The organism is Nostoc sp. (assembly GCF_036917275.1).
Taxonomy (GTDB): Bacteria; Cyanobacteriota; Cyanobacteriia; order Cyanobacteriales; family Nostocaceae; genus Nostoc.
Window position 1 is genome coordinate 115,344 of the sequence record NZ_JBALDF010000035.1, and the last position, 57,671, is coordinate 173,014.

At 42.2% G+C, this 57,671-nt stretch carries 55 protein-coding genes and 2 pseudogenes (1 of these 57 only partly in view); 28 read left to right on the forward strand and 29 right to left on the reverse strand.

Features of this window, described 5'->3' with window-relative positions:
- The 4 genes from V7K35_RS14130 to V7K35_RS14145 form a co-directional block, all read left to right on the forward strand.
- Positions 1-756: the 3' portion of an amino acid ABC transporter substrate-binding protein gene (locus tag V7K35_RS14130; protein ID WP_335079918.1), read on the forward strand. 324 nt of this gene lie to the left of the window's left edge; the window shows 756 of its 1,080 coding nt (coding positions 325-1,080); its start codon lies off the left edge, out of view; its stop codon occupies positions 754-756.
- A 266-nt stretch (positions 757-1,022) separates the two neighbouring features.
- Positions 1,023-1,949, forward strand: a complete 927-nt coding sequence (locus V7K35_RS14135) for an amino acid ABC transporter permease (protein ID WP_335079920.1) — start codon at positions 1,023-1,025, stop codon at positions 1,947-1,949.
- Positions 1,950-1,963: 14 nt separating this feature from the next.
- Positions 1,964-2,365: a hypothetical protein gene (locus V7K35_RS14140; RefSeq protein ID WP_335079922.1), complete on the forward strand. Its 402-nt coding sequence runs from the start codon at positions 1,964-1,966 to the stop codon at positions 2,363-2,365.
- A complete protein-coding gene (locus V7K35_RS14145) occupies positions 2,334-3,485 on the forward strand; it encodes an amino acid ABC transporter permease (protein ID WP_335079924.1) in 1,152 nt (383 codons plus the stop codon). The genes V7K35_RS14140 and V7K35_RS14145 overlap by 32 nt, the downstream gene beginning before the upstream one ends.
- 217 nt (positions 3,486-3,702) lie before the next feature.
- Here V7K35_RS14145 and V7K35_RS14150 read toward each other — a convergent pair whose 3' ends face one another.
- The gene (locus V7K35_RS14150) at positions 3,703-4,590 is read right to left on the reverse strand and encodes an Rpn family recombination-promoting nuclease/putative transposase (protein WP_335079926.1); all 888 of its coding nucleotides are present in this window, start codon (positions 4,588-4,590) and stop codon (positions 3,703-3,705) included.
- Positions 4,591-4,724: 134 nt separating this feature from the next.
- On the opposite strand from V7K35_RS14150, the gene V7K35_RS14155 reads away from it, so the two are divergent.
- Positions 4,725-5,468: an amino acid ABC transporter ATP-binding protein gene (locus V7K35_RS14155; protein ID WP_335079928.1), complete on the forward strand. Its 744-nt coding sequence runs from the start codon at positions 4,725-4,727 to the stop codon at positions 5,466-5,468.
- A 38-nt stretch (positions 5,469-5,506) separates the two neighbouring features.
- On the opposite strand, the gene V7K35_RS14160 is transcribed toward V7K35_RS14155, so the two are convergent.
- Entirely contained in the window at positions 5,507-6,301 is a 795-nt protein-coding gene (locus V7K35_RS14160; RefSeq protein ID WP_335079930.1) for a methyltransferase domain-containing protein, read from the reverse strand.
- 103 nt (positions 6,302-6,404) lie between these two features.
- Here V7K35_RS14160 and V7K35_RS14165 point away from each other — a divergent pair, with 103 nt between their 5' ends.
- Positions 6,405-7,289, forward strand: a complete 885-nt coding sequence (locus tag V7K35_RS14165; RefSeq protein WP_335079932.1) for a LysR family transcriptional regulator — start codon at positions 6,405-6,407, stop codon at positions 7,287-7,289.
- 248 nt (positions 7,290-7,537) lie between these two features.
- Here V7K35_RS14165 and V7K35_RS14170 read toward each other — a convergent pair whose 3' ends face one another.
- From V7K35_RS14170 to V7K35_RS14210, 9 genes are all read right to left on the reverse strand, one after another.
- Positions 7,538-8,563 carry an MBOAT family O-acyltransferase gene (locus tag V7K35_RS14170; RefSeq protein ID WP_335079979.1) on the reverse strand — a complete coding sequence of 342 codons (1,026 nt, stop codon included), beginning with the start codon at positions 8,561-8,563 and terminating at the stop codon, positions 7,538-7,540.
- Complete coding sequence (locus tag V7K35_RS14175; protein ID WP_335079982.1) at positions 8,457-9,104, reverse strand: hypothetical protein; 648 nt, start codon at positions 9,102-9,104, stop codon at positions 8,457-8,459. Before V7K35_RS14175 ends, V7K35_RS14170 begins: the two co-directional genes overlap by 107 nt.
- Before the next feature lie 27 nt (positions 9,105-9,131).
- Positions 9,132-10,184, reverse strand: a complete 1,053-nt coding sequence (locus tag V7K35_RS14180) for a hypothetical protein (RefSeq protein ID WP_335079934.1) — start codon at positions 10,182-10,184, stop codon at positions 9,132-9,134.
- 395 nt (positions 10,185-10,579) lie between these two features.
- Entirely contained in the window at positions 10,580-10,939 is a 360-nt protein-coding gene (locus V7K35_RS14185; protein WP_335079936.1) for a putative toxin-antitoxin system toxin component, PIN family, read from the reverse strand.
- Positions 10,929-11,156 carry a hypothetical protein gene (locus V7K35_RS14190; protein ID WP_335079937.1) on the reverse strand — a complete coding sequence of 76 codons (228 nt, stop codon included), beginning with the start codon at positions 11,154-11,156 and terminating at the stop codon, positions 10,929-10,931. The genes V7K35_RS14185 and V7K35_RS14190 overlap by 11 nt, the downstream gene beginning before the upstream one ends.
- A gap of 489 nt (positions 11,157-11,645) precedes the next feature.
- Entirely contained in the window at positions 11,646-13,049 is a 1,404-nt protein-coding gene (locus V7K35_RS14195) for a ferredoxin:protochlorophyllide reductase (ATP-dependent) subunit N (RefSeq protein ID WP_335079939.1), read from the reverse strand.
- Positions 13,050-13,225: 176 nt separating this feature from the next.
- Positions 13,226-14,014 carry a DUF5331 domain-containing protein gene (locus tag V7K35_RS14200; RefSeq protein ID WP_335079941.1) on the reverse strand — a complete coding sequence of 263 codons (789 nt, stop codon included), beginning with the start codon at positions 14,012-14,014 and terminating at the stop codon, positions 13,226-13,228.
- A gap of 32 nt (positions 14,015-14,046) precedes the next feature.
- On the reverse strand, positions 14,047-14,913 hold the full coding sequence (bchL, locus tag V7K35_RS14205; RefSeq protein WP_012410753.1) for a ferredoxin:protochlorophyllide reductase (ATP-dependent) iron-sulfur ATP-binding protein: 867 nt from the start codon (positions 14,911-14,913) through the stop codon (positions 14,047-14,049).
- A 631-nt stretch (positions 14,914-15,544) separates the two neighbouring features.
- The gene (locus V7K35_RS14210; protein ID WP_335079943.1) at positions 15,545-15,799 is read right to left on the reverse strand and encodes a TIGR02450 family Trp-rich protein; all 255 of its coding nucleotides are present in this window, start codon (positions 15,797-15,799) and stop codon (positions 15,545-15,547) included.
- 445 nt (positions 15,800-16,244) lie between these two features.
- On the opposite strand from V7K35_RS14210, the gene clpB reads away from it, so the two are divergent.
- On the forward strand, positions 16,245-18,863 hold the full coding sequence (gene clpB / locus V7K35_RS14215; RefSeq protein ID WP_335079945.1) for an ATP-dependent chaperone ClpB: 2,619 nt from the start codon (positions 16,245-16,247) through the stop codon (positions 18,861-18,863).
- Positions 18,864-18,940: 77 nt separating this feature from the next.
- Here clpB and V7K35_RS14220 read toward each other — a convergent pair whose 3' ends face one another.
- Positions 18,941-19,498, reverse strand: coding sequence for an SRPBCC family protein (locus V7K35_RS14220; RefSeq protein WP_335079947.1), 558 nt, complete (start codon positions 19,496-19,498; stop codon positions 18,941-18,943).
- Positions 19,499-19,918: 420 nt separating this feature from the next.
- Here V7K35_RS14220 and V7K35_RS14225 point away from each other — a divergent pair, with 420 nt between their 5' ends.
- From V7K35_RS14225 to V7K35_RS14235, 3 genes are all read left to right on the forward strand, one after another.
- Complete coding sequence (locus V7K35_RS14225) at positions 19,919-20,113, forward strand: hypothetical protein (protein ID WP_273768556.1); 195 nt, start codon at positions 19,919-19,921, stop codon at positions 20,111-20,113.
- A gap of 180 nt (positions 20,114-20,293) precedes the next feature.
- Positions 20,294-20,458: a rubredoxin gene (gene rd, locus V7K35_RS14230; RefSeq protein ID WP_335079949.1), complete on the forward strand. Its 165-nt coding sequence runs from the start codon at positions 20,294-20,296 to the stop codon at positions 20,456-20,458.
- Positions 20,459-20,507: 49 nt separating this feature from the next.
- Positions 20,508-21,761: an NAD(P)/FAD-dependent oxidoreductase gene (locus V7K35_RS14235; RefSeq protein WP_335079950.1), complete on the forward strand. Its 1,254-nt coding sequence runs from the start codon at positions 20,508-20,510 to the stop codon at positions 21,759-21,761.
- 101 nt (positions 21,762-21,862) lie between these two features.
- Here the strand turns inward: V7K35_RS14235 and V7K35_RS14240 are convergent, their stop codons facing one another.
- Complete coding sequence (locus V7K35_RS14240) at positions 21,863-22,876, reverse strand: MBL fold metallo-hydrolase (protein WP_335079951.1); 1,014 nt, start codon at positions 22,874-22,876, stop codon at positions 21,863-21,865.
- Positions 22,877-23,133: 257 nt separating this feature from the next.
- Here V7K35_RS14240 and V7K35_RS14245 point away from each other — a divergent pair, with 257 nt between their 5' ends.
- Positions 23,134-23,322, forward strand: coding sequence for a hypothetical protein (locus V7K35_RS14245; RefSeq protein WP_335079952.1), 189 nt, complete (start codon positions 23,134-23,136; stop codon positions 23,320-23,322).
- Between the two features lie 139 nt (positions 23,323-23,461).
- Positions 23,462-24,514, forward strand: coding sequence for a UDP-3-O-(3-hydroxymyristoyl)glucosamine N-acyltransferase (gene lpxD / locus V7K35_RS14250; RefSeq protein ID WP_335079953.1), 1,053 nt, complete (start codon positions 23,462-23,464; stop codon positions 24,512-24,514).
- A 665-nt stretch (positions 24,515-25,179) separates the two neighbouring features.
- On the opposite strand, the gene V7K35_RS14255 is transcribed toward lpxD, so the two are convergent.
- A complete protein-coding gene (locus V7K35_RS14255; protein ID WP_334794412.1) occupies positions 25,180-26,085 on the reverse strand; it encodes a CoB--CoM heterodisulfide reductase iron-sulfur subunit B family protein in 906 nt (301 codons plus the stop codon).
- A gap of 418 nt (positions 26,086-26,503) precedes the next feature.
- Here V7K35_RS14255 and acpP point away from each other — a divergent pair, with 418 nt between their 5' ends.
- The 4 genes from acpP (at position 26,504) to V7K35_RS14275 (ending at position 31,054) form a co-directional block, all read left to right on the forward strand.
- Positions 26,504-26,758 carry an acyl carrier protein gene (acpP, locus tag V7K35_RS14260; protein ID WP_334794413.1) on the forward strand — a complete coding sequence of 85 codons (255 nt, stop codon included), beginning with the start codon at positions 26,504-26,506 and terminating at the stop codon, positions 26,756-26,758.
- Between the two features lie 348 nt (positions 26,759-27,106).
- Positions 27,107-28,357, forward strand: coding sequence for a beta-ketoacyl-ACP synthase II (gene fabF, locus V7K35_RS14265; protein ID WP_335079954.1), 1,251 nt, complete (start codon positions 27,107-27,109; stop codon positions 28,355-28,357).
- 252 nt (positions 28,358-28,609) lie between these two features.
- Positions 28,610-30,637 (forward strand): transketolase, encoded by a 2,028-nt coding sequence (gene tkt / locus V7K35_RS14270; protein WP_335079955.1) that lies wholly within the window; start codon positions 28,610-28,612, stop codon positions 30,635-30,637.
- A 234-nt stretch (positions 30,638-30,871) separates the two neighbouring features.
- A complete protein-coding gene (locus V7K35_RS14275; protein WP_335079956.1) occupies positions 30,872-31,054 on the forward strand; it encodes a hypothetical protein in 183 nt (60 codons plus the stop codon).
- 92 nt (positions 31,055-31,146) lie between these two features.
- Here V7K35_RS14275 and V7K35_RS14280 read toward each other — a convergent pair whose 3' ends face one another.
- Positions 31,147-31,533 (reverse strand): hypothetical protein, encoded by a 387-nt coding sequence (locus tag V7K35_RS14280; RefSeq protein ID WP_335079957.1) that lies wholly within the window; start codon positions 31,531-31,533, stop codon positions 31,147-31,149.
- A 68-nt stretch (positions 31,534-31,601) separates the two neighbouring features.
- A complete protein-coding gene (locus V7K35_RS14285) occupies positions 31,602-32,027 on the reverse strand; it encodes a hypothetical protein (RefSeq protein ID WP_335079983.1) in 426 nt (141 codons plus the stop codon).
- A 49-nt stretch (positions 32,028-32,076) separates the two neighbouring features.
- Here V7K35_RS14285 and V7K35_RS14290 point away from each other — a divergent pair.
- Positions 32,077-32,379 (forward strand): annotated as a pseudogene (locus tag V7K35_RS14290) (Uma2 family endonuclease); the annotation flags it as partial.
- 357 nt (positions 32,380-32,736) lie between these two features.
- Complete coding sequence (locus V7K35_RS14295; protein WP_335079958.1) at positions 32,737-33,141, forward strand: hypothetical protein; 405 nt, start codon at positions 32,737-32,739, stop codon at positions 33,139-33,141.
- Positions 33,142-33,329: 188 nt separating this feature from the next.
- Here V7K35_RS14295 and V7K35_RS14300 read toward each other — a convergent pair whose 3' ends face one another.
- From V7K35_RS14300 to V7K35_RS14310, 3 genes are all read right to left on the reverse strand, one after another.
- Complete coding sequence (locus V7K35_RS14300; protein WP_442939725.1) at positions 33,330-33,527, reverse strand: hypothetical protein; 198 nt, start codon at positions 33,525-33,527, stop codon at positions 33,330-33,332.
- Between the two features lie 380 nt (positions 33,528-33,907).
- Complete coding sequence (locus V7K35_RS14305; RefSeq protein WP_335079959.1) at positions 33,908-35,452, reverse strand: hypothetical protein; 1,545 nt, start codon at positions 35,450-35,452, stop codon at positions 33,908-33,910.
- Between the two features lie 217 nt (positions 35,453-35,669).
- Positions 35,670-36,272: a DUF3318 domain-containing protein gene (locus tag V7K35_RS14310; RefSeq protein ID WP_335079960.1), complete on the reverse strand. Its 603-nt coding sequence runs from the start codon at positions 36,270-36,272 to the stop codon at positions 35,670-35,672.
- Between the two features lie 270 nt (positions 36,273-36,542).
- Here V7K35_RS14310 and V7K35_RS14315 point away from each other — a divergent pair, with 270 nt between their 5' ends.
- Complete coding sequence (locus V7K35_RS14315; protein WP_335079961.1) at positions 36,543-36,803, forward strand: hypothetical protein; 261 nt, start codon at positions 36,543-36,545, stop codon at positions 36,801-36,803.
- A 289-nt stretch (positions 36,804-37,092) separates the two neighbouring features.
- On the opposite strand, the gene V7K35_RS14320 is transcribed toward V7K35_RS14315, so the two are convergent.
- The 5 genes and pseudogenes from V7K35_RS14320 to V7K35_RS14340 form a co-directional block, all read right to left on the reverse strand.
- The gene (locus tag V7K35_RS14320) at positions 37,093-38,727 is read right to left on the reverse strand and encodes an iron uptake porin (protein ID WP_335079962.1); all 1,635 of its coding nucleotides are present in this window, start codon (positions 38,725-38,727) and stop codon (positions 37,093-37,095) included.
- A gap of 126 nt (positions 38,728-38,853) precedes the next feature.
- Positions 38,854-39,027 (reverse strand): annotated as a pseudogene (locus tag V7K35_RS14325) (helix-turn-helix domain-containing protein); the annotation flags it as partial.
- A gap of 388 nt (positions 39,028-39,415) precedes the next feature.
- Positions 39,416-40,084 (reverse strand): phosphate signaling complex protein PhoU, encoded by a 669-nt coding sequence (gene phoU / locus V7K35_RS14330; protein ID WP_334794424.1) that lies wholly within the window; start codon positions 40,082-40,084, stop codon positions 39,416-39,418.
- A 28-nt stretch (positions 40,085-40,112) separates the two neighbouring features.
- Entirely contained in the window at positions 40,113-41,432 is a 1,320-nt protein-coding gene (locus V7K35_RS14335) for a sensor histidine kinase (RefSeq protein ID WP_334794425.1), read from the reverse strand.
- Between the two features lie 53 nt (positions 41,433-41,485).
- Positions 41,486-42,238: a winged helix-turn-helix domain-containing protein gene (locus tag V7K35_RS14340; protein ID WP_273768578.1), complete on the reverse strand. Its 753-nt coding sequence runs from the start codon at positions 42,236-42,238 to the stop codon at positions 41,486-41,488.
- A 705-nt stretch (positions 42,239-42,943) separates the two neighbouring features.
- Here V7K35_RS14340 and V7K35_RS14345 point away from each other — a divergent pair.
- Both V7K35_RS14345 and V7K35_RS14350 read left to right on the forward strand, forming a co-directional pair.
- Positions 42,944-43,927: a hypothetical protein gene (locus V7K35_RS14345; protein WP_335079963.1), complete on the forward strand. Its 984-nt coding sequence runs from the start codon at positions 42,944-42,946 to the stop codon at positions 43,925-43,927.
- Between the two features lie 58 nt (positions 43,928-43,985).
- Complete coding sequence (locus V7K35_RS14350) at positions 43,986-45,062, forward strand: hypothetical protein (RefSeq protein ID WP_335079964.1); 1,077 nt, start codon at positions 43,986-43,988, stop codon at positions 45,060-45,062.
- Between the two features lie 762 nt (positions 45,063-45,824).
- Here the strand turns inward: V7K35_RS14350 and hisA are convergent.
- From hisA to V7K35_RS14365, 3 genes are read right to left on the reverse strand one after another with little or no spacing between them, the layout of a single operon-like run.
- Positions 45,825-46,598 carry a 1-(5-phosphoribosyl)-5-[(5-phosphoribosylamino)methylideneamino]imidazole-4-carboxamide isomerase gene (gene hisA, locus V7K35_RS14355; protein WP_334794431.1) on the reverse strand — a complete coding sequence of 258 codons (774 nt, stop codon included), beginning with the start codon at positions 46,596-46,598 and terminating at the stop codon, positions 45,825-45,827.
- Positions 46,599-46,652: 54 nt separating this feature from the next.
- Complete coding sequence (locus V7K35_RS14360) at positions 46,653-46,952, reverse strand: DUF3593 domain-containing protein (RefSeq protein WP_334794432.1); 300 nt, start codon at positions 46,950-46,952, stop codon at positions 46,653-46,655.
- On the reverse strand, positions 46,949-47,284 hold the full coding sequence (locus V7K35_RS14365; protein WP_334794433.1) for a DUF2499 domain-containing protein: 336 nt from the start codon (positions 47,282-47,284) through the stop codon (positions 46,949-46,951). The genes V7K35_RS14360 and V7K35_RS14365 overlap by 4 nt, the downstream gene beginning before the upstream one ends.
- Positions 47,285-47,327: 43 nt before the next feature.
- Here V7K35_RS14365 and V7K35_RS14370 point away from each other — a divergent pair, with 43 nt between their 5' ends.
- Both V7K35_RS14370 and csaB read left to right on the forward strand, forming a co-directional pair.
- Positions 47,328-47,795, forward strand: a complete 468-nt coding sequence (locus tag V7K35_RS14370; protein ID WP_335079965.1) for a hypothetical protein — start codon at positions 47,328-47,330, stop codon at positions 47,793-47,795.
- Between the two features lie 91 nt (positions 47,796-47,886).
- A complete protein-coding gene (gene csaB, locus V7K35_RS14375; RefSeq protein WP_335079966.1) occupies positions 47,887-48,930 on the forward strand; it encodes a polysaccharide pyruvyl transferase CsaB in 1,044 nt (347 codons plus the stop codon).
- A 246-nt stretch (positions 48,931-49,176) separates the two neighbouring features.
- Here the strand turns inward: csaB and pgeF are convergent, their stop codons facing one another.
- Positions 49,177-49,950: a peptidoglycan editing factor PgeF gene (gene pgeF / locus V7K35_RS14380; RefSeq protein ID WP_335079967.1), complete on the reverse strand. Its 774-nt coding sequence runs from the start codon at positions 49,948-49,950 to the stop codon at positions 49,177-49,179.
- Positions 49,951-50,027: 77 nt separating this feature from the next.
- On the opposite strand from pgeF, the gene V7K35_RS14385 reads away from it, so the two are divergent.
- A complete protein-coding gene (locus tag V7K35_RS14385) occupies positions 50,028-50,846 on the forward strand; it encodes a biotin--[acetyl-CoA-carboxylase] ligase (RefSeq protein ID WP_335079968.1) in 819 nt (272 codons plus the stop codon).
- A gap of 91 nt (positions 50,847-50,937) precedes the next feature.
- Positions 50,938-52,491 (forward strand): M23 family metallopeptidase, encoded by a 1,554-nt coding sequence (locus tag V7K35_RS14390; protein WP_335079969.1) that lies wholly within the window; start codon positions 50,938-50,940, stop codon positions 52,489-52,491.
- Positions 52,492-52,546: 55 nt separating this feature from the next.
- Here the strand turns inward: V7K35_RS14390 and V7K35_RS14395 are convergent, their stop codons facing one another.
- On the reverse strand, positions 52,547-53,227 hold the full coding sequence (locus V7K35_RS14395; RefSeq protein ID WP_335079970.1) for a riboflavin synthase: 681 nt from the start codon (positions 53,225-53,227) through the stop codon (positions 52,547-52,549).
- A gap of 340 nt (positions 53,228-53,567) precedes the next feature.
- On the opposite strand from V7K35_RS14395, the gene V7K35_RS14400 reads away from it, so the two are divergent.
- The 3 genes from V7K35_RS14400 to V7K35_RS14410 all read left to right on the forward strand — a co-directional run bounded on the left by V7K35_RS14400 (position 53,568) and on the right by V7K35_RS14410 (position 57,189).
- The gene (locus tag V7K35_RS14400; protein ID WP_273768592.1) at positions 53,568-54,065 is read left to right on the forward strand and encodes a bifunctional nuclease family protein; all 498 of its coding nucleotides are present in this window, start codon (positions 53,568-53,570) and stop codon (positions 54,063-54,065) included.
- Positions 54,066-54,157: 92 nt separating this feature from the next.
- Complete coding sequence (locus V7K35_RS14405; protein ID WP_335079971.1) at positions 54,158-55,288, forward strand: aldo/keto reductase; 1,131 nt, start codon at positions 54,158-54,160, stop codon at positions 55,286-55,288.
- Between the two features lie 98 nt (positions 55,289-55,386).
- Positions 55,387-57,189, forward strand: a complete 1,803-nt coding sequence (locus V7K35_RS14410) for an ABC transporter ATP-binding protein (RefSeq protein ID WP_335079980.1) — start codon at positions 55,387-55,389, stop codon at positions 57,187-57,189.
- Positions 57,190-57,671: the final 482 nt, after the last annotated feature.

The window sequence follows — 57,671 nt, forward strand, 5'->3', positions numbered from 1 at the left end:
TTTACAGCTTTGCAAACTGGCGAAGTAGACATTCTCAGCCGCAATACTACCTGGACACTGAGTCGCGGAACCACAGTCGGTCTGGAATTTGCACCTGTAGTCTTTTACGACGGACAAGCGATAATGGTTCGCAAAAATAGCAATATTAAGTCCCTAGCAGACCTGAAGAATAAAGCAATCTGCGTTCAAACTGGTACAACTACCGAACAGAACTTAGCAGACCAAATGCGAAAAAGGGGCATCATTTACAAACCCGTTGTCTTTGAAGACGTTAACGTTACCTTTGCTACCTATGCCGAAGGTCGTTGCGATGGTATTACAGCTGACCGTTCAGCATTAGTTTCACGGGGCACAATTTTGCCAAAACCAGAAGATAACGTGATTCTTAATGAAGTGATATCTTCAGAACCTCTTGCACCAGCAGTTGCTAAAGGGGATGCTAAATGGGGAGATGCTGTTAAGTGGGTGGTTTATTCCTTAGTAAAAGCTGAAGAATTGGGCATTACTTCCCAGAATCTAGGTCAGTTTGCTGCTAGTACTGATCCAGATGTTAAGCGCTTTTTAGGAACCGAAGGCAACCTTGGCGAAGGACTCGGCTTAACAAACGACTTTGCAGCCAGAATAATTAAGCACGTCGGTAATTACGCCGAAATTTACGATCGCAACCTCGGCCCCAAGACAAAACTTAATCTAGCTCGCGGTCAAAATCAACTCTGGAGCAAGGGTGGACTGCTTTATTCTCCACCGTTCCGGTAGAAGAGGGCAGGGAAGCAGGGGGAACAGGGGAAGAAAGAATGATAATACCCGAATGGCACTAAGAAAAGCCGAAAAGCTTGTGTAACCTTGTTCCCAGTCTTCAGACTGGGAACGAGTTCCAAGAGGCTCTGCCTCTGGTCAACAAAGAGGAGGCTCCGCCTCTCACAATGGTTTCCCAGCCTGGAGGCTCTTAACGAGGCAACACAAGACTTTGGACTTATCTTAGTGCCATTCGATAATGCCCGATGACTAATGACTAATGACTAATGACTAATTCAAAACCACCTATATGGCGTGATAATCGTTTTTGGAACATTGCTTTGCAATTAGTTGCCGTATTTTTACCAGCAATTGTAATAGTAAAACTGTGGGGCAATCTTAACCGCAATTTGCGGCAATTAGGTATTCCGTTTGGTTTTGATTTTCTCAAGCAACAAGCATCTTTTGATATTGGCGAGACTCTGATTACTTACAAACCAACTGATACCTACATTTATGCCTTGTGGGTGGGATTAATTAACTCCTTGCGGGTGGCGGTTGCAGGAATTTTTTTCACAACAATTGTGGGGGTAAGTGCTGGAATTGCCCGACTTTCTGATAACTGGCTAGTGCGGAATATCACTATGCTTTATGTGGAGGTTTTCCGCAATACTCCCTTACTGCTGCAATTACTGTTTTGGTACTTTGCTGTTTTCCTGACTTTTCCCAAAACAGAAAATAAACTATCCCTTTGGGGTTTTATTGGCGTTAGTCAAAATGGCTTAGAACTCCCTTGGTTTACCTTATCCCCAGAGTTTTCAACTTTGCTGTTGGGATTAACTTTTTACACGGGTGCGTTTATCGCTGAAATTGTCCGAGGTGGGATTCAATCAGTAGCTAAGGGACAGTGGGAAGCAGCGCGATCGCTAGGATTAAAACCAGGGTTAGTTATGCGGCTGGTGATTTTTCCCCAAGCCTTGCGGGTAATAATTCCACCATTGACGAGTCAGTATCTTAATTTGACGAAAAATACCAGTTTAGCGATCGCCATCGGCTACCCTGATATTTATTTTGTCGCCTCCACCACTTTTAACCAAACGGGGAAAGCCGTAGAAGTGATATTACTGATTATGCTCACCTATCTCACTCTAAGTTTGATTATCTCTGTAGTTATGAATTTGTTCAATCGCACCGTGCAAATTAAAGAGAGATGAGGGGAATGAGGGAGATGAGGGTGAAGGTTGAGCCTTTAAACTTGGAAGTTGCACCTCTGAACTCGGAAGTTGAGCCTTTGAACTTGGAAATTGCACCTCTGAACTTGGAAGTTGCACCTCTGAACTCGGAAGTTGCACCTTTGAACTCGGAAGTTGAGCCTTTGAACTTGGAAATTGCACCTCTGAACTTGGAAGTCGAGCCTTTGAACTCGGAAGTTGAGCCTTTGAACTCGGAAGTTGAGCCTTTGAACTCGGAAGTTGCACCTCTGAACTCGGAAGTTGCACCTTTGAACTCGGAAGTTGCACCTTTGAACTTGGAAGTTGCACCTCTGAACTCGGAAGTTGCACCTTTGAGGCTAAAGATTGAACCTTTAAGAATGACTAATGACAAATCCTCAATTAACTTGGCTACGTAAAAACCTATTTAGTACTTGGTACAACAGCTTGTTAACTGTTGTTTGTTTGGTATTGCTGTTTTGGATAGTACGAGGAGTTCTAACTTGGGCAACTACTCAAGCACAATGGGCGGTAATTCAAGTTAATTTACGTTTATTTTTAGTTGGTAGGTTTCCGCAAACGCTATATTGGCGAACTTGGATTGTGCTAGCGATCGCTTTGACTTTAGGCGCTATAACTGGGGGTGTATTCTTTGGTAAGCAACAGTTAACAATGCGTGGAATTGCTTTTTTTGCTTTCATCATCGGCGTTTTGTTAATTGTTTTACCACTAAATTTTACATCCCGCCTTTGGTTATTGTTAATTGCAGTTTTACTATTTGCAGGTTTTTGGCTTGGAGGAAAGTTTACTAAGGTACTCACTCCTTGGCTTTCTCTATTATGGTTATTGTCTTTCCCGATAATTTTATGGCTAATTGGCGGTGGATTTGGATTGCAACCTGTATCTACAAATTTGTGGAACGGTTTGCTACTTACCTTACTAATGGCAGCAGTTAGTATTGTGCTTTCCTTTCCCATTGGGGTTTTACTAGCTTTAGGGCGCACAAGCAATTTACCCGTAATCCGTTGGTTTTCTATCCTCTACATTGAAATTGTTAGGGGAGTACCACTGATTGGAATTTTGTTCCTTGCTCAAGTAATGCTGCCGTTATTTCTGCCAGCAGATGTGCGTTTGGATCGGGTACTACGAGCAATTGCTGGACTAGTACTATTTAGTGCCGCTTACATGGCAGAAAACGTGCGCGGTGGACTCCAATCAATTCCTCGCGGACAAATTGAAGCAGCGAAAGCACTAGGATTAAATATACCTTTGGTAGTTCTATTAATTGTTCTACCTCAAGCCTTACGTAGCGTTATTCCTGCGATCGTTGGTCAATTTATCGGCTTATTTAAAGACACTTCACTCTTATCTTTGGTGGGATTAGTGGAACTTACAGGTATTGCTCGTTCCATATTGGCACAACCACAGTTTCTCGGTCGCTATGCAGAAGTATATCTATTTATTGGATTAATTTATTGGATATTTTGTTATTCAATGTCCTTGGCTTCTCGACTATTAGAAAGGCAATTAAGCCAGTAGTCAAATGTCCTCATGAAGACAGTCATTAGTCCTTTGTAAATATAAATGACTAGTAAACGCGATCACTGCGACAAATTAGCCATGCTCTTAAAATCTAACAGTGCTTCACCAAGATTTTCTCATTTTTCTAGACACAGAGAGTCAATGCGCGATCGCAGATTTTTAACTTGCTCTCCTGCTGGCGATCGCTTAAAATTCAAGATTTTTTGGTATTCTCTTAATTAAATAGAACTGTTATAAATTCTGCCAAAGAATTGACAGCGATCGCGACATCCATCAGACTTTCTAATTGTTCCACACTCTGACTCTCCAACCTTACTGCTACCGAAGGTGGAACTTCACCAAAGCGTCGTTGCAATACCCGGATTAATTGCCGTCGCGCACCCTGCTGTACGCCTTGCTCAAGTCCTTGCTCAAGTCCTTGCTCAAGACCAAGTTGCTTACCTTCAGTCAGAATTTCTTGATACCAAGGTGATTCTCGTAACACTGCCATATCCCACCTCATGATTTGTTGCACTAAAGGCGTCTCTAACACAAAGCTAGCAAAAAATGCCAGCAGTGATTCTAACTGGTTGAGCTGGGCATCTGCTCGTAGTACCTGTAATGCACGTTGCACAACAGATGCCTCTCCTCCACCTCGCAATATCGGCACAAAGGGTAATAAGGATGGTAATGGTTGCCCAAACACTATCTCAGCGTCCACCTCCCATAAATTAATCACGCGATAGTCTTGGATGGCACGTAATCCCAAAAATTCTTGCTCGTAGCTATTGACAATCGTTAATGTGGCTGGAGGTGGCAAAATATTGATTAACACTGGGTAAGTTGGCAGTTGGTAACGCTCTTGTGCTAGGGCCGCATAAGCTCTCATGCGTAAAGGCATCTTTGCTGTGTAGCACAACTGCAATTCGTTGAGTACCAGAAAATCCCCATGAGTGGTACTGTATGCCTTTACTAACACATCTGTTTCGCGGCTAATCCACTGAAACTCAGAACCCAAAATTTCTTTTGCCACGACTTCCGGACGCTGAGTCACGCATTTTACCCATGCGTCGGGAGCGAGACTAATTAATCGCTTGCCACCTGTATCTGCTGCTTTTGGCACAGAATTTTTTACATTAATATTAGTCCTTAATAATACATCAACTGCAAGATTTCAGATCAGCAGGTCTGATAGAATTCTCGCAGGATTTTCATTTGCTAGGTATTCTTAAAAATAAAATTCAGAGGTAAAAATCAATGACAACAGAACAAAAACCCATAATTATCGCCGAAGATGTTCAGAAGTGGTATGGCAAATTTCATGCCCTCAAAGGTGTAAGTTTAACAGTAAATCGCAAAGAAGTAGTAGTATTGATGGGCCCTTCTGGTTCAGGAAAATCCACGTTTATCCGCACATTTAATGCTTTAGAAGAATATCAAAAGGGAAAAATTGAAATTGACGGTATTACCCTCAGTCATGACTTAAAAAATATTGAAACGATTCGGCGAGAAGTGGGGATTGTATTTCAGCAATTTAATTTATTTCCTCATCTCACAGTGCTGCAAAATATCTCTTTAGCACCAATTTGGGTACGGCGATCGCCAAAGGCAAAAGCCGAAGAATTAGCAATGCAACTACTAGAAAGAGTAGGAATTTTAGAACAGGCGCAAAAATATCCAGGACAGTTATCTGGTGGACAACAGCAACGAGTAGCGATCGCTCGTGCTTTAGCCATGCAACCCAAAATTATGCTGTTTGACGAACCCACCTCAGCCCTAGATCCAGAAATGGTACGCGAAGTTTTGGATGTAATGCGAAATCTCGCCCGTGATGGGATGACAATGGTAGTCGTCACCCACGAAGTTGGATTCGCTCGTGAAGTCGCCGACAGAGTTATTTTAATGGATAGCGGTTTCCTCGTCGAATCAGCTACCCCTGACGCATTTTTCAGCAATCCCAAAGAAGAAAGAACACGCAAATTTTTGTCACAAATTCTCTAAAACCTCCACGCTACTTTGCGCCCCTCTGCGTTTCACTTCTAACCCTTTTGTCCCACAACTTCACACCAAGCAGCAGCAAAAAATGCATCTGGGTGCTGACTCCATTCTCGCAAAGCATGGCTCATTGCTGTAAGCGATCGCTCATCAGTCCAACCTTTCTCTAGAGCTCCATCCACCTTTGCAGAAGCCTCAATTCGCAGCGCCAAATATTCTGTAGCCTCACTCAGCGGCTCATAACATTGATAAGAAGCCGAAGCTTTGATATTAGTAAACCCACTTTGGCGCAGCAGGGCGCGTAACTCTCTACCTACGTAAGGATTACCAGAATTTTGCTGCTGGAGCCACTTGTAATAAGAAAATGCTTTTTCCAGTTCTGGTGTAGACGGTGCAATCAAAAACCCGCCCCAATCAGGACTACGAAGCCCAACAATTCCCCCCGGTTTCAAAACTCGCCACAATTCCCGTAACGCCTGCGCTGGTTCTTGAAGATGCTCAAACAGCGCATGGGAAAAGATTGCATCAAATGAGCTATCTGGGAAGGGTAAAGCATAAATATTCCCCTCCAAAAAATCAGCATTACTGACACCTTGGGTGAAAGCACTCTCAGCAGCTATCTGGATTTGAGAGGCTTCTCGATCAATACCTGTAAGCGTACCAGGGGCGATCGCTTTTGCTAAACCCAAAGTGATCGTCCCAGGGCCGCAGCCACAATCTAGCAACTTCATCCCTGGGCGTAAATAAGGCGTAAAAAACGCAGCATCAGTATCTACCCTGCGATTTGCCATGAAATTCGTCGCATTACTCGAATAACCTGGAGTATACTTTTCCTGCATTGCTCTGATTCCCTGCGATATTTGTATAAGTATCATAAGCAGGTAGTTTTCAGATGTCCAATATATATTTAAATAAAATTGAAACTTATAAAATATCAAAAAAATGGAATTGCGACACCTGCGCTACTTTATTGCTGTGGCTGAAGAACTGCACTTCAGTAGAGCCGCCGAGCGACTGCACATCGCTCAACCGCCCTTAAGCCAGCAAATTCAACAGCTAGAGGCACAATTAGGAGTAGAACTGTTTCAGCGTAAAACCAAGCGACAGGTGCAACTAACGGAAGCTGGGCAAGTTTTTTTGCAAGAAGCTTATCAACTTTTAGCTCAACTCCAAAAAGCAATTGAGCTAACTCAAAAAACGGGAAGAGGTGAAAAGGGACTATTACGAATTGGGTTTACTAGTTTGGTAACTTATGATTTGCTTCCTGTAATTTTGCGGCGGTTTCGAGAACAGTTTCCAGAAGTAGAGTTAGTATTGCAGGAATTAACCACAACTCAGCAAGAGCAAGCGCTACAGAAACGCCGCATTCATGTAGGCTTTGCCCATCCACCCTTAGAAGACAACACACTCAATCAAGAGTGCATTCAGCAGGAAGCTTTAATTGTGGCTATGTTGGAAACTCATCCCTTAGCTGAACAAGAGTGTATCTCAGTGCGATCGCTAATAAACGAAAACTTTATCATGTTCCCTCGCCACCTGGGCTTTGGACTTTACGATCAAATCGTCAGCCTTTGCCAGCAAGGAAATTTCAGCCCCAAAGTGACTCAAGAAGCGATTCAGATGCAGACAATTATTGGATTGGTTTCAGCCGGAATGGGAATTGCGATCGCACCGTCTTCATTACAAAATCTTCAGAGGGTTGGTGTGGTGTATCGCGCTGTAGAGGAGAAAACACCATTAGTAGAAACGGCTGTATTGTGGCAACAAGAGGATATGACACCTCTACTAAGGGAATTTCTGCAAGTTGTCAGAAGTATCTGTGGTTAATTGATTAGTTGTCTGCACGCCATGTAAAAATAATTTGTTCATCAGCTTGCCTAAACTCAATATTAAATTTATCAAATACAACTTCTCTTCCTAAAAGTAATATCTGCGATCGCTCTGCATCTTCTGGTTAAAAAGAGCGATCTTTTAAAGCTGGGCTTTATACGCAAAACTCAAGTTCTTATTAATACTTCTTTCCTTTTGCTGCACTCTTTTTCTTCTGAGTGTCTTGGTAGTAGCTTTTTTTATAGTTAAAACTGGAAGTAGAGAAATTCACTGTGCTCACTACTGAAACCTACTCCAACGAAAAATAAGATTGTTGCTAGCACAGCATAGAATGTTGTCGGCTTCCAGCCCCACCAAGGACGAGATTTACCCTCTAGATGGTGGTAAACATCCAGCACCACAGGTTCGCCTTTCATAAACTCATAAATGTTCGGTAACAGGAAGACTGCTGTAAGCACTCCCAAGATGACAACGCTCCCATTAATACCGCCGAAGTTATCGACCTTACCAAACTCGACGCCGAAACGGCTGAGTAGCCCTACTTTGGTGACATAAGTCTCCGGCAAGATCAAGCCCTCCAACCCAGCCATACCACGTAGGATATTTCTTGCACCATCTAATGTCTCAGCCCGGAACAGCACCCAAGAAATGACTACAGCCAGGAATGTTAGCGCCCGTGCTGCGAAATCGCTCAATCGACTAGAGGGTGCTTTCCAACCGCGCTGACGGAGAAACTGCTGCCAACCGTGATCGATGCAAAGATAGGTGCCATGCAAACAGCCCCAGAGCAGAAACGTCCAGTTGGCTCCGTGCCAGAAGCCCCCTAAGAGCATTGTCATAATTAAGTTAAGGTAGCGGCGTACTTCACCTTTACGGCTTCCGCCTAGGGGGATATAGAGGTAGTCACGCAAAAAGCGTGAGAGGCTAATGTGCCAACGCTGCCAGAAGTCACCAATACTGATTGCCTTGTAGGGTGAGAAAAAGTTCATCGGCAGCTTAATATTAAACAGCTTGGCTAACCCTACCGCCATGTCTGAGTAACCGGAGAAGTCGAAGTAAAGTTGCAGAGTATAGGCAATTGCAGCCTGCCAAGCAAGAAGAAAGCTAATAACTTGACCATTATCAGCCATTTCAAAGATCGGCGTGGCATAGCCACTAATAGAATCAGCGATGACGGTCTTCTTGAACAAACCGATGCTGAAAACTGTGAAGCCTAGTGCCAGATTGCGGGCATCGAAGCGATAGTTGAGCGAGCGAAACTGTGGGATCAACTCGTGGGCGCTCAGAATTGGACCAGCAATCAGATGAGGGAAAAAGGTGACAGAAGAGCATAAACCGAGGCAAATTATAGTGTCGCCCCTTGCCAAGCGCGACGCCCACTAGATAGCTGATCTGCTCAAAGGTGTAAAAAGAGATCCCCAAGGGCAGGATGATATCGTTGATCTTCCCCAGGGAAGTACCAAGACCGTTGATAGTGTCGATAAAGAAGTTAATGTACTTGAAATAGCCAATTAGACCAAGGTTGAAGGCGATACCAAGGAACAGAAGCACTCGGATGGCATTTGTCATCGACCGACCATCAAGTAGTTTGGTTCGTAGCCGCGCCATGACTTGGCTGACTAGCCAGTTGACAGCTATGCTGACCAGCAGTAACAGTAAGAATTTTGCGTTCCAATATCCGTAAAAGATTAGTGATACAAAAAGCAGCCAGCCTGTCACAAGCGAACGGATACCCACCCAACAAAACAAAAAGAAACCACCGAGTGCAAGGGGTAAAAAGAGAAATATAAATTCATAAGAGTTAAAAAGCATACTTCAAAATTTGCCTACATTAAGTTCTTAAAAATGGTTCTTCAGGAGATTTATGACATTTTCGGTTCGCAAAGTCCTACCTTTATCATTAGGATGGTAAATTGTGTTAAACATCATTTTTTGTTCGAGAAAGCTTTGACTAGGAGAGTCTTGAAAAAGAAAACCTTGCTCTAACCAAAATGTCTTGATTTGGGAAAAATAATTTTTATAGTTATTAGAATCATAATTTAAATTAAAGAGTAATACTGGATAAAGAGGTATAACAGTAATTTTATGTTTTTTTGCATATATACAAAAATCTCTGATAGAACCAGATGTATCGATAGGTTTGTTCAGAACAGGATCAATTAGTTTTTTATTATTAATATCTTCAGTTGGTGATTTACCTATGTTGCATGTCTCATCACCATTCCTATTTAGGGATATTCCTGTATAACATTTTCCTGTGTGAGCTCTTTCTAAAATTTTACTGTAAACCCTGTTCTTGTCAAAAGGTGATTCATTTTTGAGGATTGCTATAATGGCATCTATATCTTCTTGACTGATACCAGAGGGATATAGAATGACTTTTAATTTTCCAATTAAATCAAGCTGATTCAGGTAATCATGATCGTAAGAAATGATATATTTTCTTAGTAATGTGCTTGATAATAATTGATCATCTTTGCTCTGATGATAAAGTGAAAATTCCAGAGGAAGTAAAACAATATCGCCAGGTTTTAATGTTTTCTTTGCCTGATACAAAATATAATCAATCCCCAGCCCTGCGTGAACTCCAAGATTTACTGTTGGCACGCCAGTAGAAGATTCTATTTGCTTGGCATCCATACCAAAGAGTGCATTACTACCAGAAACAATTAATATTTTTTTTTTCAGAATTTGCGATTCATACATTTGTTTGTTTTTATATGCATAGAAAATCCAATCTTCCGTCTTATACTTTCTGTAGTCTCCTGAAATTGTTAGTAGATTAATTACTGGTTCTTTTGCATAACAAATAAGCGTACTTAGTGTTACTATCCGCAGAAAGTGATAATAACTAGTTAATTTATTTTGATTTTTTATTGACTTTTTATTCATTTAATTTTTTTACCCACTTTTTGTACTTCATTTTGTAACATACAAAAATTACCAAAGATAGCGATCACTAGGTTGGGCTACACCTACGCTATGTAACCACAATTATAGCAAAGTGACTAATAGTGATCAGTATTAATACTTAATCATGTAACTACTACTGATGTTTGAATTATTAATATATTACATTTTGAAGTTTAGAATCTGGGGTGTATTATTCCATCCAAACCTTTAGAGTTACAGCCTTCCATCTAAATTAAGTTCTCTCTCTTCCTTTGCGTCTTTTGCGGTTCGTTAAAAAGAGCGATCGCTATTGCATAAACTACAACTCAAATTGGGAATACTGAGTAAAGCGTAGGTATTTGCTATCCAGAATCGAAGCGACTACCTCCCAGACATCACGCTGCTGAAATTTTAGCAACTAGGAGAAAATTGTGATACCAGTTACAGTCATCTTTAGCAAGTTCTAAAAATTTGTTGTCATCTGGATCTCTACAGGTGTTTATTTGAGATTTTATTTCTATAAATTGACAGTACTTTTTGAGTATATCCAAAAAATCTTGTCGGTCTTCATCTGAGATATATTTATCGAACTTACGTTTGTAAATTCGTGTGTTTAATTCTTGATAAGTTTCATCGCTTTGAGCAATTTTGAATTCTTTATAGACTTTATCTAGGGCTTTACGGGCTGTTCCATTAGGACTTAGAGCAGCACTAAGTAAAACATTTGTGTCAATGACAATTAGTTTATGATTCATCGGCAAGTAATTCTTCTAGAATTTCTTCAGTTAATCCTTTGGCTTGAGCATTTCTGCCGATTCTGTCAAAAACACTAAGTAAGTCTTCATCTTTATTATTTGAAGAGGTTTTCTTTATTTCTTGAATAAGTTGTTCTTGTTCTTGTGCGGGAAGTTGTAAGACAAGATTAAGAATTTGCTCGAAGGTTAGGGGGAGTTGATAGGTTTTTTGAGTCATGGTGAGTTCTAGAGTTAGGGAATAGAAACTTGTTAGCTTTTTTAATCAGGTTTAAGCCAGTTTTATACTTTTAAATCACGATTTCTCTATACCTTGGCGAATTGCATTATCCATATCCTCAAGAGTTTTGGGTTTACCTTGATATTTTAAGCAACCTGCTACATCATCTAATTTAGTTACTACAAAAGCTTTCTTAGGCTTTAAAAGAATTCCATCACCTATATTAATAATAATAAATTATTGACCTACTTCCTATTGATGAGCTTCCCGCAAAGATTGGAGAATAATTATTTTTACTTGAAGAGAAAATTTGGTAATTTCCATTATATTTAGAAGTTAAAAACTAAGACTAATATATAAATTTTAGCATTTTTGATTATCCTAATTTTTTCTCTTTCTCTGTGTCCTCTGCGGTTCGTAAAAAAAAGGACGAACTCGAAAGTTCGCCCCCAACATAGTATTATGCTGTTGCTCAATCCAAACCCAAATCTAAATCTTCGCTTCTTCTCTCACCAACTTATCCCAACCCAAATCTTTCAAATTATTATTCCGACGCAACGGACGAGTCACCAACTCTAAAATGTCACGCGCATTTGTAAAGCCGTGAATTTGAGCAAAAGTGAACTCCACCGACCACTTAGTATTAATACCGCGTGCTTCCAACGGGTTAGCGTGAGCCATACCAGTAATTACCAAGTCTGGTTTCAACGCATAAATCCGCTGAAGTTGATTGTAATTATCTGGCTTCTCCACAATCCTTGGCAGGGGTGAATTCATTTCCTGGCAAGTTTTCTCTAACAATGCCAACTCAGCAGCTTGATAGCGCTTATCCATGTAAGGAATACCGATTTCGTGAACCGTCATGCCACAACGGATTAAGAATCTTGCTTGGGAGATTTCCAACAAGTTATCACCCATGAAGAATACAGACTTACCACGAATCAATTTCACATAATCTTCCAAGCCTGCCCAAATTTGGGCTTCCCGTTCATCCAAACCTTTGGGAGTAATACCGAACACCGAGCAGATTTTCTCAATCCAAGCGCGGGTGCCATCGGGGCCAATGGGGAAAGGTGCGCCAATCAGTTTACACTTGCGGCGACGCATTAAGGTGGTGGCAGTGCGGCTGAGGAAAGGGTTGACACCAGCGACATAATACCCTTCTTCCAGTACTGGCAATTCTGTGAAGCGCTTCGCGGGTAGCCAGCCGGAAACTTTGATACCTTGTTTCTTCAGTTCCAAGGTTAACTGAGTAACTACGGGGTCGGGAAGGGAGCCAAAGAGAACTAGTGGTGGATGAGCTACGTACTCAGATTCATCCTGGGCGACATCTTCTTTCTTCTTACCAAAATTGAGCAATTTAGCGATCGCATTTCGTTCAATTTTCTCTGTTTCCGCCACCGGAGCCTTATCAGGACAACGGTTAGCCATTGCAGCTAACACAGTGTCTTCCCCTTGGGTGAAGGCGTAATCTAGACCATTTGCCCGCGCTACAACGATGGGAATTCCGATTTCAGATTCTAGTTTTGGTGCTAAACCTTCCAAATCTGTTTTGATAATTTCGGTGGTGCAAGTGCCAATCCAGACAATTACACTAGGATTGCGATCGCGTTTAATTTGCAAGCACAACCGCTTTAACTCTTCATAATCATTCAACTGTGCCGAAATATCCCCCTCTTCTAACTCTGCCATTGCATAGCGCGGTTCAGCAAAAATCATCACCCCCATCGCGTTTTGCAAGAAGTAGCCACAAGTTTTTGTCCCAATCACCAAAAAGAAGCTATCTTCAATTTTTTGGTATAACCACGCCACGCAGCTAATTGGGCAAAAGGTATGGTAATTCCCAGTTTCGCATTCAAAGTTTAAAGCTTCTGGTTGTTGAGCGACAGTCATTTTGGTTTTTTCTCCCCTTGATATTTAATGGCAGATCGACCAATTTTAGATTTTAGATTGACAATTTTGGATTGAAGACTGGGACAACAAAAGTATCCTCTGTCTGACGACAATTTCCCTAATTTCTAATCCAAAACCCCGAATCTAAAACTTAAAATTGTGAGGAACGGCAATAATTAAGCGTTGGGGAAGAGACGAGCAATTTCTGATTCATCAAAAACTCCTGCTGGCAGTTCTTCCCCTAAAAAATCGTTGTTTTCTTCAGCCTTTTGCAAGGCTGTTTCATCACTCCAGACATCTGACAACACGTCTTTAAACGCATTCTCATCTAGTGGACTATCTTCAAGCGCCTGATCGTCATCCAGCTTTAGTTCGATTACAGCTGTTGTATCGAAGCCAATTTCCCCAAACTCATCTGCTTCTAAACTAGAGGTTTGGAGAGACTCAGCTTTTGAGTCGTGTCCATTGGATAAGGAAATATCGCCAAAGCCATTTTCGGTTTCTTCCAACTCGCTGATTCCCAGGCTTTGCTCATCGGAATCCAGGATTACCAACTCTTGAACTACCACCACCGATTCAAAGCCGTTTGGATGAGAATGTGTCAATGTTTCATCTTCGGGCTTTTTCTCAATGACAACTGCTGAATCATCTCCGTATTTTTCCGGTTCTGGGTTGATCAGGAAGCGGTTACCGAGAGCAAAATCTGGGTCAAAATGCAAATCCAGCACCTCAATCAGCGTATCGGCGTCAGGATTAAGTTTGGCAAAGGGCAACATTAACTGCGCTAGCTTTGGCTCTAGGGCGTTAACTACTCCCAGGATGAGGTAAGAAGGTGGTCGCTTCCCGCCATCAGGGGTATACACTGATTCCACTTGCATGTGCAGGGTAATCCAGTCTCGATTGTTTTGGAAAAATTGCAACCACTTTTGCTTTAATGAATCTGTAAAGCTATGAAAGAATGCCATATTATTGTCCCCCATCCTGAGAACTTGGTGATTTATACAATCATCAAGTCTAGTTCTTCTTCTGAATTAGGAACCTGGGGTTTACCCGGATTTAGATAAAAATCAGACAACAAAGAGAACAACTCACGATCTGGTGTATCGTTAGGTACAACACCTTCGGGACGCGCCAGAATTTGGTCAGCGATGTTGAGATAGTAGTCGCAAACGTAGTCCAGGGAAGGGTCTTGCTCTGCCATTTCAAACAAAGTCTTACCTTTCACACGGGAAACACGGATATCTTCAATCAAAGGTAAAACTTCTAAAACTGGCATTGGCACAGCTTCTATATATTTTTCAATCAAGTCGCGCTTCGAGGTGCGATTACCAATCAACCCAGCTAGACGTAGTGGGTGAGTTCGGGCTTTTTCACGGACTGAAGCAGCAATGCGATTAGCCGCAAACAAAGCATCAAAGCCGTTGTCTGTAACAATCAGGCAGTAATCTGCATAGTTGAGTGGTGCTGCAAAACCACCGCAAACTACGTCACCCAGAACATCAAAGAGAATTACATCGTACTCATCAAAGGCGTTGAGTTCCTTAAGTAATTTCACGGTTTCACCGACTACGTAGCCACCGCATCCAGCACCCGCAGGTGGGCCACCAGCCTCTACGCAATCAACACCACCGTAGCCTTTATAAATCACATCTTCCGGCCACACATCTTCGTAGTGATAGTCCTTTTCTTGAAGGGTGTCGATAATTGTCGGAATTAAAAACCCAGTCAGGGTAAAGGTACTGTCATGTTTGGGGTCGCAACCAATTTGCAGCACTTTCTTGCCACGTTTAGCTAGGGCGACTGATATGTTACAGCTAGTTGTGGATTTACCGATACCACCTTTTCCGTAGACTGCTAGTTTCACTGTTGTTTGCCTCTTATAGCTTTGTGTCAAACTTGTGGCTCAAACATTTGCCTTCACCTTTCCTGAGATGGCGATGCGTGAGGTCTGTTGATGTCATTATTGGGCAAATTACCTAGAAAAGAAAGTGGCTCTTAATTTGGAAAACGGTCTAATATCATGAATTAAAGCTTAATCATACGTATTTGGAGTTTTATTGACCTCAAAGACTTTATTAGGTCTAAAAAAATTCAATAAACAGTTTTTATTATTTCTTATTATAAAAATAGTTACAAAATAAAAAAACTGTAATTAGCCTTTTTGAATGCTTTTCATAGAATTAGCCGATGGAAGTACAATGTGTTTTCAGGGCATTAGGGCGTAGGGTTAAGGGTAAAGAGAGGTATATGCAGCCCTATGCTGGAAATACTACTGGAATTTGCGTTAGCATAGCTCACCGTTCGCGTAGCGTTCCGCAGGAAAGGTATCGCAGATAAATTGCTAGTTTTCAGTCGGTAGGCACAACCATTTAATTGCTGCTTGAGAGTAAGTTAGTCTGGTTTTGTAAAAAATTATTAAATTTCCAAATTTAGGAGGCGGAGCCTCTTGATGGGCATTCCCAGTCAGAGACTGGGAACGAGGCTAACGAGGCTAATTAGGACACCTCAGTTTCAAGTGCGTGGATTTCCTGTAATGTTTGCCAGCCAGCTTGCCACTGGGAGTTATCTTGTAATAATTTGGCATTTATCCAAAAACGGACTTTAGGATCGCAAGCAGCAACCATTTCGGCGTAAACCCACTTACCCTGATTTTTTCGATTGACAACTTGGAAATGCCGCCAGCCATCAACTTTTCGCTGTGCAGTCCACTTAGAACCAACTAGGTAAGGAAATTTTTGTTTTTTAGTCATTTCTTATTAGTCATTTGTCATTCGTCATTTTTAACCCTGACCCGTTTTTCACTGCCATACAACAAAAAAGGTTATCGGAATTGATGAGTTATATGGCGGTTGGCACGAGATGAGCATTTTCAGGTTGATACTCAATCTGGCAAGATTATAGGCATTACTTCCTCTGGAAAAGTCACTATAGAATATTTGGAGATGAACAGTGCTTCTCAAGTGGCAGCCCGACAATTATGGATTCGCTTGAGTTTGTTTCCGTAGTTGTACAGCACAGCAATAGATGGAAAATCGGAACTAGGGGAAAATACCACTTTTACAAGACGTGAACACCGATCTAGGCGATCGCTATCCTGTTCTTACAATATCCATTGAGAACAAAAATTTTCTTTACTTGGTGTTCTGGTGGTAGCCTGTCACCAGTCGCTGCGCCTCTACGTTCCGCAAAAAGCCTATGCAACCTACTAATCCTAACCAATTTACAGAAAAAGCCTGGGAAGCGATCGCCCATACCCCCGATATTGTTAAACAATATCAACAACAGCAAATTGAAAGCGAACACCTGATGAAAGCGCTGCTAGAACAAGATGGTCTAGCAACTGGGATTCTCACCAAAGCGGGTGTTAACCTCCAAAAACTGCGCGATCGCACCGAACAATTTTTCCAACGTCAGCCGAAAGTATCTGGTAATAGTACCTCAGTATACTTAGGACGCAGCTTGGATACACTTCTAGATCGGGCAGACGGATATCGCAAAGAGTTTCAAGACGAATATATTTCAATTGAACACTTATTGTTGGCTTACGCTAAAGATGACCGCTTTGGCAAAGCTTTATTCCAAGAGTTTGGTTTAGACGAAGGCAAACTTAAAAATATTATTAAACAAGTTCGGGGGAGCCAAAAAGTGACCGATCAAAATCCAGAAGGCAAATACGAAGCACTGGAAAAATACGGGCGTGATCTTACAGAAGCCGCGCGTAAAGGTCAACTCGATCCAGTGATTGGGCGAGATGATGAGATTCGCCGCACTGTGCAAATTCTATCTCGCCGTACCAAAAATAACCCTGTGCTAATTGGTGAACCGGGTGTTGGTAAAACTGCGATCGCTGAAGGATTAGCACAGCGCATTATTGCAGGTGATGTACCTCAATCCCTCAAAGACTGCAAGCTAATTGCTTTAGATATGGGTGCTTTGATTGCAGGGGCAAAATTCCGTGGTGAATTTGAAGAACGCTTGAAAGCAGTATTAAAGGAAGTTACTGAATCTAGCGGCAAAATTGTTTTATTTATTGATGAAATTCACACCGTTGTCGGCGCTGGTGCAACCCAAGGGGCGATGGATGCTAGTAACTTGTTAAAACCAATGTTGGCGCGGGGCGAATTGCGCTGTATTGGGGCGACAACTCTGGATGAATACCGCAAACATATCGAAAAAGATGCTGCACTCGAAAGACGCTTCCAACAAGTTTATGTTGATCAGCCTAGTGTAGAAGATAGTATTTCGATTTTGCGCGGGTTGAGAGAACGTTATGAAAACCACCACGGGGTGAAGATTTCTGATAGTGCTTTAGTTGCAGCAGCCGTATTGTCGAGTCGATATATTAGCGATCGCTTCCTCCCTGATAAAGCCATTGACTTGGTAGATGAAGCCGCCGCGAGATTAAAAATGGAGATTACCTCCAAACCAGAAGAACTCGACGAAATTGACCGCAAAATTCTGCAATTGGAAATGGAGAAGCTATCGCTGCAAAAAGAAAGTGATGCCGCTTCTCGTGAACGTCTAGGAAGACTAGAAAAAGAAATTGCCGATCTCAAAGAAGAACAAAAAACACTGAATACTCAATGGCAGTCTGAAAAAGATATCATTGACAAAATTCAGTCCGTTAAAAAAGAGATTGAACAGGTCAATTTAGAGATTCAGCAAGCAGAACGCGACTACGACCTTAACCGCGCTGCGGAGTTGAAATACGGCACTTTAACCAGTTTGCATCGTCAATTGGAAGCAGTAGAAGCTGAATTAGCAAGCGCTCAAAGAAGTGGTAAATCACTATTACGAGAAGAAGTCACCGAAGGTGATATTGCCGAAATTATTTCTAAATGGACAGGAATTCCGATCAGCAAGTTGGTGGAATCTGAGAAAGAAAAACTGCTGCATTTAGAAGATGAACTACATCGGCGCGTGGTTGGACAAGAAGAAGCAGTCACAGCTGTAGCGGATGCAATTCAGCGATCGCGCGCTGGATTAGCCGATCCTAATCGTCCCATTGCTAGCTTTATCTTCCTTGGGCCTACGGGTGTGGGTAAAACTGAGTTGGCAAAAGCGCTGGCGGCGTATATGTTCGATAGCGAAGATGCGCTGGTGCGAATCGATATGTCTGAGTATATGGAGAAACACGCCGTTTCAAGGCTTATCGGTGCGCCTCCAGGATACGTAGGTTATGAAGAAGGCGGACAACTTACAGAAGCGATTCGGCGGCGTCCTTACTCAGTGATTCTCTTCGACGAAATCGAGAAAGCACACCCCGATGTCTTCAATATCTTCTTGCAAATTCTCGATGATGGTCGCGTCACGGATGCCCAAGGTCATAAGGTGGACTTTAAGAACGCTATTATCATCATGACCAGCAACATCGGTTCGCAATACATTCTTGATATTGCCGGGGATAACGCCCATTACGACGAAATGCGCCGTCGGGTGATGGAGGCGATGCGGAATAGCTTCCGTCCAGAGTTTCTGAACCGAATTGACGAAATCATCATCTTCCACGGTTTAGATAAGAAGGAATTGCGGCAAATTGTGCTGTTGCAAGTGGAAAGATTGCGGCAAAGACTGAGCGATCGCAAAATATCCCTGAAGCTCTCGGATGCTGCACTTGACTTTTTAGCAGAAGTAGGCTATGACCCCGTATATGGGGCGCGTCCACTGAAGCGGGCGATTCAGCGAGAGTTAGAAACTCAAATTGCTAAATCCATCTTGCGCGGCGAATTCAACGACGGCAACACTATTTTTGTAGATGTCCAAAATGAGCGTCTTTCTTTTAGTCGCCTACCTGTTGAGGTATTTACTAGCTAATTCAGTAAGTAATAACCTCCCGCAAAGACGCAAAGTTAAACAAATGCGTCTTTGCGTTTTTTGTGACATTACTTTTACTAATTCTTACAAAGCACTTGTCGCATTTTACGCATATTTGCAGGCAACTCTAAATTCATTGCTTGTTGAATAAAAATTGATGGAATCGGTATAAGAGGTGTAGCTTGCACAGTATAAGCAAGTATTGTACCGTTACCCCAATCTTTTAATTCTAAATTGGCGTGGAAGTCCTCAAAAGTCCCTTTTTCCATGCGAAATTGGATTTGCTGCCCCAGCACTTCCATGACGTTGAGGTAAATTTCAACTTGAGCCGTGAAAAAGAAAAAGGCTTTTTGTGCTGCTTGATACAAATGTTTAACTTCACCTCTGTAGATCACTTCGCTTTTAGTGATGTCGGGAAAATATTGCACCCACCGGGGATAATCAGTTAATTGCTGCCAAACTTGCGATCGCACCATCGGCAAATACATCCAGGCTGTGACAGCGCCACCCCACATCTTGTGCGATCGCGTTTCTACCAAAATTTCACCCTGTACCAGTAACCTTTGGTTGTCTTGACTCCAAGCCATATCTGAACCTGCAATAATTGAGTCTGATATATAAGAAGATGCAGACATAATGATTTTAGTTACTCCTCAACTCATCCACCTAACGGAATTGAAACTACAAGCTATAAAACTTGATTTAGATCCAACCCACTAAATTTTAGTTCCAGTTTAATGCTTATGTTTTCCATAAATAGTGAATTTTCAGTAATTATTTCAGTCACTTTACTGTAAAAACTGTAGTTCTTATCACAATTAACACAATTAATACTTAAGTTAATTTTATCAGAGCAATATTTGGAGATGAAAAACTGCGTTGTTAACAGCTAGAATGGCACAAACACAACCTAATATCAAGCACCTTACCCCAGCGTTTGGATAGTATCTCTATATTTTTACGTGTTATTTCTGATGAAACTGCAAATTCATCGTAACTTCATCTCTTATTATCAATATCAAATGTAATCTCTGTTGAGTTGAGAGGAAAACTAAGTGAGTCAATCTTCTTTAAATCGTAGATTAATCCAGATTTTTGGTATTCTTCTTGGCATTAGTGTAGCTGTCTGGGTACTAAGAGGCTTTGGTATTCTCACATTTATTCCAGGTGGAATTATTTGGCTACTACTACTAGGGGCGATCGCGATCGCGATTATCAGTTACGCCCAAAGGAGATGGTGGCGTATTTAATCTGATTTCTTTTGAGGATAGCTAGGATAATCTCGGAAATTATCCCCAAGGGTACACGCCTTTATTTAATGATTTTCATGCCCTAGTCTCCTCTTAAGAATTGTGGCGTGCCTATTTTGACAGACTGCCAAAAGGATTTAATAGGGAAGCAAGGCCAACAATTTACTAGAGGAAACGAACATGGCAAAGTATATATGTACTGTTTGCGCCTATGAATATGACCCAGAACAAGGCGATCCAGATAGCGACATAGCACCGGGTACAGCCTTTGAAGATATACCAGATGATTGGTCATGTCCAGTTTGTGGTGTCACAAAAGACCAATTTGAATTAGTTGAAGAGTGAAGATAACCGCTAGCCTAGTAAGGTACGTGCTATTGAGAAATTTTAAAACTTGCTACCGTTACGAATCGTAGTTATTGGGGGTGGGGCAGCAGGATTTTTTGGCGCGATCGCTTGTGCTAAAGCCAATCCTGATGCCGAAGTTACTTTACTCGAAGCCAGTCGCCAACCTCTAGCGAAAGTGCTAATTTCTGGTGGTGGCCGCTGCAACGTCACTCACGCTTGCTTTGATGCTGAGGAGTTAGTCCAAAATTATCCCAGAGGGGCAAAAGCTTTACGAGGTGCTTTGACTCGTTTTGGCCCTCAAGATACAGTAGCTTGGTTTGCTGCTGGTGGAGTTTATCTAAAAACTGAAGCTGATGGCCGGATGTTTCCTGTCACCAATACTTCAGAAACTATTGTGGAATGTCTGATTAAAGCGATGGCAACATCTAGGGTAAAACTCCGTATCGGTACACCTGTAACTTCGGTGAGAACTTCCACAGATGGGGGGTTTGATATTTTTCTGAAGTCGGGAGATCCGATAAAATGCGATCGCCTACTTATTGCGACCGGCAGCAGCCCTGTGGGTTATAAAATTGTCCGAGAGTTAGGTCATCAAATTGAACCGCCAGTACCCTCGTTATTTACCTTCAACATTCTCGATCAAAAGTTGCGGGAGTTAGCTGGAGTTAGCGTTAATCCTGCCCAATTGCGGTTATCTGTGGGCGAAAAATCCCAATTACAACAAACTGGGCCATTACTAATTACCCACTGGGGTTTGAGTGGCCCCGCAATTCTGAAGCTTTCTGCTTGGGGTGCGAGAGTTCTGCACGAAAGCCGCTATCAAGCCAGATTATTGATTAATTGGCTGCCCGATTTGCGCCAAGAACAAGTGCGAGAAAAAGTTTTAGCAGTTAAGGATGAATGGGGAAAGAAAGCGATCGCATTGCATCGCGGCGTTGATCTACCCCATCGTCTCTGGCAATATATCATCGCCCGTGCAGGCATTACCACAGAAGACCGTTGGGCAGAAATATCTAGTAAAACCTTAAATCAACTGGTGCAAGAACTTACTCAAGGACAATACTTAACTAACGGTAAAGGAGCCTTTAAAGAAGAATTTGTTACCTGTGGCGGCGTCCACCTCAAAGAAGTCAACTTCAAGACGATGGAAAGTAGGTTAGTTCCTGGTCTTTATTTTGCCGGAGAAATCTTAGATATTGATGGCGTTACGGGTGGGTTTAACTTCCAAAGTGCTTGGACAACTGGGTATTTAGCAGGGGTTGCAATGGCGACTTCCACTACAGGGATTATGACAGCTTAAGAGAGTTTGTAGTAAGCATAGTACTTAGATGAGAACTAGAGCCACCCACTACAAACTTATCAAAATTGTCGATCCCAGCACTTGTACTATATGGCTTGCGGTCACGGCTTTGGATCAAGCTCAGTAACGTGGGCAGTGTATAGAATGGGTATCCAGCGATAGCTATTGCCCACTTTTCTAACGTGACCAAGGCCAGGGAATGATATGTGATCTGAACCCACAAGCACGCCGTTTTTCGCCGCGAAGTCGAGCAGTTGTTCGCGAGTCTGGGCAGCTTCGTCAGGCTTCACGTCGTACTGCACTGTTACTTGAGGGTGGCTGAACTGCACATTTGCAGAGTGGATCGTATCGCCCCAGAGAAACAGCTTATGACCTCGACTCTCTACCAGATACGCTGTATGACCTGGAGTGTGTCCTGGCGCACTCCGCGCCATAAAACCGGGAACTAGCTCCAAGCCTGGCTTGATTTCTACTAGCCGCTTGGCTTCCACGTAAGGATTGACAGTGGTCTGCGATTGCTCAAAGGTTTTGCGGGCGGATATCGGTGCTTTTAGTTCCTCCTTTTTACTTAGCCAGTAGGCGACATCCTGACCATCCACATAGACCGTAGCATTGGGAAACTGCCGCTTGCCACCGATCGACAGGCCTCCAGAGTGGTCGGCGTGAATGTGGGTCAGCAAGATCGTATCTACCTGATCTGCACGGTAGCCGGCAGCCACTATGTTAGCCAGCAACAATCCGCTTGAAGATCCAAACAATTCACCGGCTCCGGTATCTACCAGTACTAAATGCGCTCCAGTGTTGATCAGGTAAGCATTGATGGATAACTCCACCGGCTCCACCTCGTGGTCGGCAGTTAGCTCGTCGCTAACTATACGAGGATCGCTGAGGATCTGATCGAGATGACGGGGCGCTGTGCCATCTGATAACACCGTTACCTCGAAATCGCCTAATTGCCCTCGATAGAAACCGGGAGCCTGCTTCATTATCTTTGCCGGAACTTCAGTAGAGGCGGACATTGCAGAGGCGGACATTGCTACCGAGCCAATGATGAAACAAAAAATAAATAGCATCAGGATCAATTGCCTGAATTTCCTCATCAATAATTTCTCCAATTTGTAATTTATCTTATTAGTATCTGGTGAACGATTGGCATTTGTGTTATTGGCAGCTTTTTCAACTTCATCATTAGACCTCTTGCATAAGTCGAATAGACCCCCCTTAATCCCCCCTTATAAAGGGGGGAAACTTGAAATCTTGCCCCCTCCCCTTTATAAGGGGAGGGTTGGGGAGGGGTGATTCAAGGATTTTTGCAAGAGGTCTATTATGGTGAAATGTCGCCACTGGAGATAATCAACGACTCAAGACGCTATTGAGGCAAGATTTAGCGAAAATCGGCTTATCTTTACAAAGAGAGCCATCAACAGAAGAAAGCGAAGTTTGGAACGGTCTAATTAGCCTCACCAACACGCCAGCTCACCTCTATGCCGGATTTCTCACCACATCTGTTAAAACCTTGTGCGGAGGAGACAAGGGAGACAAGGGGAAATTAGTTCAATAATTCCTCCTTGTCCTCCTTGTCCCCATTCCCTCAAGAAGAGTGAGAAATGCGGGTCTATGTGTCTACAAAATTACTGTATTGGATCGTAAAGAGGGAAAATTATTTTGTAATTGTAGATCAATTTTGAACACACCCAACAATGAAATTCAGCGAAATCCTCCGCCAATTTGGTGATGCGTCCACCAATCATAGCCTGACTAGCAACCCAGACCATGACCCAGAAATTACAGGGGTAGCAGCCATTGATGAAGCTAGCAACGGTACGATCAGTTATGTAGAAGGGGCAAAATTTGGGTCTTTTATCGGCAAGACTAATGCTAGTGCTTTAATTTTGCCCCAGGACGAAAAATTACAGGCGCTTGCACAGGAGAACGGTATTGCCTGGCTAGCAACCCCAGATACGCGATTATTATTTGCCAAAGCGATCGCCCTTTTTTATCAACCATATCGCCCCGTCCCAGAAATTCATCCCACCGCTGTAATTCATTCCACCGCAAAAATTGGTAGCGATGTTTACATTGGCCCCCATGCTGTGATTCAACAAGGGGTAGAAATTGGCAATGGCGCAATTATTCATCCGAATGTGGTGATTTATCCAGATGTTAAAATAGGCGATCGCACCACCTTACATGCCAATTGCACCATCCACGAACGCACCCGCATCGGTGCAGATTGCGTCATTCACAGTGGTGCTGTCATTGGTGCAGAAGGCTTTGGTTTTGTTCCTACCCGGACTGGTTGGTTCAAAATGGAACAATCCGGCTATACAGTTTTAGAAGATGGCGTGGAAGTTGGCTGCAACACTGGTATTGACCGCCCATCTGTCGGAGAAACACGGGTAGGTCGCAATACAGTAATTGATAGTTTAGTGCAAATAGGTCACGGTTGCAAAATCGGTTCTGGCTGTGCGATCGCAGGTCAAGTTGGCATGGCGGGAGGTGTTCAACTTGGAAATCGCGTTATCTTAGCTGGACAAACAGGAATAGTTAATCAAGTGAAGATGGGAGATGGGTCGATGACATCTGCTCAAACTGGAATTCACAACGATGTTGCACCAGGAGAAGTTGTCTGCGGAACTCCAGCCCTTCCTTACAAAGTATATCTCAAGGTATGTGCTGTTTATGGTCGCTTGCCAGATATGTATCAATCGTTAAAACAATTGCAACGTAAATTAAAAAATAGCAATGATTAATAGGAGTTAGTAAGTTAAAAGATAAAAGTAAAAAGAGAAGAAAGACTTAATAAGTTCTGTTTTGCTTTTTACTTTTGCCTTCTCGCACTTGATTTGAGAGAAAGATGAAATTAAAACTGTGTAGGCGTAGCCCATCGCAAACATTGCCTACACATTAACTTAGATAATTGCCTACATTCTCATATTAATTTACCAAAATCAGTAATTTTTGTCTTAAATTCAACCACTGAATAGTAGCAATAAGCTACAGGAATCCGATTTGATTTTTGAACAAAATAAACAAAAACAGCAACATTCAAGCTTAGAACTCGGAAGTTGAGCCTTAGAACTCGGAAGTTGAGCCTTAGAACTCGGAAGTTGAGCCTTTGAACTCGGAAGTTGAGCCTTTGAACTCGGAAGTTGAACCTCTGAACTCGGAAGTTAAGCCTCTGAACTCGGAAGTTAAGCCTCTGAACTCGGAAGTTGAGCCTTAGAACTCGGAAGTTGAGCCTTAGAACTCGGAAGTTGAGCCTTATAACTCGGAAGTTAAGCCTTATAACTCGGAAGTTGAGCCTTATAACTCGGAAGTTGAGCCTTTGAACTCGGAAGTTAAGCCTTTGAACTCGGAAGTTAAGCCTCTGAACTCGGAAGTTGAGCCTCTGAACTCGGAATGTCCGGTTCAGAAGTTAAAATCCTAATTTTTCCAACACTGGCTTTGTGGAAACAACGTGGCGTTCTAAACCCAGTTCTTTTGGACTAACCCCAAGTGCCAAAGCAATCAACTGAGGTAAATGCAACACTGGTAAACCTAGCTTCTGTTCAATCACCTTTTCCACCTCAGGCTGACGCGAATCTAAATTTAAGTGGCACAGTGGACAAGGCGTAACTATACAGTCAGCACCAGAAGTCAAGGCATCCTGAATATGCATCCCCGCCATCTTGAAAGATTGGGTAGTGGCATAACTAGCCAGGGGCCAACCACAACATTGCGTCCGGCCTCGGTAATAAATTGGTGTTGCACCCACCGCCCGAAACATATTTTCCATCGCTTCCGGTTGGAAGGGGTCGTCATAGGGCATATATTTTTGGGCGCGGAGGAGATAACAGCCATAAAAAGCCGCGCATTTTAATCCAGTTAACTTCCGGGTGACACGTTTGGTAATTTCCTCTAAACCGTAATCTGTTACCAAGGCGTAGAGGAGATGTTTAACCTCAGTACTGCCGCGATAAGGTGAACAGCCTTCTTTGTGCAGCAAGCCATTAACCTGTTCAATGTAGGTAGGGTCAGAAGTCTGGCATTCTTTCAGGTGTTCGTTGACGTGACCGATAACACCTTGACAAGTGCTGCAATGGGTAAGTAAGGGCAGATTTAATTCTTCTGCTAAGGCAATATTTCTGGCGTTGACTGTATCTTCTAGCAGTTGGGAATCCTCTTTAAATGTGCCAGATCCGCAGCAAGCAGCTTTTTTAAGTTCAACTAGTTCAATACCCAGGGCTTGGGTAAGCGCTTGAGTTGACTGGTAAAGTTCTCGACAGGCCCCTTGGGCAACACAACCGGGGAAGTAAGCGTATTTCAGGGTGTGAGATAGCATAGAAGTATGTTTGGGTTAGAGCGATCGCTCTAAACAATAACTGTTTTATCATTCCTTGTTAGCACCAAAGTTCTGATGTTTGACGTTCAGCGACCCTTTAAGCGTCTAGGTTAAAAGCCGCAGGCTCGACATATCCTTATTGCTAGCAAGGCTGTAAATACTGATCGAGACATTGTAAAAAAATTTAGCAATAATTGATAAGCAAAGCATTTACACGGTATCAGCGAAGGCGTGGCACGCTTCCCTACCCAAGTGTTAAAAGAAAACTTACCCTATTCTTTTTAGAAGAAAGGTTTTCTAACAGAAAAACCCTTGGCAGTATACGGGCGATCGCGCTTGACGATAAGATGTATATGCTCAAAACAATGTCTCCTCTAAAGAGCAGATCCTAGCAAATGGTTAAGGACTTTTATTATTTATGAGCCAAACGGAACTTTTTGAAAAGGTCAAGAAAATCGTCACCGAACAATTGAGTGTTGACGATCCTACCAAAATCACACCCCAGTCCAAGTTTATGGACGATCTAGGAGCAGATTCCTTAGATACTGTTGAACTGGTGATGGCCTTGGAAGAAGAATTTGATATCGAAATTCCCGACGAAGCTGCCGAGCAGATTATATCGGTTCAAGACGCAGTAGATTACATCAATAACAAAGTTACCGCATCAGCTTAAAAAAAGTTTTGAGTCACCCTTGGGCCTTGGCGTCTCCCCTTCTCACATTGGGAGAGGTTAACGCCAAGGGATAAGACCGCAGTGGCTCCCCTTCTCACATTGGGAGAGGCTAGCGCCAAGGGAGAAGTTGAGATAGCTTTGTCTTGCCCCCTCTGGGCATCTACGGCAAAAACCGCTGCTTTGACTTTTAACTGAGTGCTGAGTAGTTAAAAGTTTAGAAGTTAGAGTTTTAGGAGGCAAAAGTTCGGAGTTTTCTCCATCTTCGGCTGCTTCCAAAACTCAGAACTCAGGACTTGAAACTCAGCACTGTTTAATGCCTGCTGCTTTTTCGCCATTTTTAACTGAATCATGACAGATTATACACGTAAACGCGTTGTTGTAACTGGTGTTGGCGCGATTACACCTATAGGTAACACAGCAACAGAATATTGGAACGGATTATTAAGTGGACGCAATGGCATTGACTACATCACACTTTTTGATGCGTCTCGCCATGATTGCCGGATTGCTGGTGAGGTGAAAAACTTCGATCCACATGATTACTTGGAGCGCAAAGAGGCCAAGCGCATGGATCGATTTGCTCAATTTGGGGTTGCGACAGCAAAACAGGCTCTATCTAACGCCAAGTTAGTTATTAATGAACTGAATGCAGAACAGGTAGGTGTGATGATCGGTTCTGGCGTTGGTGGCATTAAGGTATTAGAAGACCAGCAAACTATCTACCTCAACCGTGGCCCCGATCGCTGTAGTCCATTCATGATCCCGATGATGATTGCCAATATGGCAGCAGGATTAACGGCAATTCACACGGGTGCTAAAGGGCCAAACTCTTGTCCTGTAACTGCCTGCGCTGCTGGCTCCAACGCCATAGGAGATGCTTTTCGTCTCATCCAAGGGGGATACGCCCAAGCGATGATTTGTGGGGGAACGGAGTCAGCTGTCACACCATTATCGATAGCTGGGTTCGCCGCCTGCAAAGCCCTCTCTTTTAGCAATGACGATCCGACTAAAGCTTGCCGTCCTTTTGACCGCGATCGCAACGGATTTGTCTTGGGTGAAGGTTCAGGAATTTTAATTCTAGAAGAACTGCAACACGCCATCAGTCGCGGCGCTCACATTTATGCGGAAATGATCGGTTATGGCATGACCTGTGACGCTTACCATATCACCTCCCCCGTCCCTGGTGGACTTGGAGCAGCTAGAGCAATCGAACTAGCGCTCAAAGATGCCGCCATAACTCCCGAACAGATCAGCTATATTAATGCTCACGGCACTAGCACCCCAGCTAATGATTCAACTGAAACTTCAGCAATCAAAAAAGCTTTGGGAGAACATGCTTATAAGGTGGCAATTAGCTCCACCAAATCGATGACAGGTCATTTATTGGGCGGTTCTGGAGGTATTGAAGCAGTTGCAACAGTAATGGCGATCGCTAATGACCAAATTCCACCGACAATCAATCTGGAAAATCCCGATCCAGAGTGTGACTTAGATTATGTGCCTAACTCTAGCCGCGCTCAAAAAGTCGAGGTGGCAATATCCAATTCTTTTGGGTTTGGCGGTCATAATGTCACACTGGCCTTTAAGAAATACGTCTAAAAATTTCCCATTTTATTGCTAGTCGGCTCTCCTGAGATGACTGTGCCAAAAGTATGATAGATATCATTCCGCTATAACTTAAGCGTTCAGCATGACCCAATTATCAGCTTGATTTATCACCACAAACTCAGGAGATCCCGCTTGTCCATCGACAAGCGGGAGTGGGATGATGAGGATACTGTGGGGAATCTAAAATAACCCCAGCAAGAGAAGCTACCAAGAGTGCTAACCCGTCGTTAAAAACAAGAGATTATGACTGTTGCAACCCAATCCGCCAAAGAATTGTCCGTCGAAGAACTGGCCATTAACTCGATCCGCTTCTTGGCTATTGATGCCGTAGAGAAGGCAAAATCGGGACACCCAGGACTACCAATGGGCGCGGCTCCGATGGCTTTTGTCCTCTGGGATCGCTTTTTGAAGTTTAATCCCAAGAATCCCAAATGGTTCAATCGCGATCGCTTTGTCTTGTCTGCCGGTCATGGCTCGATGTTGCAGTACGCCCTGCTGTTCCTGACAGGCTACGATAGCGTCAGCATTGAAGATATCAAACAATTTCGTCAATGGGAGTCTAAAACTCCTGGACACCCCGAAAACTTCATGACCCCAGGCGTGGAAGTCACCACTGGCCCACTAGGTCAAGGAATTGCCAATGGAGTCGGTTTAGCGATCGCCGAAGCCCACCTGGCCGCTAAATTTAACAAACCTGATAGCAAGATTGTTGACCATTACACCTACGTGATTGTGGGTGACGGTTGCAACATGGAAGGAATTTCTGGTGAAGCTTGTTCTTTTGCAGGACACTTGGGATTAGGCAAACTCATCGCTCTGTACGACGACAACCACATCTCCATTGACGGTTCCACAGATGTGGCATTCACTGAAGATGTTTCTAAGCGCTTTGAAGCTTACGGCTGGCACGTCCAACACGTCGAAGATGGTAACACTGATTTAGAAGCGATCGCCAAAGCAATTGAAGCAGCCAAAGCTGTTACCGATAAGCCTTCTTTCATCAAGGTAACAACCATTATTGGTTACGGTTCCCCCAATAAAGCAAACACTGCTGGCGTTCACGGCGCTGCCCTTGGCGGAGACGAAATTGCCTTGACTCGGAAAAATTTGGGTTGGGAATATGAACCTTTCGTAGTACCCGAAGAAGCCCTAAACCACACCCGCAAAGCAGTTGAGCGCGGTGCAGGCTACGAAGACGAATGGAACAACACCTTTGGCGACTACAAAGCTAAGTATGCCCAAGAAGCGGCTGAATTTGAACGCTACATTAGCGGCAAACTGCCCGACGGCTGGGATAAGGTACTACCCACCTACACACCCGAAGACAAAGGACTGCCCACCCGCAAACACTCAGAAACTTGCCTCAACAAACTGGCGGCAGTTTTACCTGAATTAATTGGTGGTTCGGCTGACTTAACCCACTCCAACCTTACCGAAGTCAAAGGCAAAGGCGACTTTCAAAAAGGACACTACGAAAACCCCAACATCCACTTTGGTGTACGGGAACATGCTATGGGCGCAATCTGTAATGGGATAGCGCTGCACAGTTCGGGATTAATTCCCTACGGTGCTACTTTCTTGATCTTCACAGATTATATGCGTGCTGCCATCCGCTTATCCGCCCTTTCCCAAGCTGGCGTAATTTGGGTGATGACTCACGATTCCATTGGACAAGGTGAAGATGGCCCCACGCACCAACCCATTGAAACTGTGGCTTCCTTGCGAGCCATTCCTAATTTAACGGTGTTTCGTCCCGCAGACGGTAACGAAACCTCTGGCGCTTATAAAATAGCGATCGAGAAAGCGAAGCAAAATGCTCCTACCCTGTTGGCATTCACCCGTCAAAATGTCCCGAACTTGGCAGGTACATCGGTTGAGGGCGTGGCAAAGGGTGGATACACAGTGGTGGATAGCGAAGGTACACCTGATATCATTTTGATTGCCACTGGTTCAGAATTGAGCCTCGCCGTCAGCGCAGCCGAAAAACTCACGGCTGAAGGTAAGAAAGCCCGTGTTGTGTCGCTACCTTCATGGGAACTTTTTGAAGCACAGGATGCGGCTTATAGAGAGTCCATTTTGCCGAAAGCTGTTACCAAGCGTTTGTCTGTAGAAGCTGCTAGCAGTTTCGGTTGGCACAAGTACGTAGGTACTGAAGGCGATTGCGTTAGTATTGATCGCTTTGGTGCTTCGGCTCCAGGCAATGTTTGTCTAGAGAAGTTTGGCTTTAGTGTTGATAATGTGTTCGCTAAGGCTAAACAATTGTTGGGTTAATAGCAACAGAATATTCTCAAAATTTTGTGGGGTGGGCATTTTGTCCACCTTTTTTTTACGCAGAGGAGCGCTGAGGATGATTGTTTATAATATAAGATAATTATTTTATAAATAGAGAGAATTATGCCATAAGTTGCTAATTATCATCAAGAACTGAGTAAGTATATATCACCAATCGTTGAAAAGCTAATTAAAGGTTATAGCTTATATCAAGTTAAGTTAAACCAACAGGAAATGATAGAAATATTGGTAGAACTCTTTAGGCAGTTATCACAAAAAGAAATGAGAGCTATTACCGAGCATGAACTGACACGCAGAATTGATAAGATTCTTGTCTTAGAGGCTGTTTCTGGTACGTTAAATGATTTGACCCCAGAGCAAATCAAAATGTACGATGAAGCAGTAAAGCGAAAATAACAAAGTGACTTATTTTCTAGACACAAATTTGGATCATACAGGGAGGTTGCTACTCTATTTTCTTGTAGCCACCACCCTACACTACTAAGTTGCTACGCTATAAACTCATTTAAGACTTCTAAAGTTGTTACTAATTTCTCTTCTTCCCTTCTAAGTTGCTCTGTCTCCATCCTAACTTTGTGCAGCCTTTGCATAAGGTTATATTGAACGCTTGGTTCCTGCTCAACAAAAGTTAGAACAGTTGGTTCACTAATTGGTAACTCTATATTATAAATATATTTTGCAGCACGAGAATTAAAATATACTATCTTTCTAACTAGTCTCTTCTTTTCAAGAACAGAAAGGGAGCAGCTCACAGACTCATCACGGCGATTCAAGCGTAGAGCAATTTCCTTATAATCCCATCCCTGATCAGGGTGTTGGGTTAAAAATTCTATAATTTTGTACTGAAGAGTTCCTGGTTTTAAATTAGCGTTCATTATAATTACCTAATTCTATAGGTTTGGACTTTATCTATTATATATATAAACAAAGTTTAGAAAGTAAGTCAAGTATCTATATTATTTTTTTCTAGATTTAGTTGAGCTTCCAATACTTCTATTGCTGATTTGAGCTTTACTTGACGCTCTTCTAGCTCTTCTAGCTCTTTCTTTAGTTTATTTAGTATGTTCACTAAGGCTAAATTTGGTCTTTCCTGATCTGTGATGCTCTCCTGAACACTTTCATTGTCTAGCTTAACCTCGGATGAGTTAGCTTCTATATCTATAGTATAGGAGTACTTTGCTGGATGGTCGTTAGTCTTCTGAATAGAACCATTTTTACAGAGAACTGATAGAGTACCACTGGTAGAACCAGCAGTTGCGGCAAGTTCATCAGCTATCTCGTGAAAAGTGAACTTTTTATCAGGATTGTCTCTAAATAGATTAAGTATACGCGCTTGGAAACTTCCTCTCTTTGCTCTTTTCTGTTCCAATTGTCTACTCTATTTATTAATTACAAACCTATTATACTATATTATAGTTCCCTTCTATGGCATTTATGAAGTGAAGAAAGTTAGTGTCCAGGTGTATCAATTGCTTAGGGGTGAATATCAGCTAATACCTGCCAATGAACGCGGACATTATCCTATTGAACCGATGGGTGTAGAATTAGGAATTTGGCAAGGCCGCTATTAAAATCTAGAATTACCCTGGTTGCGCTGGTGGGATAATCAGGGTAATTTGCTACCAACAGGATGGGAGCGATCGCAACAAGCAGAAGTACAAGCAGAACGCTTGGCTACTAAACTAAGAGAATTAAATATTAACCTTGATGAGTTAGTTTAATTATTTTGGCAACTATCTTTAGATAGATAGGGTAAATACTATGCGGTAGATCATCAGAAATCCCTTGCTAGTAATGAAAAAATGCAACTTTCATCCCGAAAAGCCTTAATTGCATCTTTGATTGATTTTGTCAATATGTAATCTCCGGCATTGCTGAAGAAATCAGCAAGGCCTTCTCTAGACTGAATCTATATTCATGCTTTCAGTGGATGCAGTTATGGCTTTGCAAATGCGATTATATATATGTACTCGAACAATAAGTAGTTGCTGTTGCTCAGATAAGAAAATTCAGATTTTATTCGACTTTAGTAACTTTGGTTTTTAGCCAATTGTTTGATGTTTTCAAAAGGTAACACAATGAATAATATCCTCAAGCGCACACTTCTCCCTAGCCTCATGGCTGCAAGTTTAGCTGGTGTCACCCTAGTTCCAGCAAAACCAGCTGCTGCTGATGACCAAGTACTAAGAGATGTAGGTATCGGGGCTGTTACCAATGTAGTAACAGGAGCTGTTAGGGGACATGGTAGTGTATTAGGCAATGCTGCAAAAGGTGGTGTCACTGGTGCAGCTGTCAATGGTGCAAATGGTCTGAGAAGCCGTCACCATCGTCGTAACCGGAACCTTGGTCAAGATGTTGGAGTCGGTGCAGGGGCTAGCGCATTGACTGGCGCAGTTACTGGTGATGGCAGACATACCGTTGGCAATGCTATTGATGGTGCAGCTGTAGGTGGAGCAATCCATCTATTAACCAATCACAAATAATTCCTAAATTCATTGGCTGAAATACTTTCCAACCGTTAACGAACTTATCCCTCCCTAATTCCTCTGCTTCCTAAAAGGAGCAAACCCAACCTCCCTTCCCTACTAGGGAAGGGAGGTTGGGTGGTTGAATTTATATTGAGATAGATGCCACCGTCAATAATGGATGACGTTACACTTAATAGTAAACTCTAGCCCTTCAACGCCTTTCTAAAGTTTCGACGATAGGATTGATTTGTAATAAACAAAGCTGGCCATAGCAAAGCTAAACCAATGCGATTGGTCAAAGTTGGATTAAAATTAGTCCGCCCAAACCCATTCCAAAACTTCCAAACGCCGCCTCCGTAAACTACTATCAATACAAAAAAAATAAAGTTACCCATTCCCATCAACTCCGTTAGTAACTGACAGAATTTAAGTTAAGTTTTACCACACGAGGTAAGCACTTCATAACCAACACCGAGAAAGTATGACAAAACTCCTCACTCTCTGACACCTAAGTCAGTTAAACATACATTCTCTTATTCCAGTGTAGATTAGCCTCCCGCGTTGCAGCTAGTTATCAATGGTGGCAAGCTAGGTCAAAGGACGTAAAAGTGTTATTTCTGGGGTGTTTTGGTGATACATGTTGTTTGTATAACAATCAAGCCTTTAGTTTCTAAGACAGAACAGGGCTGTAAAATGCCAAACAGAAGCTTTAATGAAATATCTTTTGCTATATATTGCCGCAATCTGCCTGAGAACTCCAAAATTCTGTGGCGCATTATCTTTATGCTTCATCTACCCAATAAAGATAATATCGTTCACTATCCACCCAGCCTCTCTTAAAATCTTTAATCGGAACAATCTTCAAGTCATTGCGGTTAACATTTAGTTTTTTATTTAAAATCAGCAAAATTTTCTTTTGGTCATCTTGATTTTTGAGTAGAGAATTAATTTGGCTTAATATCTCAGCCTCTTCAACATCTTGGCGGCCTTTTTTAAATAGGGTAAAGCTACCCATTTTTTGAATCTCAGGATAGTAAAACTTTCGATTGAGATAACCCGATAGAGGAGCCATATTTGCATCTCGACTGGCAACAATAAACTCATTATCTAACCCAGCTTTTTGAAGATATTGAGATATTTCCCGGCTGGCAGAAAATGGTACAACTAAATCTCTTGAAAAACTATAAATGCCTCCTAAAAACTGGACATAAAGAATTAGCATAAAAGCGATATTATGCCATTTTTGAACGAATGTAATTGAATTTGGACGAATAAAAAGCTTATTGAGTAAAACTCTAGAGTCTTGATAATAACTTCCCAACCATAAAGCCGCTATCAGAATTAAATAGAAATGTCCAAAATGCCGAGGCATACCAATAAATCTAAAGTATGTAAAGGCAAATATTACACAATTCCCTATAATGTAGAAAAATAAAGCAATTGGCTTTTTAGATAATTTAATCAGGGTTAAAATTACAATAAAGAGAGCAATTATCGTACAAACAATTAAATCCAGCCATCTTTTGTGTTGAGGAATGATTAATAAATAACTACCAAATATTCTACCTATGCTTTTCAATAAATGACGGATATCTAATTGTATTACCCAACCATTATTTAACCCACCATAAAGATAACTATCTATCGGCGGAGTAATAATATAAAGGGATAAAATAAAAGAAAATATGATAATTAAAATACTTAAAAACAAATCGTATTTTTGGCTTTGACTAAAATACTGCTGGCGATGTTCACTATCAAAACTGAATTCAGCTAGCAAAGTCAATAATAAAGAAAATGATACAAGCAAACCATAAGCACTACTATTTGCTAATAAACCCAATAAAATGGCCAAATAAGCATAAGTTATTTTTCTTGATGAAAAACCTGTACAAAAAGCAAAAATAAACAACATACTAAAGGCATAGTTTCGAGAAATTAAAAGATATTCATAAAAAGGAAAGAAACCAAAGGAAAACAGAAACTTTTGTTGATAGTTAAAAGGGCTATATAGACAAAAAACAGTAACTGAAACAACAGTAATTGCCAAATGAAAAATTTGCATAATAATAGGATTATCCACTATTTTTCTCAGAAGTGCCAAAGAAAAATACCATAAAACAGGATGACCTTCATAATGAATATTTGCAACTAAATCCCCTAAAGATTTACTATCTCTGACAATAAGCCAGGGATTTAGTTCATCTCTCCACATCGAATGGTTGAGAATACCTATTAAACCAAAAGTTGCAAAAATAATGATAATAAACCAAGGAGAATGAAAAGAGAATTTTGAAGTATATTTGATAAGTTTTTCGTTTAACATTGTTAGTTAAAAATAAAATTTGTTTGGATGAAAGTTATATAGCAATATAGCAATCATAAATGAGTTGTGAAAACTATCGTAGACGCGCAGCGGCTTGCCGCAGGCTACGGCTAACGCCTCTGGTCTGGTAGAGAAGTCACCTTCTCTACCAGACACTACGAGACGCTTTGCGTCTCGTAGAAAAGAGAATAAAAGAAACAGATCATTCTCCTGATTTCTACTTATAACTTTCTGGCATACCCACTGGTGACAAACCTGCGATCGCTCGTAAGTTTTGGCAACGAATCAACTCAGTAAAATTTAAACTAGAACGCCCTTCAATTTTGGCTACCGCTTCAATTGCAGATAACAGATGCTGCGCTGCTTCAACTTCTGAATAACCGCGCCGCTGTGCTATCCGAATTGCTGCTGCATCGGCATTTAACTCTGACTCTTGAGATTTGTTAGTACGCCAGATCCGAAAAGCAGCGATCGCACTTAATCCCCCAGCTACGGCTACACCCACCACATCTGACTGTGCTGCTTCCATGAATCCGCCTAACAGCCCCGCCACCACCACACCTTGATAAATGTCGGGTTTAAACCACTTTACCCCCGTCAACCAGCTAACCATGTGCAACAGCAGCAAGTCTCGTTGCGGCTTTGTCAAGCGACGCCACAAATCAAAATTAATGTATATCGGTCGCGCCTGATTCCACGGTTGGGGAAAGGAGGCGTCAATTACTTTTGCCTGCTCTGGTTTACTAACGACTTTTGTCGTCATCCGACCAGAAGCAGGCATCACATCTAACAAACGGCGAATTTCAACATTTGGCTCCATAAATTTAATTATTAGCCATAATGTGCATGGTAACTATTATAGTTACCATTCGTGTTAACCTTTGATTTATGACATCCTTTAGCAGTCTTTAAAAATAGCTGTTCTATTGTTGAAAACCTCTACAAATTGCGATTTGTGAATAGACCAGACAAAGCAATAAAAATATTGATTAAGCAGTTTGATAGTGTGACGGGATTTTATGGTACGGTTTGCCCCCAAGTTAAAAACCTCAAAGTTTTGGATAACCATTGAGACTATACTTGTAAATACATGGACGTTTTTGCTCCCCTCCCGCCTGAATGGACGAATAAGGCAATACATGCCTATGAGTTTTGCTGTCCTAGCTGCCACTCAAGTAGCCGAGAAGCTGAAAAAGTTTGGCTAAATCGGCGATCGCCTGTACTTACAGAAGACCGTCGTCGCAAATGGCAAGAGTTCTACTATTGTCACTGTGGTTCTGTATGGTGGGCTTGGAGTAGCGATCGCCCCCCAATAGATATATCTAATCAGCCAGATTATAATCCCACATAGGAAATATGACTGGCGGATGAATAATCGGCGTTTTTGCACCCCCGCCAAATTTTCAATTTGGTGGTCTTCAATTCCTGCGCGGTCTGAATCCCTGACTTCTGAATTCTTCTTCAATTCTTGGAAATCCCTTATTAATCACTAGACATATCCGCAAATGAGTATCAAAGCCTTGTACAGCAAGAGTCAAAACCTAATTTTCGGATAAGTCTACTGTGAATAACAAACAAAAGCCCACTTTAAAGTGGGCTTTTGCTGACCTAATTCTGAACTTTGTTTACCATCACCAATTTTAGAAGGTGAAGGTAGTACGTAGAGTGCCTACGTATTCAGTGTCGTTAGCATCGTTATGCTCTGGATTGAAGATTACCAACAAGCCAGGGGTAACTTGAATATTATCGGAAACCTTAAACTTGTAAAGACCCTCTAAGTGATAAGATTTATCGTCATCTAAGTTAGTATTGGCGGCGACATTTTTTATGCTACCACCAGTAACTCTGGGTGGTTGACCAAAGATAACACCTAAGACGTTACCTTTTCCACCAAAGTCTCTCAAAGCAAGCGATCCAGCCCAGTACCAAATATCTGCGTCTCTACCTGCATTAGCACCAGTAATAGCATCAGCAGTTGTATAACCTCCCCAACCACTAATAGCCAACTTGCTAAATTGGAAGGTAGCTTCTACACCGTAGTTATTGGATTCGGTACGAGTGTTATTCCCAAAGGGATTGTTGGCAAAAGTACTACCTGTACCTTGGAAAAGGTTGTTGTTAACATTATTGTTAACAAGATTAGTTTGATAAGTGCGGGCGTAGGTTAGACCAATGTTAAAGGCTTTGGTGGGTTGGAAAGATAACTGACCAAATATAGCGTTATCACCATCCAACAGCCCATTATTAAGGGTAGGATCATTAGCAGTCCTAGCTATATAAGCACCAGTCAAGCTGATAGGGCCATTAGGATTGAAGGTAACAGTCAAACCAGCGCCACCTTGACCTTGACGATATATGGGGCTGAAACGTCCATAGCGGGAGAGCGCACCTCTAGCAGAGCTAGCAAAGTCAGGGTTGAAGGTATTAACGTTTTCGTATAACTCAGCATTAGTAGCATCAACTTTGATCCGCACTGCATTATTAAAGTTGAAAGCATAGTTGATTTTATCGATTACAACAGAGTTGTTGTTATTACCGTCAAAGCCCAAGCGGGTCATGTTAGTACCGCTCACACCAGCATTAGAGATGGTGTTGTTAGCATTCAGACGAATTTGCAACTGGTCTTTACCAGTGAAACTGCTCAATAAGTTCAAACGAACGCGGTCAGAAAAGGTGGTGTTAGAATCCAAGTCTTGAGTCGGATTACCACCAGGAACTGCTCTATTGTTACCAAAAACATCAGACACGGCGAAAATTGCTTCTCCAACCAACTTGGTAGTAGTGGAGAACTGATTTGCTTCCAACTCAGAAGTGCGAGCTTCTAGTCCATCTACACGACCGCGCAGGGTTGCTAATTCAGCCGAATATTCTTCTTGCAAACGCTGTAAAGTAGTCAGGTCTTGTTTAGTGACCAAATCGGCAGTAGCTGTAGCAATCAGTTCGTTAACCCGATCTAAACAGGCATTCAAACCTGCGGCAAATTCATAACGGGTCATAGCCCGGTTCCCACGATAGGTACTGTTGGGATAACCTGCAATACAGCCGTAGCGCTCAACTAAGGATTGTAAAGCTTGGAATGCCCAATCTGTGGGCTGCACATCCGAAAATTGCGAAACTGATGTTACCTGACTCATGCTATTAGAGTCTTCAGATAACTGGGCAACATTTGTTACCTCTTCGTTTACTTCAGCGGCCAAAGCACTATTGGCAACGAAAAATGTCGCAGCAAGAATAACCGGACTAACCTTAAAAAGATTCCAGAATCGTTTTGTCATGTTTTTTAGCTCACTCACACCTACTAATCTAATCATCGTAAAATGCTTATAACACTTTACTTTCAGGAATTTCACACACAATCACAGTCAGGATTATACCTTTATACTGTGATAAATACAAGTTATTTAATATAGTCCTGAACTATAATTTTCAATTAATTTATTTGGTAAGCGCAAAATAATGCGGCGTTTGTGACGTAAAACTGTTCCATCTTCCTGCAACTGTTGTAGGAGTCGGGTAACTGTTACTCGTATGGTATTTAACACTCCAGCAATATCTTGATGGTTAACATAATTATCAGGGAATCTCGCTATTTACAATCATTAAGAAACTCTCATGATTTGGATCAAAATTTCCCTGACTATCTGAAGGTGTATTCTTCTTAATCAGAGCTAGGGACTAACTCCAAATCTTTTCATGGCAACAACTTCTGGTAAAAGGTATCTATCAGTGAGATAGACCGAAAATTTTCAGTTATTTATCTGTTACTTTAATTGTGCAAGTTTAAGAAAAGGTAAGCTTTTAGTAAAATATTTAGTTAATTTAATTTTAATAATTTGGTATTTTTTGAAGACTAAGCATGTAGGCGCAAATAATTATGAAGATATAGGGTGAAATGGCGCTTATTTAAGCTAGATTTAGATCCGCGACTTCTTGAAGAAGTAGGGGATCTGGGCAGCACGTCAATTAAGAACGTTGACCGGTGACAATATATGCTACCCTCTGACCGATATTAGTGGCATGATCTGCCATGCGTTCCAGACAACGAATTGCCAGTGCTAGCAGCACAATTGGCTCGACTACTCCTGGCACATCGCGTTGTTGCGCTAAAGTCTGATAAACGCGATCGTAGGCATCGTCTACAGTATCATCTAGGTGCTTTAAACGGCGTCCACCAGCCTCATCGAAATCTCCCAAAGCCTTCAAGCTAGTTGCTAGCATCGCCTGCGCGTGAAGGGACATAGCTTCAATGTCTGGCAAACAGGTATGAGGCGCATAAGGAAAAATTTTAATCGCAATCTCAGCTAAATCCTCAGCATAATCGCCAATGCGCTCTAAGTCTCGCACCAACTGCATAAAAGCACTCAAGCAGCGCAAATCTTGTGCTGTAGGCGCTTGCAGTGTCATAATCGCCGTACAGTCTGATTCTATTTGACGATAAAAGCGATCAATCTTTTTATCTAATCGGGGAAGTTCCTCAGCTGCTGTTAAGTTACGAGCAAATAACGCTTGGTGGCTGAGGCGAAATGATTGTTCTACCAAAGCACCCATGCGTAATACATCCCGTTCTAAGCGCCTAATGGCGCGTGCGAGTTGGGGTCTTTGAGGATTGGGAGTATAATCGACAGCTTTCACACTTGTTGTCTCAAACGTGAAGATATTATTAACTATAGTCTTGGCTTAAAGAGTTTGCCATAACTTCATGAAATTGGAGTTGCATCCACGCACCGCCAGTTTCTGGATGGTTCATAGCTTTGATTGAACCACCGTGGGCGATAAGAATTTGCTCAACGATCGCTAATCCTAAACCATTGCCAACGATCGCCCCGATGGAGTTACTATCTTGTGGCGAATGGGTTCGCGCTTTATCTCCTCGATAAAATCGCTCAAAAACGTGGGGTAAATCTGCCTCAGAAAACCCGACTCCAGAATCAATAAGATTTATTTCAAGAATTGGATAAGCCCCATCATTATCTTTTGTTGATAAGATTTTCGCTTCAACGTAAATACTTGTAGAAGGAGAACTGTATTTAATACTGTTGTCTAGCAAGTTGAGAAAAACCTGGTAAATCCGGGCTTCATCTGCCTTAATCCAAAGATTTTCTAAGCCAGAATAAGCAAGAGACAAATGTTGGCGCCCTGCCAAGGGTTCTAGTGTTTCCCAAACAGATGCAATTAGCGATCGCAATTCTACAGGTTTGGCTTGCAATTGCATATTTGGGTTGGCTTCCATTTGGGTAAGTTCTAACCAGCTTTGCACTAAGTTAATCAGCCGATCAACTTCTTGCATTAGGCGGTTAACCCAGCGATCTAAAGGTGGTTCCAAGCGGATTTGTAGCGTTTCTACAACCAACCGAATCGATGTTAGCGGCGTTCTGAGTTCGTGTGCTAGATCAGAAAAAGAGCGATCGCGTATTTGATTTATATCTAATAGGGGTTGACGATTTTCTAAAAAGACTCCCACTTGTCCATTGGGTAAAGGCAAGCTAGACGCCCGCAAGGCTAGAGATTTTATTGTTGCCATCTCTGCTGCATCATCACAAGATGGATGAAATATCCATTCTCGCGTCTGTGGTTTTTGCCGATCACGAGTTTGCTCAATTAAATGGTCAAGTTCGTAAGACCTTACCAACTCTAGTAACAAGCGCACCTGTTCTGGTTGCCAGCTTTGCAGATACAAAATTTTCTGCGCCTGCTGATTGCACCACAGCAGTTGATTTTCTTCATCCACCTGCAAATATCCCACTGGTGCAAAATCTAGTAGGTTTTGGTAAGTTTGCAACGACTGCTGCAAATCTTGCCCCTGCTGTTTCACCATCGCTATTTCCTGCCGCAACGCAGGAATCAGCAGCAGTCCCATTTTGTCAGAATGCGAGGTTAACGGTCGGAGTAAGCGCCCCAGGTAGCGGTTAAGTTGAACCTGTTGCCAAACCCAAAACCCAATGCCTACCGCTAAACCCAGAAAAAATCCCAATAAAAGCATTTGAGTTGTTAGTTTCTTGGTGACTACTAAAAACTAACAACTATCCAAACTAATTATCCAAACCTATAACCAAAACCTCGGACAGTCACAATATATTCGGGATGACTGGGGTCTTGCTCTAATTTTTCGCGCAACCACCGAATGTGAACGTCTACGGTTTTACTATCGCCGACGAAATCTGGCCCCCAAACCTGGTCGAGCAATTGTTCCCGTGACCATACCCTACGGGCATAACTCATAAACAGTTCCAGCAGCCGGAACTCTTTGGGAGAAAGATTCACCTCTTGACCACGAACCAACACGCGACATTCTTGGGGATTCAAGGTGACATCCTTGAATTTTAATACTGGTAGTTGTGGTAAATTACTTAGACGTTGGCGGCGGAGTAAAGCGCGACAACGAGCCACTAACTCGCGCATACTAAAGGGTTTGGTCAGGTAGTCATCTGCTCCCACCTCTAATCCCAAAACACGGTCAGTTTCACTACCCTTAGCACTAAGCATTAAAATAGGTACTGGGTTTCCTTGATGACGTAGCAAACGGCAAATATCTAGCCCATTGATTTGAGGCAGCATCAAATCAAGAATGATCAGATCAAAGGGAAGTTCCCCTGAGTTGGTTTCAAAACTTTTGAGATACTCTATAGCAGACCGCCCATCGGGGGCAGTTATCACCCGATAACCTTCCTCTTCCAGGGCTACAGCTAGCATTTCCTGGATTAATTCTTCATCTTCTACTACTAGAATACGGCTGGTTTGTCCAATATCCGTTGTGGCAGAATATTTAGTCGATTCACTGGTATACATTGATATCACAAAAGTCTGGGACTGTGCTTGTATCAATTAGAATGATTTAATCTATTATGTCGCCTTAGTGCAACCGTGCTTCTACTAGGGTTTATTCTTTTATATTTTCTTTACAAAAAATAATACATACCACAGCACTCTCTTAAATCATAATCACTGTGGTTGCAAGCTTCTAATAGCTTTTAATTAAAGACTTTGGTTGTCTTGACAAGAGCAGATTAGGTTAGGTATATTTAGCATAGTACTCAAGTACTATATCTCTTGGTGAAAGCTTATATAGCGTTTCTCATTTACGTGAGGTACACGCGTAGGGGCACGGCACTGCCGTGCCCCTACACCTCGCAATATAATGTTGTACTACATCTGAATGGGAACTGCTATAGTGCTTCTCGTTTGTATGGAATACACTCCAACCTCTCTAGTTAAAGGAGAGAAGCTTTGAATCTAATTCCCCTTTGCGATAAGGGAAGGGGCGGTTCTTGTTAGGTTTCATATTAGACTCAACTAATAAACGCTATATACCTGAAAAACAGAAAGACACACGCGTGGAAAATTTCTACCCCACCTAAGTGTCAGAGGTTGATTATTTCAGTATTTCCACTGGGTTAAAAATGTTTATTCAAAGGCTACTCTGATGTCTGCATAGGGTAGTCCTTGGTATGGCTTGCTACCCCATAAATCATTGCTATTGAAGGGAGTTGGAAGATGACTACAGTTGGAGTCAAGGACAGCAAACAACTACTAATGCAAGCATTTCAACAAATTATTATTCAAAGAAAAAAGCTGGAATCTAAAATAGCAACTAAACAAGAGGAAGCAGATAAGGCAAAAAGTCAAGAAATTTTGCAAGCAGCTTCTGCATATACAGTTGATAGTATTGTCAAAGGTTTAGCTGATTTACAATTGGAGTTTGGTAGTATTCTCAACGCATTATCTGAAAAACTAGCTCAGGAAAACTCTAAGTTAGATGAATTAAACCGAGCTATAGAAATTGAAACTCAACGCCTGCAAGAGCTTCAACAAATCAGAGTGGTAGCGGATACTCTAGACATTTTAAGTCAAGAACACCAAGAAAAATTAAAAACCTTAGAACAAGATACTATCAGCAAAAGGGAAGCATTAGAAAAAGAAATTACAATCAGGCGGAAAGAATGGCAAAAAGAACAAGCAGAGTATGAAGAAAAACTTCAAGTATATAATGATTTATTAGCTAAAGATCGCCAGCAAGAACAAGAAGAATCTCAGTATAAGTTAGAAACTACTCGTAAACTTAATGCAGACAGCTACGAAGCGAGAAAACGCCAACAGGAAAGGGAAATACAAGAAAATTTTCAAAAGAAAGAGAAAGATTGGGCAGAACGAGAAAAGATATTCACTGAACGCCAACCACTCTTTGGAGACTATCAACAAAAAGTAGCTACATTTCCTAATGAACTGGAAGAAGCCGTTAAAAAAGCTAGGGAAGAGGCAATTAAAGAAATAAGCCAAAAAGCTAAAATTGAAGCTGATTTATTTGAAAAAGAATGGGAATCTAACAAACAGAGTTATGAACAAAAAATTCTGTCTTTGGAAGAAACAATTAAGAAACAGTCTGAGCAAATAGAAGGTATTTCTGCTCAATTGCAAACTGCATTAAAACAAGCACAGGACTTAGCTATGAGGGCTTTTGGTAATTCTAATTCTAAGTAGTTATAAGTCTGTAATGTAGCATATTAATCATTTTTAATTCCTGAATAGGAGGTTTATTGTGGTGGTAAAAAAACCGACTGATAAGAATACTAAAGTAGAAATTCTTCAGGCATATGAGGAGTTAACTAAAGAAAAAGCAGTACTGAAATCAGAGTTTGATCAAGTTGTCAAAAACCAGTCTGGAACTAAAGAACAGCCTAAATTAGAACAGAAAACAGCTATGAATCAGCTTTCTAGTGTCCAACAAAAGATGAACAATACAATTGAAAGTTTGGCGAAGATTCAATTAGGTTTTGGCAGTGCTGCTAATGAATTATCAGAGCAGCTAACTATAAAAGCTTCTAGATTAGAAGAAATAAGGCAAACTTTAGAAGAGGAAGTCCAACAGTTAACACAGTTGCACAATTTGGAAATTTCTGATGATATCTTGGATACTCTCATCCAAGCTTATGAAGATAATACTAAAGCTTATCAGGAAGAATATAGCCAGCGTTCTGAAGTATTATTCCAAGAAATACTAATGCAAAGGAATACTTGGCAAAAAGAACAAGAGGAACAGCAACGGGCGATAAAAGAACAGAATGACAACTCGAATAAAACTCGACAACGCGATGCATCAGAGTATAAATATAATTTAGAACTCCAGCGACAATTGCAAAGTGACGAATACGAACAAGAGCAGAAAACACTATATAAACAACTGGAAGAATTGCTGCAAGTAACAGAAAAACAGTGGGCTGAACGAGAGAAAGCAATTTCTGAGAGAGAGAAACAATTTGAAGAATTAAAAGCCAAGGTAGAGGCTTTTCCGAAAGACAAAGAAGCAGCTATAAAAAAAGCTACCGAAGAAGGCAAAGGCATCGCCCACTACCAAGCTAAAGTAAAATCAGATTTATATTCTAAGGAAGTAGAAGGGCAAAAGCGTTTCTATGAACAAAGACTGCAATCTTTAGAACAAGCTATTACTAATCAAGAGACTCGGATTGAAAATCTTTCTAAACAACTTGAATCTGCTCTCAAACAAGTTCAGGATTTGGCAGTTAAAGCTATTGAAGGTACTTCAAACGTTAATTCATATCAAGCAATCAAAGAAATAGCTTTAGAACAAGCGAAAACTCAAGCGAAAAACAAATAAGCTGATTTCTTTTTGATGATAATTGTAGAGATTTAATTTAAATTAAGTCTCTACAAGAAACTATAACAGTTCTAAATGATTTATGAAATTTTCTGTTTATTTTCTTCTAAACTTTTGGAGAGGCTGAGTTTTGACAACTCAAATAAAATTGCTATGTAACGCTTTTTATTCGATTTTACTTGGTTTTTTGATATCTGGAGGAGGTTGTGGTTTCTTTTTGTTTGTTACGGTAGCCTGTGTTAGCTTAAATACTTGGTTGGAATTTGGTTCTTGAGTAGACATAAGACTAAATTTTTAAATCTACGACAATATTATCTACACCACAGGTATTGGAGATTACAGAAATATACAGCAGATTGCAAGTTAATGAAGTACAAAAATACCCCTCCCTAACCCTCCCCTTAGAAAGGGGAGGGAACTAGATTGGGAATTTCCCCCCTTGTAAAGGGGGGATTAAGGGGGGTAAGGATGTACTTCATTTAGATGCAAAATGCTGCATAACAGAAAATTTGAGTTTAACCAAAAAAAGTTAGTAGATAATGTTACCCCTGTCGGAACCTTCAGTTTTAACGGGATAAATACAAATCTTAATATATGAGTCAGCGATCGCTTAGTGGCTGGATAAAATAGGTAATGTAAGATGATATCCGGGAATACTGACCATACGGCTTAATCCTTAATACCTAAGTATTTAGGTTTCCCACTAGGAAAGACAATAGAAACTCGTCTATGTGGTGAGGATGCCCAAATACACAGAAAATGTCAAGCAAAAGTAGAAAAACCTAGATTGGGTGGAATATCTTGAATCCGCCCAGGGCCGATCGCTCGTAATGCTTCTTTGAGTAAAATATCCCCAGTATACAAGGCACGTCCGACAATCACACCAGTTACACCTTGAGGTTCTAACGCCAATAAACTCAACAAATTGGTGACAGAACTTACCCCGCCAGAAGCAATTATCGGGATGGAAATTACTGCTGCAAGTTCTTGCAAAGCTTCAAAATTGGGGCCTGTGAGTGTACCATCTCGATGGATATCTGTGTAAATGATGGCGGCTGCGCCCAATTCTTGCATTTGTACAGCCAGTTGGGTTGCTAAAACTTCTGAGGTTTCTAACCAACCGTGAGTTGCTACTCGCCCGTTACGCGCATCAATGCCAATAATAATCTGTCCAGGAAACTCTTCACAGAGTTGTTGCACTAGCTGAGGTTGTTCTACAGCGATGGTTCCAAGAATTGCCCACTGGATGCCTAGATTAAATAATTGTTGCACGCTGGTGCGATCGCGCAATCCTCCACCAATTTCAATGGGTACTGACACCGCATGAGCGATCGCTTCTATTGCCCCCAGGTTTACTACTTTACCTGCCTTAGCACCATCTAAATCAACTATGTGTAATCTAGTAGCACCTTGATCTACCCACTGTTTGGCAACATCAGCAGGATTTTCGCTAAAAACTTGCGAGCGATCGTAGTCTCCCTGATACAGTCGCACACACCGACCTTCTAGTAAATCAATCGCTGGAATTACATCCATTTATTTGTTCCTCATAACTCAATGCAATCAAACCACTAGCTATAGCTGAACTTACTATTTTTCATTTTTCATTTTTAATTGCCTTACAGCTTGCCCAAAACCCACCACAAGCAAGATGTTAGAAAGGGTCAAAAATACTTCTGCACCGCCGTGCAACCAATCTACATTGGCCAAAGACTTGCCATAATGCAATACAGCATAAATCCCCACCGGGATGGTGATGCCAACAAAGACGAGAGTGCCGTAAAATCCATACAGCGCCAAACGCGGCATTTGCGGACTGCGGCTGAGAAACCACAAGAAACCCAAGTAGGGAAACAGTGAAAGCGCAAATAGGGTTTCTTTAGAAATCATTGCTCTGATTTGATAGGTTTTGGTTCAACAGTGTCAGGAGATTTGGTAGAACGCCAAATCAAAAACGCCGCTGCCCAAAGCGTAAAATTACCAACTAATGTCATGGTAGCTTGCAGTGTTACCAGCCATTCTAAAGATTCGGCGTTGTCAAAATAATGCCAGGTACAGGCACACATGGCGCTGACTAAAGCTGGTAACATGGCAAGGGACAAGCCCCACCAATTGCGATTACCAGTAAGTTCGCCATAAGTCCAAATTAACCAAATGGCAACAATCCACTCAATAACGCTAGAAACATGAATAATCCAGGTGGGAATCGAAAGGGCGTGCATACAACAGTAGGGGAGAAATCAATTCAAAATTCAAAATTCAAAATTGTACCCTTGTAGGGAAGCAAGTTACGCGCAGCGTCTCGTAGAGAAGAAAAAAACTAGGGGAGATTTAGCTTTAGCTTCCCGCAGGGTGGGAGATGAGGGAAAGTTAAAACTGAAAGTTTCAAGTTCAGAAGTTCAACGTTCGAGTTCAGAGGTTCAAAGTCCGAGTTCAGAGGTTCAACGTCCGAGTTCAGAGGCTCAACGTTCGAGTTCAGAGGCTCAACGTTCGAGTTCAGAGGCTCAACTTCCGAGTTCAGAGGTTCAACGTCCGAGTTCAGAGGCTCAACGTTCGAGTTCAGAGGCTCAACGTTCGAGTTCAGAGGTTCAACTTCCGAGTTCAGAGGCTCAACGTCCGAGTTCAGAGGCTCAACGTCCGAGTTCAGAGGCTCAACTTCCGAGTTCAGAGGCTCAACTTCCGAGTTCAGAGGGGGTTCTAACTATCTTTTGCACTATTCCAAGTAGAACTTAGGAATGAGTTTACCATCTGTATAGGGGACAGAGATTCATTTAACAATAGCTGATAATCTAAAATCTAAAATCCAAAATCTAAAATGGTCAAGATGCGGGCGTTATTGTCTGGATATTACGGTAAAGGTAATGGTGGTGACGAAGCTTTGTTGGCAACGCTTTTGCAAATGTTACCACCTGATGTTACGCCTGTGGTGCTTTCGGGGAATCCAGAGGAAACGCGCGATCGCTACAATGTAGAAACCTACAATCGCATGGCTCCCTTACCTGTACTGCAAGCTTTACGCTCTTGCGATGCCTTGATTTGGGGCGGCGGAAGTCTGATTCAGGATGTTACCAGTACCATTAGCCCATTTTATTATGGGGGACTGATGGCATTGGCGCAGAAAATGGGTTTGAAAACTGTTGCTTGGGCGCAGGGTATTGGCCCGTTAGTGCGTCCGCAAACTAATTGGTTAGCACGGCAAACCTTTGCTAATTGTACCAAAGTTAGTGTCCGCGATCGCGCCAGTGCTGCTTTATTATCTGATTGGCAAATTCCTTGTATTATAGCTCCTGACCCAGTTTGGGCGTTGGAATCTAAACCAGTTCCAGGACTTTGGGATTTACCTGCGCCGAGAGTTGCTCTAACATTGCGATCGCATCCCCAACTGACTCAAACACGCCTAGCAAACTTGACTCGGGCTTTGGTGGATTTTCAAAAAGCCACGCAGGCTTTTATTTTACTACTGCCGTTTCAAAAAAGTGAAGATTTAAGTATTGCCGAAGCTATTCAACCCCAACTTAAAAATGTTAGCAAAATTTTGTGTCTGGAAGATCCGCAACTTTTGAAAGGTGTGTTTCGCGGTGTCGAGATGGCAATTGGGATGCGCCTACACAGCTTGATTATGGCTGCGGCTGTTGGTTGTCGCTGTTTTGCTCTCAGTTATGATCCTAAGGTGAATCGCCTCATGGAAGACTTGGAAATGCCTGGGTGGGATTTAGCGAGTTTACCTGAAGATCCCAATTTGATTAGTCTGACTTGGATGGAGCATTACGCTAATGGCGATCCGTTATCACCTGAGCAAATACAATCTTTAGTAGATAGAGCATTAATGCACCGCGAGTTATTGAGCGACGCTTTATTTAATAATTAAGACTAAAAAAATATAAAACTTCGTTTAAGTAAGTAAGCGCCAATAATTATAAAATCATGTAGCGTAACGCACCGAAAACATGAAATAGTGCCCTGTGGAAGCCGCAACACACCCTACAGCTACTTCTTTTTCGCTTTACAGCAGAATTCAAGTATTTGAACCACATCTATCGTAGGGGCACAGCAATGCTGTGCCCCTACCGGGTGGTCTATTTACCTGAAAATAGCTGTAAAATCAATTTTGCCTTTAAGTGCTGACAATTCCTGACCACTGAACTTTTTTCTCTTTCTCCCGGCGGTAAGAAAAGAAATGCTTTGGAGTTTGAAAAGTACAATAAGGTGCGATCGCAACTTGTTCTGCACTAATCCCCAAATTTTCCAGTTGTAAGGTATTCACTCGCCGGACATCCAGCCGTACCTTTCCCGGATTGGGATCTTCTAGCAAAGGTGAATTTGGTAGCTCATATAATGCAGTTATAATTTTTTGTTCGTCTTCATGTGGTATAACACTAGCCCCGATTTCGGCAGCTACTTCGATAGAGACTTGGTAAACCTCACCAGCGATCGCCGGGCCCATCGCAATTCTCAAATCATCGAGTTTGCTGCCTTGAGATTGGAGTCGAGCGATCGCTAGGGGCACAATTTTTTTGGCAGTTCCCCGCCAGCCTGCGTGTAATGCTGCCACCTGTCCAGTTACCACATCCCCAATCAGCACGGGTGTACAATCTGCACTAGCTACCCAGACTGCTTGTAGAGGCTGCTCACTAATTAAACCATCCGCTGATGCTAAATCCTCCCCAACAGTGCTTAAGAAGCTCTCAACTTCTTGGGGAGTGAGAACAGTATTGCCATGAACCTGCTTTAAGCGATAGACTGATGCCGCTGGTTGCAATATTTCTGTGATAACTTGTGGCGATCGCGGCCAAAACTGCTGGGTAAAGAAGCCGTGATGCCAATGTTCCAGAATACTACAAGTTAAATAGGGCAGTCCTTCCCAATTGCGCCAGTACCAAGTGTGCATCTTCAACCAAACCTAAACAGAAATCACTCATTAGCCAATCAATGCTAACTTGAACAACGGAATTTGGCTTAACTGCTGTGGAATTTAATCTGCAAAACTTGGAAGCAGCCTTGAAAGCAGGGCGTAAGTATACATATTTACCATTTTCTCTTCACTTTTTTGAAAGCGTCTCCTCAACTAACCAAACTCTCTGGAACTTGCTCAACCAAGGGGCTATTTCAGGAACAGTAGTAATTGCAACTGTGCAATCTGCTGGGCGGGGACAATGGGGACGCCAGTGGATTTCTCCGGTTGGGGGATTATATGTTTCGGTAGCGATTTCTTTGGACTACAAAATAGAGGCTACTGACAGCTACCAGCTAACTTTTGCTAGTGCTTGGGGAATTGCGTCTCAATTGCGCCAATGTGGTGTAGATGTTGGGATAAAATGGCCCAATGATTTAGTTTTAAATGGTCGCAAACTAGGCGGCATTTTGACAGAAACCAAAGTAAACAAAGGACACATCACCCAAGCAGTAATTGGTGTTGGTATTAACTGGACAAACCCAGTACCGGAAACTGGAATCAATCTGCAATCGTGGCAAGGTTCCCAAAATTTCAGACCAATTTCTTGTCTGGAAATGCTAACCTCTACAGTCTTACTGGGAATAGAATCCGGTATGGAGTGCCTTTGTCAAGAAGGAGTAAGCATACTCTTGTCTCGCTATCTAGATTTGCTTACAAACATGGGTGATAAAGTGTACGTCAATAATCTTTCAGGTACTGTAGTTGGGGTGACTCCTCAAGGAAATTTACGAGTTGATTTAGAAACAGATGATACAAAGGAACTAATTACACCGGAAATTTATATTCAACCCGGTACAATCAGTTTGGGGTACCAAAAATCTTCCATTTAAATTTGAGGTTTGTTCAAAATTTCGCTCTTTGGGCAAGACAAACCACTAGCATCATCTCTTTAGGCTAATTACACACAACTGAGAGATACAAATGACGCAGCGCAATAATTCTGCCCATCATCGTTTGCATTACTTATGGCAGCAAGGTTTAACGAAAAAACGTTTTGCCTCAACGCTACCAGCTCAGAGCCTTTGTTGGCTGAGTAGCGTCAGCCTCCTCAGCGGCGGCTTTGTGTTTGCCCAAACGGAAACACAAGTAGACAATATCGTTCCCACTGTTGAAAGTTCCCAACCAACAGCAGTTGCAAATCCAGTTAAAAAACAGGCTGTAGCACCGGAAGCTGCTCAAGCGCAACCGGAATTTTCCCAACGACGAACCAGACTCAGCCAGAGATTACATAAGCCAAAGGTTGCTCAATCAAAAGAGCCAGTTAGGCAATCTACACCCAAAATTGAAGCTGCCCAACCTGTTGTGATTATCAGACAGTCAAAACCCAAGGTAGAAACCTCCCAGGTTATTCCTGCAAGGGTGAGACTGGAAAAACCTAATACCCCAGCCCGCTCTTTACCTGAAAAACTAAGAGAAGTTGCTCAACCACCAAATAACTCGAACAGCACTGTCAGTGCAACGCCGGGGAAAACCAAGGATTATAATAACGCCTATATTGATCCTAATAGTTATGACAGTGGTGCCACAGGTATTTATCAAGCACCAAATTCCGTAATCCTCACAGAACGCTCCAGTGGTTGTCGAGCCATCTTGCCTTCAGGGCAAAGCGTATTAGGCGGTGTTTGTGCCAAAATACCCCAAAGGAGTGTAGCTGATTCTAATGGTACAGCACCTAATTGGCTCAGAAGAAGTCAAAATGCCCAATTACCAGTAGTTTCACCCGTGCGGCAGATTGCAACTACTGGCAACACCAGTAGATGGCATCCTACTCAAAGTGGTTCTAGTGGTAACAACAAGAGCGCATTTCGTCCTAATCGATTTATCCCGAATCCCAGCGAGTTCAGCCCCACAACAGTCAGTGCAACTCCCATCGCACCGAGTGGCGGGACTTTACCTGCACCAATGGCAGATGGCAACATTGCACCCCGCCCCAGCACCGTAGCTTACGACTTCTCGCTGGCATCAGTATTACCGCAAATCCCTTACACTGGGGTAGTTGCTTATAGTGGTACGGGAATGATGTATCCATTATCTATTCCCGCTCCCATTACTTCTTTGTTTGGTTGGCGAGTTCATCCAATCACAGGTAATCAACGCTTCCATGCTGGTACAGACTTGGGTGCGCCTATGGGAACACCAGTTTTGGCAGCAGCTGCTGGTCAAGTGGAAACTGCTAACTGGGTGGGTGGTTATGGTTTAACCGTTATCCTAAATCACAAATCCGCTGAACAAACTCTCTACGGTCACATGTCAGAAATCCTTGTTCAACCTGGTCAGTGGGTACAACCTGGAACTGTCATCGGGCTAGTTGGCAGCACCGGGAACTCCACAGGTCCTCACCTGCACTTTGAAGTTCGCCACCTAACACAAGATGGGTGGGTTGCGACTGACCCTGGCGTGCAATTACAGTCCGCCCTCAGCCAGTTAGTCCGAGGTTCGCAAACCGCCCAGGTAAGCCAACAACCAGGCAGCTAGATTGGAAATTTTGGATTCTGGATTAATTTAAAATCCAAAATCCAAAATCTAAAATTCAGAGATACCCGTGTTCTGCTAAGAATGCGGGTGTAATGCCATCTATACTAGTTTCATCAGGGGCTGTGGTGTGTGGGTTGCCAGAGGAAAGGAATTTTTCCACGTATTTGCCGAGAATATCCCCTTCTAGATTCACCAAACTGTCAGAAACCAAATAGCGAAGATTTGTCTCGGCATAGGTGAGGGGAATTACTGCCACCTTAAATTGGCAGAGTTCTGGCTCATATGAGGCTACTGTGAGGCTGATGCCATTGACAGCAATGCTACCTTTAGGGACAATGTACCGGGCGATCGCCTCCGATGCAATAAAGGTCATTTCCCAAGAATTAGCTGTTTGTTCTGCCACTAGCAATCGACCTATGCCGTCTACATGACCCATCACAAAATGACCGCCAACTTTGCTGCCTACCTTTAGCGACGCTTCTAAATTGACATATTTTTGTTGCGTTTGCTTACCTCCCAACGTCGTGCGACGTAGCGTTTCCGGTGAAGCCGTGGCGATAAACCCGTCGTTTAAAACTTTTTCTACTGTCAGGCAAACGCCATCTACTGCAACACTGTCACCATAAGCCAAATCTTGCATAATTACTTCACCCGGTTGGCTTACACAAGTAATTTGCCAAGAATCACCCCCTAAGGGTTCCATCGTTCCTAATGCCTGGATTAATCCTGTAAACACGGCTTTTTTGTCAAATTAACTCTATTTATTGCCTAATTGTGCCTGAAGTCAATTGGTAATTGTCACAGAAATCTCGAACATCCAAGTATATTTTCTGACTTTTTTAAGTCTAGGAATATTAACACATTAGCATCCTTCACGAGGCATACTTGGGTAAGAAGGTTATTGTCTAAGAAGACCAATTTGACTTACTCTGGTTTTCACCACAAGTTCGGAGTTTAATAGAAGCAATTATAGAGAACAAATGCTTATGTTTATTACTCTCGTTAAACCGCCCAAAAAGGGGTACTATTTGTTACACAGCATCCAAGGCTCTCAAAGGATTGTAGAGGCTTAGGCAATGATTGAAATGAAAGTCGCTGGCATAGCATTAGATGCCATAACCCGCAGCCCGATCGTCCTTTTGAAAGATTCTTCAGATCGGCGGGCTTTGCCAATTTACATCGGTCAGGAACAGGCTAGGGCAATTATGGGTGCATTGGAGAATCAGAAGCCTCCTAGACCCTTAACCCACGACTTGATTGTGAATCTTCTAGAAACCTGGAACATGACTCTAGAAAAGGTGATTATTCATTCCCTGCAAAAGGATACATTTTATGCGGCTTTAATTGTTCAGCAAGGCGATGTTAAAAAAGAAATTGACGCGCGTCCTAGCGATGCGATCGCTATTGCCCTCCGTACAAATACTCCTATATGGGTAATGGAAGAAGTTATTGCCGATGCTTCTATCCCTGTTGATCGCGATGCAGATGAAGCTGAACAGCAAGCCTTCCGTGAATTTATTTCCAATCTCCGTCCTGAAGATTTGATCAAGCGTTTTGGTAATGGCGACAGCTAGGCCAATTTTAGATTTTGAATTTTAGATTTTAGATTGAAGGAAAAATCTAAAATCTAAAATCTAAAATTGAATGGCTCCTAACTTTGTTAAAGATGCAATACCGACGTTTTGGGAAAACGAATCTGCGCCTCTCGGTTTTTTCTCTGGGAACAATGCGCTACCTGGCTTCTTTTGAAAATGCTCACCAGACTATTGAACAAGCCTTAGCGCTAGGAATTAATCATTTAGAAACCGCCAAAGGTTACGGCAAAAGTGAGGAGTATCTTGGTAGGGCGCTAAAAGCTGGGTTGTCAGTACCCCGAACGAGGCTTCACGTTACTACCAAAATCCCAGCCACAGCAGATGCTGACTCCATGCGTCGGTACATCGATGAATCCCTAGAACGATTACAGCTAGATTATTTAGATTGCTTAGGTGTTCATGGCTTGAATACTTGGCAACATTTGGAGTGGGTACAAGCCAAAAATGGCTGTATGCAAGCCGTAGAAGAAGCGATCACTGATGGTCGAGTCCGACACGTTGGTTTTTCCACCCACGGATCATTAGAGCTAATTCAGGCAGCAATCAATACAGATTTTTTTGAATTTGTCTATCTGCATTATTACTATTTTTTCCAACGGCACGCACCAGCGATTCAGTTAGCTGCCGAAAAGGACATGGGTATTTTTATAATTTCCCCTGCTGACAAGGGAGGACGCCTCTATACACCACCCCAAACCCTTACAGACTTGTGTCAGCCGTATTCACCCTTAGAGCTAAGTTATCGTTTTTTACTCGCAGATAGCCGTATTACTACTTTAAGTATTGGGCCAGCAAACCCAGATGAATTAAGGCAACCTTTGCAAATAGCTGACTATGATGGAGAGTTAACATCAGCAGAAATTTCTGCTTTCCAGCAATTAGAAAATCACCAAAAAGTTGCTTTGCAAACTGATAAGTGTAGCCAGTGTTATGCTTGTTTGCCCTGTCCAGAAAATATCAATATTCCCGAAGTGTTACGGTTACGTAATCTTGCAGTAGCATACGACATGAAAGATTATGGACAATATCGTTACGGAATGTTTGAAAATGCTGGTCACTGGTTTCCTGGAATGAAAGCCAACCGCTGTACAGAATGCGGTGACTGTTTGCCTCGGTGTCCAGAAAAATTAGATATTCCAGCATTATTGGAAGATGCTCACCAAAAATTAAGTGGGAAAGCAGGTAGGAGATTGTGGGGATAAAAATGTAAAATTAATAAAGATTAAAAGAATTAGGAAGATCCGCTGCACCTGGGGTATCTCGTCCAAAAAAAGATGAAAATTAAAAAAAAAGAAATGTCCTGCGCCAATCACTGACGGTTTTCCGCTACAGTGGACGGGCTGTAAGCTTAGTATGGACTACTAGCCGATCGCTTACTATTCTTCTGGCTAGTTTAACAATAGTTGCTGGTCTTTTACCAGGGGCGATATCATACATCAGTAAATTAATTGTTGATGGAGTGGTATTTGCATCTCAAGTTAACTCACACAATGGTTTCGTCAATATTTATCCCTCGCTATTTTATGTAGGATTAGAAGCGATCGCTGTAATTTTACTAGCAGGCAGTCAGCGAGGACTCACCATTTGTCAGTCGTTATTGCGGGCGCTAATGGGTCAGCGGGTGAATGTACTGATTTTAGAAAAGGCGCTGACACTGGATCTTAGGCAGTTTGAAGACTCAGAATTTTATGACAAATTGACCAATGCCCGACGAGAAGCATCAGTTCGTCCCCTTTCCCTAGTAAGCCGCACTTTTGGGTTAGTGCAAAATGCTCTTTCCCTGATCACCTACGGGATTTTGCTAGTAAATTTCTCAGTTTGGGCGGTGCTGGTACTGATTTTGGCAGCGATGCCTGTATTTATTGCGGAAACGAAATTTGCTGGAGAAGGCTTTCGCTTGTTTAGTTGGCGTGCGCCAGAAACCCGCCAACAGAACTACTTAGAAAATCTGCTAGCAAGAGAAGATTTTGTCACAGAAGTCAAACTCTACCAGCTGGGAGAGATGTTGTTAGGACGTTACCGCGATCTATTTGATCAACTGTATGGCGAAGACCGTGATTTGACTCTGCGGCGAGGACTGTGGGGGTATCTGCTGAGTTTAATCAGTACTGGTGCTTTTTACCTAGCTTATGCTTGGATTGTGCTGGAAACAGTGCTAGGTAAGATTTCCTTGGGAGATATGACAATGTATCTCACTGTGTTTCGCCAAGGACAGTCTACTTTTTCCAATGCCCTCACTTCTATTGGAGGGATGTATGAAGACAATCTATATCTATCAAATCTTTACGATTTCCTCGAAGAGAAAGTACCACAAACTTGGGGTAAGGCAACCATTGGTTTAAATCCCCAAGATGGTATTCGTTTTGAGAACGTATCATTTACCTATCCAGGAAGTTCCAAGCCAGCCTTGAGAAACATTTCGCTGCATTTGAAACCCAGAGAGAAACTGGCAATTGTAGGTGAAAACGGTTCTGGTAAAACTACCTTAATTAAACTACTTACCCGACTCTACACTCCTGACTCTGGGCGAATTTTCTTAGATGGCTTGGATTTACAGGAATGGGATGTGGATGTGTTGCGGCGTCGCATTGGTGTAATTTTTCAGAACTTTGTCCGCTACCAGTTCACTGTGGGTGAGAATATTGGCGTGGGGGATGTAGAACATCTCGAAAACAAAACCAACTGGCAAACTGCTGCCCAAAAAGGCATGGCCCAATCTTTTATTGACCAATTACCCCAAAGCTTCCAAACTCAGCTTGGTCGTTGGTTTAAGGAAGGACAGGAACTTTCTGGGGGACAGTGGCAGAAAATTGCCCTGTCTCGTGCTTTTATGCGAGCGCAAGCAGATATCTTAGTGTTAGATGAACCAACATCAGCAATAGATGCCCAGGCTGAGTTTGAGATTTTCAATCATTTTCGCGCTATTACTCAAAATCAGATGGTACTTTTGATTTCCCATCGCTTCTCGACAGTACGGATGGCTGACAAAATCTTAGTAATAGAAAACGGGGAAGTTATAGAACACGGAACTCACGAAGAATTATTACAGGTAGGAGGACGTTACGCCAAGTTGTTTCTATTACAAGCAGCTGGTTATCAATAGGAAAGGAAGCTAACAGTTACTTTGTGAATTTAGATAGCGATGCCTACGGCAGGCTGCGCCTACGCTCACTTTTCACAAAGTACATAACACCTCTATTCAACCACGTTAAACCGTTCGGTAAACATGGGTCAAATCTCTTTAATGCCTAGACGCTTCGTATCGTTAAACATTGTTACCCGATAGAACTATGCAAATAACACAACAGCGATACTATACCCCAGAGGAATATTTAGGGGCATCTACCCTCAATCTAAATCGCCATACTGATTGTTGTCTATTAAGCTGAGGAAGCAATTGCTTAATTTACCCCACTTAACAAAGGCGATCCGCTTGATTGAATTGAGCTATGCGTAGCTTATATAAAGTACGTATTACCTCGGAGCATCAACTTGCTGTACAAACTTCACAGTTGAAGTTGAGTAATAGGAACTGTGGTTATTACTTAAACTTTTTCTCTAATATAGAATCAAGTTTGACTTTTA

Bases quoted from the DNA above. Each gene is read 5' to 3' on its own strand.
- V7K35_RS14180 (WP_335079934.1), bottom strand. From the start codon at position 10,184: ATGAATAAAAAGTCAATAAAAAATCAAAATAAATTAACTAGTTATTAT.
- V7K35_RS14310 (WP_335079960.1), bottom strand. From the start codon at position 36,272: ATGGAGCCAAATGTTGAAATTCGCCGTTTGTTAGATGTGATGCCTGCT.
- V7K35_RS14195 (WP_335079939.1), bottom strand. From the start codon at position 13,049: ATGACTGTCGCTCAACAACCAGAAGCTTTAAACTTTGAATGCGAAACT.
- V7K35_RS14305 (WP_335079959.1), bottom strand. From the start codon at position 35,452: ATGTTAAACGAAAAACTTATCAAATATACTTCAAAATTCTCTTTTCAT.
- clpB (WP_335079945.1), top strand. From the start codon at position 16,245: ATGCAACCTACTAATCCTAACCAATTTACAGAAAAAGCCTGGGAAGCG.
- V7K35_RS14315 (WP_335079961.1), top strand. From the start codon at position 36,543: ATGGACGTTTTTGCTCCCCTCCCGCCTGAATGGACGAATAAGGCAATA.
- V7K35_RS14320 (WP_335079962.1), bottom strand. From the start codon at position 38,727: ATGACAAAACGATTCTGGAATCTTTTTAAGGTTAGTCCGGTTATTCTT.
- V7K35_RS14175 (WP_335079982.1), bottom strand. From the start codon at position 9,104: ATGCTTTTTAACTCTTATGAATTTATATTTCTCTTTTTACCCCTTGCA.
- V7K35_RS14160 (WP_335079930.1), bottom strand. From the start codon at position 6,301: ATGCAGGAAAAGTATACTCCAGGTTATTCGAGTAATGCGACGAATTTC.
- csaB (WP_335079966.1), top strand. From the start codon at position 47,887: ATGCGGGCGTTATTGTCTGGATATTACGGTAAAGGTAATGGTGGTGAC.
- V7K35_RS14340 (WP_273768578.1), bottom strand. From the start codon at position 42,238: ATGTATACCAGTGAATCGACTAAATATTCTGCCACAACGGATATTGGA.
- V7K35_RS14365 (WP_334794433.1), bottom strand. From the start codon at position 47,284: ATGCACGCCCTTTCGATTCCCACCTGGATTATTCATGTTTCTAGCGTT.
- tkt (WP_335079955.1), top strand. From the start codon at position 28,610: ATGACTGTTGCAACCCAATCCGCCAAAGAATTGTCCGTCGAAGAACTG.
- V7K35_RS14390 (WP_335079969.1), top strand. From the start codon at position 50,938: ATGACGCAGCGCAATAATTCTGCCCATCATCGTTTGCATTACTTATGG.
- V7K35_RS14165 (WP_335079932.1), top strand. From the start codon at position 6,405: ATGGAATTGCGACACCTGCGCTACTTTATTGCTGTGGCTGAAGAACTG.
- pgeF (WP_335079967.1), bottom strand. From the start codon at position 49,950: ATGCACACTTGGTACTGGCGCAATTGGGAAGGACTGCCCTATTTAACT.
- V7K35_RS14280 (WP_335079957.1), bottom strand. From the start codon at position 31,533: ATGAACGCTAATTTAAAACCAGGAACTCTTCAGTACAAAATTATAGAA.
- V7K35_RS14200 (WP_335079941.1), bottom strand. From the start codon at position 14,014: ATGGCATTCTTTCATAGCTTTACAGATTCATTAAAGCAAAAGTGGTTG.
- V7K35_RS14190 (WP_335079937.1), bottom strand. From the start codon at position 11,156: ATGACTCAAAAAACCTATCAACTCCCCCTAACCTTCGAGCAAATTCTT.
- V7K35_RS14255 (WP_334794412.1), bottom strand. From the start codon at position 26,085: ATGCTATCTCACACCCTGAAATACGCTTACTTCCCCGGTTGTGTTGCC.
- V7K35_RS14185 (WP_335079936.1), bottom strand. From the start codon at position 10,939: ATGAATCATAAACTAATTGTCATTGACACAAATGTTTTACTTAGTGCT.
- V7K35_RS14140 (WP_335079922.1), top strand. From the start codon at position 1,964: ATGAGGGTGAAGGTTGAGCCTTTAAACTTGGAAGTTGCACCTCTGAAC.
- rd (WP_335079949.1), top strand. From the start codon at position 20,294: ATGGCAAAGTATATATGTACTGTTTGCGCCTATGAATATGACCCAGAA.
- acpP (WP_334794413.1), top strand. From the start codon at position 26,504: ATGAGCCAAACGGAACTTTTTGAAAAGGTCAAGAAAATCGTCACCGAA.
- V7K35_RS14300 (WP_442939725.1), bottom strand. From the start codon at position 33,527: ATGGGAATGGGTAACTTTATTTTTTTTGTATTGATAGTAGTTTACGGA.
- V7K35_RS14360 (WP_334794432.1), bottom strand. From the start codon at position 46,952: ATGATTTCTAAAGAAACCCTATTTGCGCTTTCACTGTTTCCCTACTTG.
- V7K35_RS14135 (WP_335079920.1), top strand. From the start codon at position 1,023: ATGACTAATTCAAAACCACCTATATGGCGTGATAATCGTTTTTGGAAC.
- V7K35_RS14155 (WP_335079928.1), top strand. From the start codon at position 4,725: ATGACAACAGAACAAAAACCCATAATTATCGCCGAAGATGTTCAGAAG.
- V7K35_RS14405 (WP_335079971.1), top strand. From the start codon at position 54,158: ATGCAATACCGACGTTTTGGGAAAACGAATCTGCGCCTCTCGGTTTTT.
- V7K35_RS14345 (WP_335079963.1), top strand. From the start codon at position 42,944: ATGACTACAGTTGGAGTCAAGGACAGCAAACAACTACTAATGCAAGCA.
- V7K35_RS14145 (WP_335079924.1), top strand. From the start codon at position 2,334: ATGACAAATCCTCAATTAACTTGGCTACGTAAAAACCTATTTAGTACT.
- V7K35_RS14295 (WP_335079958.1), top strand. From the start codon at position 32,737: ATGAATAATATCCTCAAGCGCACACTTCTCCCTAGCCTCATGGCTGCA.
- V7K35_RS14220 (WP_335079947.1), bottom strand. From the start codon at position 19,498: ATGTCTGCATCTTCTTATATATCAGACTCAATTATTGCAGGTTCAGAT.
- V7K35_RS14335 (WP_334794425.1), bottom strand. From the start codon at position 41,432: ATGCTTTTATTGGGATTTTTTCTGGGTTTAGCGGTAGGCATTGGGTTT.
- V7K35_RS14275 (WP_335079956.1), top strand. From the start codon at position 30,872: ATGATAGAAATATTGGTAGAACTCTTTAGGCAGTTATCACAAAAAGAA.
- lpxD (WP_335079953.1), top strand. From the start codon at position 23,462: ATGAAATTCAGCGAAATCCTCCGCCAATTTGGTGATGCGTCCACCAAT.
- V7K35_RS14210 (WP_335079943.1), bottom strand. From the start codon at position 15,799: ATGACTAAAAAACAAAAATTTCCTTACCTAGTTGGTTCTAAGTGGACT.
- hisA (WP_334794431.1), bottom strand. From the start codon at position 46,598: ATGGATGTAATTCCAGCGATTGATTTACTAGAAGGTCGGTGTGTGCGA.
- V7K35_RS14400 (WP_273768592.1), top strand. From the start codon at position 53,568: ATGATTGAAATGAAAGTCGCTGGCATAGCATTAGATGCCATAACCCGC.
- fabF (WP_335079954.1), top strand. From the start codon at position 27,107: ATGACAGATTATACACGTAAACGCGTTGTTGTAACTGGTGTTGGCGCG.